The organism is Bacillus sp. LQ16 (assembly GCF_057784645.1).
In genome coordinates this window covers 4164976-4221687 of sequence record NZ_CM173491.1, presented here as the reverse complement: position 1 = coordinate 4221687, position 56712 = coordinate 4164976, and the positions used below count along the sequence as shown (strand labels likewise).

63 protein-coding genes, 1 tRNA gene and 1 pseudogene (2 of these 65 cut by a window edge) are annotated in these 56712 nt (G+C 36.3%); 54 read left to right on the top strand and 11 right to left on the bottom strand.

Annotated features, from left to right (window positions below; all coding sequences use genetic code 11):
• Nucleotides 1–232, top strand: partial view of a phosphatidylserine decarboxylase gene (locus tag AC3EMB_RS21290; protein WP_095690199.1) — the end only. It extends 557 nt beyond the left edge of the window; 232 of the gene's 789 nt are visible here — the last part of the coding sequence; its start codon lies off the left edge, out of view; it ends in the stop codon at nt 230–232.
• Nucleotides 233–417: 185 nt separating this feature from the next.
• Here AC3EMB_RS21290 and sda read toward each other — a convergent pair whose 3' ends face one another.
• Entirely contained in the window at nt 418–573 is a 156-nt protein-coding gene (gene sda / locus AC3EMB_RS21285; RefSeq protein ID WP_000850094.1) for a sporulation histidine kinase inhibitor Sda, read from the bottom strand.
• 246 nt (nt 574–819) lie between these two features.
• Here sda and AC3EMB_RS21280 point away from each other — a divergent pair, with 246 nt between their 5' ends.
• The 8 genes from AC3EMB_RS21280 to AC3EMB_RS21245 all read left to right on the top strand — a co-directional run bounded on the left by AC3EMB_RS21280 (nt 820) and on the right by AC3EMB_RS21245 (nt 5956).
• Nucleotides 820–1332, top strand: a complete 513-nt coding sequence (locus tag AC3EMB_RS21280) for a YqeG family HAD IIIA-type phosphatase (RefSeq protein WP_000765307.1) — start codon at nt 820–822, stop codon at nt 1330–1332.
• Nucleotides 1333–1335: 3 nt separating this feature from the next.
• On the top strand, nt 1336–2442 hold the full coding sequence (yqeH, locus tag AC3EMB_RS21275) for a ribosome biogenesis GTPase YqeH (RefSeq protein WP_000140807.1): 1107 nt from the start codon (nt 1336–1338) through the stop codon (nt 2440–2442).
• 15 nt (nt 2443–2457) lie between these two features.
• Nucleotides 2458–3291: a shikimate dehydrogenase gene (aroE, locus tag AC3EMB_RS21270; RefSeq protein WP_000812072.1), complete on the top strand. Its 834-nt coding sequence runs from the start codon at nt 2458–2460 to the stop codon at nt 3289–3291.
• Between the two features lie 5 nt (nt 3292–3296).
• Nucleotides 3297–3590 (top strand): ribosome assembly RNA-binding protein YhbY, encoded by a 294-nt coding sequence (gene yhbY, locus AC3EMB_RS21265; RefSeq protein ID WP_000955227.1) that lies wholly within the window; start codon nt 3297–3299, stop codon nt 3588–3590.
• A gap of 138 nt (nt 3591–3728) precedes the next feature.
• On the top strand, nt 3729–4298 hold the full coding sequence (gene nadD / locus AC3EMB_RS21260; protein ID WP_001226037.1) for a nicotinate-nucleotide adenylyltransferase: 570 nt from the start codon (nt 3729–3731) through the stop codon (nt 4296–4298).
• Nucleotides 4288–4857: a bis(5'-nucleosyl)-tetraphosphatase (symmetrical) YqeK gene (yqeK, locus tag AC3EMB_RS21255; protein ID WP_001078478.1), complete on the top strand. Its 570-nt coding sequence runs from the start codon at nt 4288–4290 to the stop codon at nt 4855–4857. Before nadD ends, yqeK begins: the two co-directional genes overlap by 11 nt.
• A complete protein-coding gene (gene rsfS, locus AC3EMB_RS21250; protein WP_000998173.1) occupies nt 4854–5210 on the top strand; it encodes a ribosome silencing factor in 357 nt (118 codons plus the stop codon). Before yqeK ends, rsfS begins: the two co-directional genes overlap by 4 nt.
• On the top strand, nt 5207–5956 hold the full coding sequence (locus tag AC3EMB_RS21245; RefSeq protein ID WP_000873069.1) for a class I SAM-dependent methyltransferase: 750 nt from the start codon (nt 5207–5209) through the stop codon (nt 5954–5956). The genes rsfS and AC3EMB_RS21245 overlap by 4 nt, the downstream gene beginning before the upstream one ends.
• Nucleotides 5957–6145: 189 nt before the next feature.
• Here AC3EMB_RS21245 and comER read toward each other — a convergent pair whose 3' ends face one another.
• Nucleotides 6146–6973 carry a late competence protein ComER gene (gene comER / locus AC3EMB_RS21240; protein WP_053563635.1) on the bottom strand — a complete coding sequence of 276 codons (828 nt, stop codon included), beginning with the start codon at nt 6971–6973 and terminating at the stop codon, nt 6146–6148.
• 77 nt (nt 6974–7050) lie between these two features.
• On the opposite strand from comER, the gene AC3EMB_RS21235 reads away from it, so the two are divergent.
• The 3 genes from AC3EMB_RS21235 to AC3EMB_RS21225 all read left to right on the top strand — a co-directional run bounded on the left by AC3EMB_RS21235 (nt 7051) and on the right by AC3EMB_RS21225 (nt 10607).
• Entirely contained in the window at nt 7051–7650 is a 600-nt protein-coding gene (locus tag AC3EMB_RS21235) for a helix-hairpin-helix domain-containing protein (protein ID WP_053563636.1), read from the top strand.
• Nucleotides 7651–7713: 63 nt separating this feature from the next.
• Complete coding sequence (locus AC3EMB_RS21230; RefSeq protein ID WP_000439773.1) at nt 7714–8271, top strand: ComE operon protein 2; 558 nt, start codon at nt 7714–7716, stop codon at nt 8269–8271.
• 14 nt (nt 8272–8285) lie between these two features.
• Nucleotides 8286–10607: a DNA internalization-related competence protein ComEC/Rec2 gene (locus AC3EMB_RS21225; RefSeq protein WP_488517261.1), complete on the top strand. Its 2322-nt coding sequence runs from the start codon at nt 8286–8288 to the stop codon at nt 10605–10607.
• A 31-nt stretch (nt 10608–10638) separates the two neighbouring features.
• On the opposite strand, the gene AC3EMB_RS21220 is transcribed toward AC3EMB_RS21225, so the two are convergent.
• Nucleotides 10639–10773 (bottom strand): YqzM family protein, encoded by a 135-nt coding sequence (locus tag AC3EMB_RS21220; RefSeq protein WP_000997609.1) that lies wholly within the window; start codon nt 10771–10773, stop codon nt 10639–10641.
• 346 nt (nt 10774–11119) lie between these two features.
• Between AC3EMB_RS21220 and holA the strand changes: the two genes are divergently transcribed.
• A complete protein-coding gene (holA, locus tag AC3EMB_RS21215) occupies nt 11120–12130 on the top strand; it encodes a DNA polymerase III subunit delta (RefSeq protein ID WP_001279933.1) in 1011 nt (336 codons plus the stop codon).
• Nucleotides 12131–12214: 84 nt separating this feature from the next.
• Here holA and rpsT read toward each other — a convergent pair whose 3' ends face one another.
• Nucleotides 12215–12472, bottom strand: a complete 258-nt coding sequence (rpsT, locus tag AC3EMB_RS21210; RefSeq protein WP_001274012.1) for a 30S ribosomal protein S20 — start codon at nt 12470–12472, stop codon at nt 12215–12217.
• 180 nt (nt 12473–12652) lie between these two features.
• Here rpsT and gpr point away from each other — a divergent pair, with 180 nt between their 5' ends.
• The 14 genes from gpr to AC3EMB_RS21140 all read left to right on the top strand — a co-directional run bounded on the left by gpr (nt 12653) and on the right by AC3EMB_RS21140 (nt 27026).
• A complete protein-coding gene (gpr, locus tag AC3EMB_RS21205; RefSeq protein ID WP_488517260.1) occupies nt 12653–13756 on the top strand; it encodes a GPR endopeptidase in 1104 nt (367 codons plus the stop codon).
• Nucleotides 13753–14118: a YqxA family protein gene (locus tag AC3EMB_RS21200; protein ID WP_001207094.1), complete on the top strand. Its 366-nt coding sequence runs from the start codon at nt 13753–13755 to the stop codon at nt 14116–14118. The genes gpr and AC3EMB_RS21200 overlap by 4 nt, the downstream gene beginning before the upstream one ends.
• Before the next feature lie 210 nt (nt 14119–14328).
• Entirely contained in the window at nt 14329–16152 is a 1824-nt protein-coding gene (gene lepA, locus AC3EMB_RS21195; RefSeq protein WP_001030948.1) for an elongation factor 4, read from the top strand.
• Nucleotides 16153–16282: 130 nt separating this feature from the next.
• Complete coding sequence (locus AC3EMB_RS21190; protein WP_001293539.1) at nt 16283–16657, top strand: winged helix-turn-helix transcriptional regulator; 375 nt, start codon at nt 16283–16285, stop codon at nt 16655–16657.
• Nucleotides 16658–16708: 51 nt separating this feature from the next.
• Entirely contained in the window at nt 16709–17848 is a 1140-nt protein-coding gene (gene hemW / locus AC3EMB_RS21185; protein ID WP_095690201.1) for a radical SAM family heme chaperone HemW, read from the top strand.
• Between the two features lie 133 nt (nt 17849–17981).
• Nucleotides 17982–18998 carry a heat-inducible transcriptional repressor HrcA gene (hrcA, locus tag AC3EMB_RS21180; RefSeq protein ID WP_000954942.1) on the top strand — a complete coding sequence of 339 codons (1017 nt, stop codon included), beginning with the start codon at nt 17982–17984 and terminating at the stop codon, nt 18996–18998.
• Between the two features lie 114 nt (nt 18999–19112).
• On the top strand, nt 19113–19679 hold the full coding sequence (grpE, locus tag AC3EMB_RS21175; RefSeq protein WP_000392711.1) for a nucleotide exchange factor GrpE: 567 nt from the start codon (nt 19113–19115) through the stop codon (nt 19677–19679).
• A 26-nt stretch (nt 19680–19705) separates the two neighbouring features.
• The gene (gene dnaK / locus AC3EMB_RS21170) at nt 19706–21532 is read left to right on the top strand and encodes a chaperone protein DnaK (protein ID WP_069356209.1); all 1827 of its coding nucleotides are present in this window, start codon (nt 19706–19708) and stop codon (nt 21530–21532) included.
• A 204-nt stretch (nt 21533–21736) separates the two neighbouring features.
• Nucleotides 21737–22852, top strand: a complete 1116-nt coding sequence (dnaJ, locus tag AC3EMB_RS21165; protein ID WP_000043947.1) for a molecular chaperone DnaJ — start codon at nt 21737–21739, stop codon at nt 22850–22852.
• Between the two features lie 28 nt (nt 22853–22880).
• Nucleotides 22881–23819, top strand: a complete 939-nt coding sequence (gene prmA, locus AC3EMB_RS21160) for a 50S ribosomal protein L11 methyltransferase (RefSeq protein ID WP_000872098.1) — start codon at nt 22881–22883, stop codon at nt 23817–23819.
• A gap of 144 nt (nt 23820–23963) precedes the next feature.
• Complete coding sequence (locus tag AC3EMB_RS21155; protein ID WP_001190142.1) at nt 23964–24713, top strand: 16S rRNA (uracil(1498)-N(3))-methyltransferase; 750 nt, start codon at nt 23964–23966, stop codon at nt 24711–24713.
• Nucleotides 24714–24719: 6 nt separating this feature from the next.
• Nucleotides 24720–26072 (top strand): tRNA (N(6)-L-threonylcarbamoyladenosine(37)-C(2))-methylthiotransferase MtaB, encoded by a 1353-nt coding sequence (mtaB, locus tag AC3EMB_RS21150; protein WP_000108679.1) that lies wholly within the window; start codon nt 24720–24722, stop codon nt 26070–26072.
• A gap of 321 nt (nt 26073–26393) precedes the next feature.
• Complete coding sequence (gene rpsU, locus AC3EMB_RS21145) at nt 26394–26567, top strand: 30S ribosomal protein S21 (RefSeq protein ID WP_000048061.1); 174 nt, start codon at nt 26394–26396, stop codon at nt 26565–26567.
• A gap of 15 nt (nt 26568–26582) precedes the next feature.
• Nucleotides 26583–27026: a GatB/YqeY domain-containing protein gene (locus tag AC3EMB_RS21140; RefSeq protein ID WP_000054582.1), complete on the top strand. Its 444-nt coding sequence runs from the start codon at nt 26583–26585 to the stop codon at nt 27024–27026.
• A 135-nt stretch (nt 27027–27161) separates the two neighbouring features.
• Here AC3EMB_RS21140 and AC3EMB_RS21135 read toward each other — a convergent pair.
• A pseudogene (locus AC3EMB_RS21135) lies at nt 27162–27778 on the bottom strand (DUF4253 domain-containing protein).
• A gap of 426 nt (nt 27779–28204) precedes the next feature.
• Between AC3EMB_RS21135 and yqfC the strand changes: the two are divergent.
• From yqfC to AC3EMB_RS21045, 18 genes are all read left to right on the top strand, one after another.
• Entirely contained in the window at nt 28205–28498 is a 294-nt protein-coding gene (gene yqfC / locus AC3EMB_RS21130; protein ID WP_000732269.1) for a sporulation protein YqfC, read from the top strand.
• Nucleotides 28499–28659: 161 nt separating this feature from the next.
• On the top strand, nt 28660–29859 hold the full coding sequence (gene yqfD, locus AC3EMB_RS21125) for a sporulation protein YqfD (RefSeq protein WP_000792498.1): 1200 nt from the start codon (nt 28660–28662) through the stop codon (nt 29857–29859).
• A 3-nt stretch (nt 29860–29862) separates the two neighbouring features.
• The gene (locus tag AC3EMB_RS21120; RefSeq protein WP_000840520.1) at nt 29863–30822 is read left to right on the top strand and encodes a PhoH family protein; all 960 of its coding nucleotides are present in this window, start codon (nt 29863–29865) and stop codon (nt 30820–30822) included.
• 194 nt (nt 30823–31016) lie between these two features.
• Nucleotides 31017–33161 (top strand): HD family phosphohydrolase, encoded by a 2145-nt coding sequence (locus AC3EMB_RS21115; RefSeq protein ID WP_488517259.1) that lies wholly within the window; start codon nt 31017–31019, stop codon nt 33159–33161.
• Nucleotides 33158–33628 carry an rRNA maturation RNase YbeY gene (ybeY, locus tag AC3EMB_RS21110; RefSeq protein ID WP_488517258.1) on the top strand — a complete coding sequence of 157 codons (471 nt, stop codon included), beginning with the start codon at nt 33158–33160 and terminating at the stop codon, nt 33626–33628. The genes AC3EMB_RS21115 and ybeY overlap by 4 nt, the downstream gene beginning before the upstream one ends.
• Nucleotides 33625–33978 carry a diacylglycerol kinase family protein gene (locus AC3EMB_RS21105; RefSeq protein WP_000715464.1) on the top strand — a complete coding sequence of 118 codons (354 nt, stop codon included), beginning with the start codon at nt 33625–33627 and terminating at the stop codon, nt 33976–33978. The genes ybeY and AC3EMB_RS21105 overlap by 4 nt, the downstream gene beginning before the upstream one ends.
• Nucleotides 33979–34077: 99 nt before the next feature.
• Nucleotides 34078–34476 carry a cytidine deaminase gene (locus tag AC3EMB_RS21100; RefSeq protein ID WP_488517257.1) on the top strand — a complete coding sequence of 133 codons (399 nt, stop codon included), beginning with the start codon at nt 34078–34080 and terminating at the stop codon, nt 34474–34476.
• Nucleotides 34469–35374 (top strand): GTPase Era, encoded by a 906-nt coding sequence (era, locus tag AC3EMB_RS21095; RefSeq protein ID WP_001080230.1) that lies wholly within the window; start codon nt 34469–34471, stop codon nt 35372–35374. Before AC3EMB_RS21100 ends, era begins: the two co-directional genes overlap by 8 nt.
• A gap of 176 nt (nt 35375–35550) precedes the next feature.
• The gene (locus AC3EMB_RS21090) at nt 35551–35694 is read left to right on the top strand and encodes a YqzL family protein (RefSeq protein ID WP_000883924.1); all 144 of its coding nucleotides are present in this window, start codon (nt 35551–35553) and stop codon (nt 35692–35694) included.
• A 33-nt stretch (nt 35695–35727) separates the two neighbouring features.
• Nucleotides 35728–36474: a DNA repair protein RecO gene (gene recO / locus AC3EMB_RS21085; RefSeq protein WP_000487009.1), complete on the top strand. Its 747-nt coding sequence runs from the start codon at nt 35728–35730 to the stop codon at nt 36472–36474.
• Nucleotides 36475–36581: 107 nt separating this feature from the next.
• Nucleotides 36582–37214, top strand: a complete 633-nt coding sequence (gene ccpN / locus AC3EMB_RS21080) for a transcriptional regulator CcpN (RefSeq protein ID WP_000583756.1) — start codon at nt 36582–36584, stop codon at nt 37212–37214.
• Nucleotides 37215–37243: 29 nt separating this feature from the next.
• A complete protein-coding gene (locus tag AC3EMB_RS21075; RefSeq protein ID WP_000368944.1) occupies nt 37244–38056 on the top strand; it encodes a pyruvate, water dikinase regulatory protein in 813 nt (270 codons plus the stop codon).
• A 635-nt stretch (nt 38057–38691) separates the two neighbouring features.
• Nucleotides 38692–38835, top strand: a complete 144-nt coding sequence (locus tag AC3EMB_RS21070; protein ID WP_000479733.1) for a hypothetical protein — start codon at nt 38692–38694, stop codon at nt 38833–38835.
• Nucleotides 38836–38916: 81 nt separating this feature from the next.
• Nucleotides 38917–40713, top strand: coding sequence for a DNA primase (gene dnaG, locus AC3EMB_RS21065; RefSeq protein ID WP_000528221.1), 1797 nt, complete (start codon nt 38917–38919; stop codon nt 40711–40713).
• A gap of 59 nt (nt 40714–40772) precedes the next feature.
• Nucleotides 40773–41900, top strand: coding sequence for an RNA polymerase sigma factor RpoD (gene rpoD / locus AC3EMB_RS21060; RefSeq protein ID WP_000764066.1), 1128 nt, complete (start codon nt 40773–40775; stop codon nt 41898–41900).
• Between the two features lie 386 nt (nt 41901–42286).
• Entirely contained in the window at nt 42287–42643 is a 357-nt protein-coding gene (gene cccA / locus AC3EMB_RS21055) for a cytochrome c550 (protein WP_000828142.1), read from the top strand.
• Between the two features lie 165 nt (nt 42644–42808).
• Nucleotides 42809–43516, top strand: coding sequence for a tRNA (adenine(22)-N(1))-methyltransferase (locus AC3EMB_RS21050; protein ID WP_001006547.1), 708 nt, complete (start codon nt 42809–42811; stop codon nt 43514–43516).
• Complete coding sequence (locus tag AC3EMB_RS21045; protein ID WP_000036248.1) at nt 43513–44634, top strand: Nif3-like dinuclear metal center hexameric protein; 1122 nt, start codon at nt 43513–43515, stop codon at nt 44632–44634. Before AC3EMB_RS21050 ends, AC3EMB_RS21045 begins: the two co-directional genes overlap by 4 nt.
• A 40-nt stretch (nt 44635–44674) precedes the next feature.
• Here the strand turns inward: AC3EMB_RS21045 and AC3EMB_RS21040 are convergent, their stop codons facing one another.
• On the bottom strand, nt 44675–45625 hold the full coding sequence (locus AC3EMB_RS21040; RefSeq protein ID WP_000706657.1) for a 4-hydroxy-3-methylbut-2-enyl diphosphate reductase: 951 nt from the start codon (nt 45623–45625) through the stop codon (nt 44675–44677).
• 89 nt (nt 45626–45714) lie between these two features.
• On the bottom strand, nt 45715–46455 hold the full coding sequence (gene vrrA / locus AC3EMB_RS21035) for a VrrA/YqfQ family protein (protein ID WP_000484180.1): 741 nt from the start codon (nt 46453–46455) through the stop codon (nt 45715–45717).
• A 180-nt stretch (nt 46456–46635) separates the two neighbouring features.
• Here vrrA and AC3EMB_RS21030 point away from each other — a divergent pair, with 180 nt between their 5' ends.
• Together AC3EMB_RS21030 and AC3EMB_RS21025 are read left to right on the top strand one after the other, a co-directional pair.
• A complete protein-coding gene (locus tag AC3EMB_RS21030) occupies nt 46636–47946 on the top strand; it encodes a DEAD/DEAH box helicase (RefSeq protein ID WP_000194023.1) in 1311 nt (436 codons plus the stop codon).
• A 168-nt stretch (nt 47947–48114) separates the two neighbouring features.
• A complete protein-coding gene (locus tag AC3EMB_RS21025; protein ID WP_488517256.1) occupies nt 48115–49011 on the top strand; it encodes a deoxyribonuclease IV in 897 nt (298 codons plus the stop codon).
• A gap of 18 nt (nt 49012–49029) precedes the next feature.
• Here the strand turns inward: AC3EMB_RS21025 and AC3EMB_RS21020 are convergent, their stop codons facing one another.
• A complete protein-coding gene (locus tag AC3EMB_RS21020; RefSeq protein ID WP_001048958.1) occupies nt 49030–49284 on the bottom strand; it encodes a DUF2624 domain-containing protein in 255 nt (84 codons plus the stop codon).
• A gap of 149 nt (nt 49285–49433) precedes the next feature.
• Here AC3EMB_RS21020 and AC3EMB_RS21015 point away from each other — a divergent pair, with 149 nt between their 5' ends.
• From AC3EMB_RS21015 to AC3EMB_RS21000, 4 genes are all read left to right on the top strand, one after another.
• Entirely contained in the window at nt 49434–50312 is an 879-nt protein-coding gene (locus AC3EMB_RS21015; protein ID WP_000435960.1) for a YitT family protein, read from the top strand.
• Between the two features lie 178 nt (nt 50313–50490).
• The gene (locus AC3EMB_RS21010) at nt 50491–51261 is read left to right on the top strand and encodes a metal ABC transporter ATP-binding protein (protein ID WP_001059662.1); all 771 of its coding nucleotides are present in this window, start codon (nt 50491–50493) and stop codon (nt 51259–51261) included.
• Nucleotides 51261–52094, top strand: a complete 834-nt coding sequence (locus tag AC3EMB_RS21005; RefSeq protein ID WP_023523063.1) for a metal ABC transporter permease — start codon at nt 51261–51263, stop codon at nt 52092–52094. Before AC3EMB_RS21010 ends, AC3EMB_RS21005 begins: the two co-directional genes overlap by 1 nt.
• Nucleotides 52095–52107: 13 nt before the next feature.
• A complete protein-coding gene (locus tag AC3EMB_RS21000) occupies nt 52108–52521 on the top strand; it encodes a Fur family transcriptional regulator (protein WP_001054516.1) in 414 nt (137 codons plus the stop codon).
• A gap of 79 nt (nt 52522–52600) precedes the next feature.
• On the opposite strand, the gene ispG is transcribed toward AC3EMB_RS21000, so the two are convergent.
• The 3 genes from ispG to yqgB all read right to left on the bottom strand — a co-directional run bounded on the left by ispG (nt 52601) and on the right by yqgB (nt 55058).
• Entirely contained in the window at nt 52601–53704 is a 1104-nt protein-coding gene (ispG, locus tag AC3EMB_RS20995; protein WP_161114734.1) for a flavodoxin-dependent (E)-4-hydroxy-3-methylbut-2-enyl-diphosphate synthase, read from the bottom strand.
• A gap of 164 nt (nt 53705–53868) precedes the next feature.
• On the bottom strand, nt 53869–54234 hold the full coding sequence (yqfZ, locus tag AC3EMB_RS20990) for a protein YqfZ (protein ID WP_000825415.1): 366 nt from the start codon (nt 54232–54234) through the stop codon (nt 53869–53871).
• Between the two features lie 65 nt (nt 54235–54299).
• Complete coding sequence (yqgB, locus tag AC3EMB_RS20985) at nt 54300–55058, bottom strand: protein YqgB (RefSeq protein ID WP_000021895.1); 759 nt, start codon at nt 55056–55058, stop codon at nt 54300–54302.
• A gap of 242 nt (nt 55059–55300) precedes the next feature.
• Here yqgB and AC3EMB_RS20980 point away from each other — a divergent pair.
• The 3 genes from AC3EMB_RS20980 to AC3EMB_RS20970 form a co-directional block, all read left to right on the top strand.
• A tRNA-Ile gene (locus AC3EMB_RS20980) sits at nt 55301–55374 on the top strand.
• Between the two features lie 221 nt (nt 55375–55595).
• On the top strand, nt 55596–56207 hold the full coding sequence (gene sodA / locus AC3EMB_RS20975) for a superoxide dismutase [Mn] (protein WP_001052031.1): 612 nt from the start codon (nt 55596–55598) through the stop codon (nt 56205–56207).
• A gap of 118 nt (nt 56208–56325) precedes the next feature.
• Nucleotides 56326–56712, top strand: partial view of an MFS transporter gene (locus AC3EMB_RS20970; RefSeq protein WP_023523062.1) — the beginning only. Its footprint extends 891 nt past the window's final position; the window shows 387 of its 1278 coding nt (coding positions 1–387); the start codon lies at nt 56326–56328; its stop codon lies beyond the right edge, outside the window.

The window sequence follows — 56712 nt, the reverse complement described above, 5'->3', positions numbered from 1 at the left end:
TGATGGCGAACATATGGCTCTTGTAAAAGTAGGGGCCATGTTTGTTAATAGTATTGAGCTTTTGCATGAGAGAGACACTGTTCAAAAAGGTGAAGAAATGGCATACTTTACATTTGGTTCAACAGTTGTGTTATTGTTTGAAAAAGATATGATAGAAGTATTGCAGGAATTAAAGAGTGGACAAGAGCTGCGTCTTGGTGAAAAAATAGCTACTCGATTAGCTCATAAATAAAGAAAAGCTTTTATAACCGTAAGTAAGAGTTATGGGCAAAGATACTTAATGATGAAATCCCCTAGATGGGAGTACTTGTTTATTCGAGAGCCATCGTAGGATGGCTCTTTTTACAGGGCATTCAATAATGTATCCTGTAACTGTTTGATTGGTACGGGCTGATTAAACTTTCACTTTATATGTAATCAAGAAGATTTGACAAGCTTGTCCTCTAATGAGCGTCTAATGATTTCTTGTTTTATAAGTAAAATGAAGTCGGGATTTAATTTTAGTTCTTTTGCTTTATAATAAGACTCAGTGAGTAACTCAGTGGATAACTGTTCCATATGTTTTGTTTTCAAGGTGAGTCACCTCCTAATAATATAAGGATTGATTCGTTGATGCATTTAATGTACCAAAAAAGTATGACAGTCACAAACGAGTGGTTATCCACATACCTAGGTGGATAAAGTGTGTATAGTTTGTTAGTAAATTCCAAATTAACTGAAAGATTAATGTGGAAAATGTGTACAATTTTATCCACAGGTTATATATCGAAAAATGTTGTCGAAAAATTTTATGAAAAATCCTCAAAGAGGTGAAAGAAATTGAAGCTATTTTTACCAAATGAATACGTGAAAAATGTATATCATGTTCAACCAGAAGATTTAAAAAAACGTGGGATTAAAGGTGTTATTACTGATTTAGATAACACTTTAATTGAATGGGATCGTCCAAATGCAACCCCGCAACTTGAAGAATGGTTCTTAAAAATGAAAGAGCAAGGCATCCAAGTAACAGTTGTTTCAAATAATAATGAGCAACGTGTAAAAGATTTTGCTGACCCATTAGGTATTCCATTTATTCATAGTGCACGTAAACCATTTGTTCGAGCGTTTAAGCGTGCGATACAAGAGATGCATCTGCAGGCAGAGGAAGTTGTAGTAATTGGAGATCAGTTACTGACTGATGTGCTTGGTGGAAACCGAGTAGGGCTTCATACAATTTTAGTTGTACCGGTAGCACAAACGGACGGATTAGTGACGCGCTTTAATCGGAAAATTGAACGAAGAATCATGAAAAATATGAAGAAAAAAGGTTTAATTAACTGGGAGGAATAAAGTTTGACTGAAACAATTAAATGTATTGGTTGCGGTGTAGAAATTCAAACAGAAAATAAAAACGAAGTGGGGTATGCTCCTACCTCATCTTTAGAGAAAGAACAAGTCATTTGTCAACGTTGTTTTCGCTTGAAGCATTACAATGAAATTCAAGATGTATCGTTAACAGATGATGACTTCCTACGCATTTTAAATGGAATTGGAAAATCAGATGCATTAGTAGTCAAAATTGTAGATATTTTTGATTTTAATGGTAGCTGGTTACCTGGCTTACATCGTTTCGTAGGAAATAATAAAGTATTACTTGTTGGAAATAAAGCTGATTTAATTCCAAAGTCAGTAAAACATGATAAAGTAAAGCATTGGATGCGCTATAGTGCAAAGCAGCTAGGATTAAAACCAGAAGATGTCTTTTTAATTAGTGCAGCGAAGGGACAAGGAATTGCTGAACTAGCAGATGCTATTGAGTATTATCGCGGCGGCAAAGATGTTTATGTTGTTGGATGTACGAATGTAGGGAAATCGACATTTATTAATCGTATGATTAAAGAATTTAGTGATGAGACTGAAAATGTAATTACAACATCTCATTTCCCAGGAACAACACTGGATTTAATTGATATTCCATTAGACGAAGAATCTTCTTTATATGATACGCCAGGTATTATTAACCACCACCAAATGGCTCATTATGTTGGGAAGCAAAGCTTAAAGCTTATTACACCAACAAAAGAAATTAAGCCGATGGTATTCCAATTAAATGAAGAACAAACGTTATTCTTTAGTGGATTGGCACGTTTTGATTATGTAAGTGGTGGTCGTCGTGCGTTTACTTGTCACTTCTCGAATCGTTTAACAATCCATCGTACAAAGCTTGAGAAAGCAGATGAATTATATAAAAATCATGCTGGAGATTTACTAAGCCCGCCAACACCAGAAGAATTAGCAAATATGCCTGAGTTAGTGAAATACGAATTTAATATTCGTGAACCAAAGACGGATGTTGTATTCTCTGGATTAGGATGGGTTACTGTGAACGAACCAGGCGCGAAAATTGTTGCACACGTACCAAAAGGAGTAAGTGTTTCACTACGTAAATCTTTAATTTAATATGGAGAGGGATTTATGAAACAATTATATGGTGTAATCGGAAATCCAATTGGACATTCATTATCACCCGTTATGCATAACGATGCATTTGAACACTTGAATATGGATGCCCATTATCATGCATTCCTTGTTGAAGAGGAAGCGCTAGGGGAAGCAGTAAGAGGTTTAAAAGCATTAGGTATTTCAGGATTTAATGTAACAACTCCGCACAAGGTTGCTATCATGGAGTATTTGGATGAGATTGATCCATTGGCAAGGAAAATCGGTGCAGTAAATACAGTGGTTCATAAGAATGGAAGGTTAATTGGCTACAACACAGATGGAATTGGTTTTGTTCGAGCGCTGCAGTCAATTAGTAATGAACCACTTCAAGGGAAACGTATTTTGTTACTTGGTGCAGGTGGTGCTAGCCGAGCTATTTATTTTTCTCTTGCTGATGTAGGTGTAAAAGAGATTGATGTAGCCAATCGTACAGTAGATAAGGCGAAAGAACTTATTGCTGCACGTACGGCCGATGTTAATTCTGTTGCTTTGTCGTTAGAAAAAGCGACAGAAGAACAAGGAAATTATGATATTATCATTCAGACGACAACGATAGGTATGCATCCACACGTCGAACATACGCCATTACAAATGTGTTCGTTAAAAAAAGGAACGATTGTATCAGATATAATTTATAATCCATTTGAAACGAAAATTTTATGTGAGGCAAAAGAGCAGGGTGCAATCATTCAAAATGGTATTGATATGTTTGTTTATCAAGGAGCACTTGCATTTGAAATGTGGACAGGACGTGTACCAAATATTGATCGAATGAAACAATTAGTTATAGAAAAGCTTGGAGGCTAACATATATGTTAACAGGAAAACAAAAAAGATTTTTACGTGCACAAGCACATCATTTAACACCAATTTTTCAAGTAGGAAAAGGCGGAGTAAATGAAAATATGGTAAAACAAATTGGAGAAGCGTTAGAAGTTCGTGAGCTATTTAAAGTGAGTGTATTACAAAACTGTGAATTTGATCGCCGTGAGGTTGCGGAAGAACTTGCAAAAGGTGCACGTGCTGAAATCGTTCAAGTAATTGGAAGTACAATCGTTTTATACAAAGAATCAAGAGAAAATAAACAAATTAAGCTTCCTCGATAAAAAGATTAGCATGCGCTATTTTTTATCGCTGATGCGTAATGATGTAGAGAGCGAAACCAATTGAACTTTTATTAATAGCAACTCTCTTCGTTCCTAACCAAGGAGAGTTGCTGTATGTAAAAGGAAGGGGCGTTTCTTTTGAGGAAAATTGGCATCATTGGCGGTACATTTGATCCGCCTCACTATGGACATTTGCTAATTGCAAATGAAGTATATCACGCTTTGGAATTGGAAGAAGTATGGTTCTTGCCAAACCAGATTCCGCCACATAAACAAGGACGTAATATTACAAGTATAGAAAGTCGTTTACATATGTTAGAGCTTGCGACTGAGGCAGAAGAACACTTTTCTATTTGTTTAGAAGAGCTAAGCAGGAAGGGCCCATCTTATACGTATGACACTATGTTACAATTGACGAAGAAGTATCCGGATGTGCAGTTTCACTTTATTATCGGTGGGGATATGGTTGAGTATTTACCGAAGTGGTATAACATTGAAGCTTTACTTAATCTTGTAACATTTGTTGGAGTTGCAAGACCTGGGTATACATTGCATACACCATATAAGATTACTACAGTGGAAATTCCGGAATTTGCAGTTTCTTCATCCTTATTACGTGAGAGATATAAGGAGAAGAAAACGTGTAAATATTTACTTCCTGAAAAAGTACAGGTATATATCGAGAGGAATGGGTTGTATGAATCGTGAGAATGCACTTCATATTGTCAAACAACAAATGCATGAAAAACGTTATATACACACAATTGGTGTAATGGAGACAGCGATTGAGCTTGCTAAGTTATACGGTGTGGACGAGAAAAAAGCAGAGATGGCAGCTATATTCCATGATTATGCGAAATGTAGAGCAATTTCAGAGATGGAAGAGATTATTAAACGTGAAGATTTGCCGAAAGATTTACTTTGCTATAATAAAGAGTTGTGGCATGCGCCTGTTGGGGCATACTTAGTAGAAAAAGAGGTAGGCATTACGGATTCTGAAATATTGCAAGCTATTACATATCATACAAGTGGTCATGAGAACATGACGATGTTAGATAAAGTGATTTATGTAGCTGATTACATTGAGCCAGGGCGAAAGTTTCCAGGTGTGGAAGAGGCTCGTAAACTCGCATATACGGATATAAATCAAGCTTTATTATTTGCCTTAAAGAGAACAATTCAATTTTTAATGGAAAAAAATCAGACGATTTATCCATTAACATTCCAAACATACAATGCAGTTATCAAGGAGGAAATGAGTAAATGAACGATAAAGATTTATTAGTGTTAGCGGCAAAAGCAGCTGATGATAAAAGAGCAGAAGATATGGTTGTCCTAAATATGCAAGGTATTTCACCAATTGCAGATTATTTCATTATTTGTCACGGTAATTCAGATAAACAAGTGCAAGCAATTGCACGTGAAATTAAATCAAAAGCACATGAGTTCCAAATCGACGTACAACGTATGGAAGGTTTTGACGAAGCACGTTGGGTATTAGTTGATCTTGGAGATGTAGTTGCCCATGTATTCCATAAAGATGAGCGTAATCACTATAATTTAGAGCGTCTATGGGGCGATGTGCCACGTGAAGATATAACAGAAGAGCTAGGCCAATGAAATACGAACAATTTGCATTGTTGTACGACGAACTGATGAATGATGTCCCTTATGATAAATGGGTAGAATTCACAGAGGAAAGCCTGCAGCAGGCAGATATGAAAGAGGCAAAAATTCTTGATGTAGCATGCGGTACGGGTAATGTAACCCTTCCGCTTGTGCAAAAGGGTTACGATTTAATAGGTGTCGATCTTTCAGAAGAAATGTTAACAGTCGCTCAGCAAAAACTAGGAGGAGAGGGATACTTTATTCCTTTTTACCAACAAGACATGCGAGAGCTTGATGTTCCAGGTGAGTTTGACTGTGTCACTATCTTTTGTGATTCATTAAATTATGTATTGCAAGAAGATGGAGTACAAGAAACATTTAGAAGAGTGTTTCACCATTTGCGTCAAGATGGTTTGTTTTTATTTGATGTACATTCTTTATATAAAATACATCATGTATTTCAAAATGAAACGTATACAGTGAATGGAGAAGAAATATCTCTTATTTGGAATTGCTTCCCTGGTGAAGAATCAAATAGTGTAGAGCATGATTTGACATTCTTTGTTCAAGATCCGGAAGAAGATGTGTACCATCGGTTTGACGAATGTCACGTGCAACGTGCATATCAAGTGGAAGAGTTAACGAAATGGCTTGAAGAAGCAGGTTTTACAGTTCTTCGTGTAACAGGTGATTTTGAGCGACTTGAAGTTACAGAACAAACAGAGCGTATTTTCTTCATGGCGAAGAAAAACGGATAAAACAAATAAAACAAATAAAACAAAAGCAACCGAGAAGGTTGCTTTTGTTTTATAAAGAAGATGTATTTTTAGTTCTAGCATAATCTGAAGATCGTATGCGTAAAGTGTGGGAATAGTAGTTGAAGTGAAAATGTATTGTAAAAAAGTAAGTATTTATAAAAAGGATTTGGAATGAAAATGACGTATTTATTATGTGTGTTTATTGAATTGCTGATCAACGCATTCTAAATCTTCATCAAATTTTTCATGTGTTCGCTCGATTAACTTATGGAACATATCTCCAACGTGTTCTTCTAAAACCCGAATGCCTTCCCCGGTAACGCCGCCTTTCACGCAAACCTTTTCTTGTAAGGTAGGTAATGTGAAGATTTCTTTTTCAAGTAATTTCCCCATCCCCACGACCATTTCACTTACTAAAGTAGTAGCCTCTTCGTGTGTAATATTTGTTTTATCTACAGCAGCGTTAATGAAGCATTGTAGTAAATAACTAAAGAAAGCAGGACCGCAACTTGCTATATCAGATGAAACACGTGTTATATCTTCTTCTATTACAAGAGGTGTAGAAATATTTTTGAATAGACGAAGTAGTTTTTGTTGCCATTCTTCAGAGCAATTATTTCCAAATGTAAATAGTGAGGCGCCAGAGAGGGCGCGATTTGTGATACTTGGAATGATACGTGCGACGTGGCACGGTACGAGAGTCTCTAATTGTGATGGAGATATTGGACTTGTAATAGAAACTAAGCACGTTTCATCAGAAAAATGTTCAGCGTATTTTTTTAGGATAGGGTATATATCTATCGGCTTAACGCAAATAAAAATAAGTTGTGATTGTTCGATTACTTCCGGGATTGTTTTTGCTATATGAACAGAAGGGTATTTTTCTTTTATATGATATGCTTTGGCAGGCGTCCGATTAATGATTGTAAGGCACGAAGGTTTGACAGCACGGGTTTCTAAAAATGCATCGATTAGTATATTCCCCATGTTTCCTGTCCCTATAATTCCTATGTTCAAAGTTTCATCCCTCCTTCGTAACAGCTTTCTCCTAAACAATATGAATGATGTTATAAATTTATGATTAGAGGTGTAAAATGATGTGGGATTTTCCGAAAAAGTGGTTAGGTTTAGTAGCTATTATTGGAACTTTACTTTTTCTTGTTTTTTGGAAAACGAATCAGAGTGTAGAACGAACGCCTATTACAATGAATGTGCAAGAGAAGGAGATAGAAAAAAAGGGTAAACCGAAAATATCGGATACAAAGGAACAGAAAAGAACAATTATAATTGATGTGAAAGGAGCGGTTAATAAAGAAGGGGTATATGAAATGAAGGAAGGAGATCGCGTAAAGGATGCGGTTCAAAAGGCTGGTGGTTTTTTATCAGAAGTAGATATGAAAAAAGTGAATTTAGCACAAATTGTACAAGATCAAATGCTTCTTTATATACCGAGTAAAAATGAGCCAGAACAAGGGATGTTTACTTCTTCTAAGGAAGATGGCAAGATTCGAATAAATACAGCAGCGAAAGAGCAATTGGAAAAAATTACAGGGATTGGCTCTCGAAAGGCAGAAAGTATTTTGAAATATCGAGAAGAGCATGGTCCGTTTCAGAAAATAGAAGATTTATTAGAGATTGATGGGATTGGTGCGAAGTCTCTTGAAAAGATAAAAGATCAAATTATTATTCCGTAAAAGATTGACGAAGTTTTTCTTCTTTCGCTACACTACAAGTAGACAAAAAAGTAGGTGAAAAATATGGAACGAATTTCATGGGATCAATATTTTATGACGCAAAGCCATCTACTATCGTTACGTAGTACATGTACAAGGCTTGCGGTAGGAGCGACAATCGTTCGCGATAAACGAATTATTGCTGGTGGATATAATGGTTCGATTAAAGGTGGCGTACATTGTATAGATGATGGTTGTTACGTAATCGATAATCATTGTGTTCGGACAATTCATGCCGAAATGAATGCTTTATTACAATGTGCCAAGTTTGGTGCGAAAACAGAGGAAGCAGAAATTTACGTTACGCATTTCCCTTGTTTACAATGTTGTAAGGCAATTATTCAAAGTGGTATTACAGCGGTTTATTATGCGCAGGATTATAAAAATCATCCATACGCCATAGAGTTATTTGAACAAGCGAATGTAACAGTGAAGCACGTTCCGCTAGAATATGATATCGCTGCATTAGAGGAGCAAAAACGTTATACGGAGTTAAAAGAATTATTTGCGTCTTTAGAAAAAGATAATTTATCAATGGAAGAATTACAGCATGTATTCACGAAAGCAAAAATGATGCTATAAGGAGTGAGTATAAGTTGCAGGAACAATGGGGGTATGTTGCAATCTCGTTTATAATAGGGATTGCAATTGCCTTTTCCTCGTCACTTTTATTGATAGTTTTTTGCCTCTTTTTAAATGTTTTCTTCTGTTTATATCGCACTTCGCGTAAAACCTTCTTTTTTTGCATTGTAGCGTGCTTTAGTGGCGCTATATACACTTCCTATGTTCAAGGGTGGAATAAGTCTCTAGGAGAGTCCTATGGAGTTACAAGAGGGGTTATACAAAATACACCGCTTGTTAATGGAGATCGCCTATCTTTTCAGTTTGAAGATCACAATAAAAATATAGTGCAGTTAAGTTATAGAATAAAATCAGCCTTGGAAAAGGAAAAAATGCAACAATTATACGCAGGGATATCATGTGTATTCGAGGGTGAGAGGAAAGAACCGCAAACAGCTCGGAATTTTCATGGTTTTAATTACCGTGATTATTTATACAAGCAACATATTCATTTCACATTTGAGGCTACATATATTTCTGAATGCTATAAAACATCACTGTCGCTCATGCAACGGATTCTCCTTTTGAGGCAACAAGTAATCTCGAAAGTTACAGAGATGTTTCCAGAGCAATCAGGTGCTTTTATGAATGCGTTACTATTTGGTGATAGACAACAAATGACGTTTGAAGTGGAAGAGCAATATCAACAGTTTGGTCTTGTACATTTGTTAGCAATTTCAGGTTCGCACATTGTATTGTTAATGGTGATAGTATATTTTATTTTGCTAAGAAGTGGTGCGACGAGGGAGGTAGCAACAATTTGCCTTATCATTTGCATTCCTTTGTATATGGTTTTAGCAGGGGCGTCACCCTCTGTTGTAAGGGCTTCTATAGCAGGAGTTTTGACGTTGATTGCTTTTATGTGCTCGATTCGTTTATCTAGTTTAGATGCTTTAAGTGTAACAGCTATATGTATGCTTATATATGACCCTTATCTTGTTTTTAATATTGGATTTCAGTTTTCTTTTGTAGGTAGCTTCGCTTTACTTTTGTCTGCTCCGTTATTGTTAGTGAGTAGCAACGGAGTAATCCGAAATTCTATTTATATTTCTATCATTTCACAGCTCGTTAGTACTCCGATTTTGTTATATCACTTTGGTTATTTTTCTCCATATAGCATTTTCCTCAATCTTTTATACGTTCCGTTTTTATCTATCATTGTATTACCATGTAGCATTATTATTTTACTGTGTATGCCAATTGTCCCGTTTCTCGCAAAAGGATTTGCGGATGTGTTATCAATAGGCTTGAGTATGTCTAATGTTTTTCTAAGTTATTGTGAAAGTTTACCATTTAACCAGCTTATTTTCGGGAAAACGTCCTTCAATCTTGTAGCTGTATATTGCGCGAGTATTGTCAGTATATTGATGGTTTGGGAAAGGAGAGCGCCGAAAAAAATGGTTTGTATAGTTGTGAGTATATTTCTTTTTATTAGCACGTGTCATTATGTATATCCATATTTTAGAGGAAGTGGAAGTGTAACATTTATTGATGTTGGACAAGGTGATGCAATATTAATTCGCCTTCCGTATGATAAAGGGGTTTATCTTATTGATACAGGTGGAACGCTTCGTGTCAATAAGGAAGAGTGGCAACAAAAAAAGCATGAATTTTCTGTTGGAAATGATGTTTTAATACCCTATTTACAAAAAGAAGGTATTAAAACAATTGATAAATTAATCGTAACGCATGGAGATGCAGATCATATAGGTGCTGCGCAAGAATTATTATCATATATACCTGTAAAAGAAGTTGTGTTTGGCCGGAAGGGAAAAGATGCAGTATTAGAAAAAGTAGTAAAGAAACAGGCATTAGAAAAGGAAATAAAAATAACTGAAGTGGGGGAAGGGGAAAGTTGGAGTGTAAATGAAGCTGAATTTTTCGTTTTAGCTCCAAAAGGAAAGGAAAAAAGTGAAAATAATGCTTCAATTGTAATATGGGCAAAATTTGGAGGATTGACGTGGCTATTTACAGGCGATTTAGAAGAAGAAGGAGAGCAGTTTTTAGTATCTGCGTATCCAGATTTGCGAGTAGATGTTTTAAAAGTTGCTCATCATGGAAGTAACACGTCATCTATAGAGTCTTTTTTGAACGTTATACAGCCCCGTGTAGCGATTATATCTGTTGGTAAGCAGAATAGATATGGACACCCGCATAAAGAAGTGATAGAGCGTTTGGAGAAGATGGGGAGTGCGATATGGCGCACGGACAAGCAAGGTGCTATTTCCTATGTTTTTAAAGGGGAAAATGGAACCTTTCAAAGTAAAATCACATACGATAAGACATATGATAGGTGAAAAAGAGAAGACTGCCATGAAGTGGCAGCCTTTAAGAACCGATAAATTTAATAACAGTTGCAATGATGAAAAGTGTTGCGAAAAAACCAAATGAGACGATAAATCCTACCCCTGAATCAATAGCGTCATTGCGTTTACTTTGAACGTTTTGTTCAAAATCATTCATTTAGAATCCCTCCCCAACATTCCACTTTAGTATAAAATATTGTCAGAAAAAAATCTACAATTTCCATATGAAGAGAAAATGAGCTTTTTTGCTACTTTTAGATCATGAAGTAACGTGGGTTTTTTGTTTCCAAGCATGTTAACAGTTGGCACTTATACTCGAATTTTTATTGTGAATAATAAAGGGAAGGTGATTACCGCACACCAATAAGAAACCCGGGGCTTATTGCGTGGCGTTTAATATAAATAAAGGGACGGGTTATAAAGCCTGTTCCTTTGTACTTGTAAAACAAAAGCTAGGGCATTAGTATAAATATATATTGCCAAGTTAGGGAGTAGGAAAAAGTATGAGTGATATACATAAAAAAATTAAAAAGAAACAGTTTGCTTCGTTATATTTACTATATGGAACGGAAGCTTTTTTTATAAATGAAACGATAAAGCTTATTACGACAGAAGCACTTGAAGAAGAAGATCGAGAGTTTAATGTTGTGACATACGATTTGGAAGAAGCATATTTAGAAGATGTGGTTGAGGATGCGCGTACGCTTCCTTTCTTTGGAGAACGGAAAGTACTGTTAATAAAATCACCGCTATTTCTGACTTCGCAAAAAGAAAAGTTAGAGCAAAATATAAAAATTTTAGAAGAATACATTGGTGAACCTTCTCCATTTTCTATTCTTGTTTTTGTTGCGCCTTACGAAAAACTTGATGAGCGAAAAAAAATTACAAAACTATTAAAGAAAACAGCAGATGTAGTAGAAGCGAATGCGATGCAAGTGCAGGATGTTCAGAAGTGGATTATTGCTCGTGCAGATGAAGTGCATGTGCACATTGATAACGCGGCTGTTAGTTTGTTGCTAGAGCTTGTGGGAAGTAATGTAACGATGTTGGCGAAGGAAATGGACAAGTTAACGTTATACGTTGGTATGGGCGGAGAGATTACGACGAAACTTGTTGCAGAGCTTGTGCCAAAATCAGTTGAGCAAAATGTATTTGCTTTGACAGAAAAAGTGGTGAAAAAAGATATTGCAGGTGCAATGCAAATTTTGGATGGATTATTTACGCAGCAGGAAGAACCGATTAAATTGCTTGCGTTATTAGTGAGTCAATTCCGTTTGTTGTATCAAGTGAAAGAGTTACAGCAACGTGGTTATGGGCAAAATCAAATTGCATCTCATATTGGTGTACATCCGTATCGTGTAAAATTGGCGATGAATCAAACGAAATTTTTCTCTTTTGAAGAATTAAAAAAAGTGATTATAGAATTAGCGGAAGCTGATTATAGTATGAAGACGGGAAAGATGGATAAGAAACTTGTGCTCGAGTTTTTCTTAATGCGATTAAATCATATGTGATGACACAAAAAAGTTCATGTACCTAGTGCATGAACTTTTTTTGTATATAAAAAAACGATCCAAATGGATCGTTTTTTAAACGCCTTACGCGTTTACTTGTTTCGCTAAGCGAGATTTTTGACGAGATGCAGCGTTTTGGTGGATAAGACCTTTACGTGCTGCTTTGTCAAGTTTTTTAGAAGCAGTTTTGAAAGCTTCTTTAGCATTTTCAAGATCGTTATTAGTAACTAAAGCTTCTACAGTTTTAACAGCAGAACGCATGTCAGACTTGATAGAAGCGTTATGTGCACGACGCTCTTCGCTAAGTTTAGCGCGTTTGATAGCAGATTTGATGTTTGCCATACTTTTCACCTCCCTGGTGCAATCGAATGACTCGATTCTTACATAGAACAAGTGATATTCTATCAAACGGTGAAGAGAATTGCAATAGTATATCCATGAAATTTCACGTAAAGGAAAGAATGACCTTATATAACTTTGGGAAATCTAACGATATTTACTATGAATTACGGAGGAGATACGATGAAAGAACCATTGGATTTAAGTAAATATAGCGTTAGAACTGACCTTGCTGTAGAAGCTCATCAAATGTTGCAAGAAAGCCAAGAAGAACAAAAAGGGGTACAGGGGGTAATTGTAAAAGAGAGGGAAGAAGAAGGTACTATAATTACAAAAGTAACAATTGATGAAGCTGCCTCTGAAGCGATGGGTAAAAAACCTGGAAATTATTTAACGCTTGAAGTACAAGGTATACGTCAGCAAGATACAGAACTTCAACAAAAAGTGGAGCGTATTTTTGCAAAAGAATTTTCTTATTTCTTAGAAGAGGTTGGTGTTACAAAAGAAGCGAGCTGTTTAATTGTAGGCCTTGGGAATTGGAATGTAACACCGGATGCTCTTGGGCCAATAGTTGTAGAAAATGTATTAGTAACGAGACATTTGTTTCAATTGCAGCCTGAAAGTGTAGAAGAAGGATTCAGGCCTGTTAGTGCAATTCGGCCGGGGGTAATGGGGATTACAGGCATCGAAACGAGCGATGTTATTTATGGGATTATTGAGAAGACAAATCCAGACTTTGTAATTGCGGTTGACGCATTAGCTGCCCGTTCTATTGAACGAGTAAATAGCACGATACAAATTTCTGATACTGGAATCCATCCTGGATCAGGGGTTGGGAATAAACGTAAGGAACTAAGTAAAGAGACATTAGGTATCCCTGTTATCGCAATTGGTGTTCCGACTGTGGTCGATGCCGTTTCGATTACAAGTGATACAATTGATTTTATTTTGAAACATTTTGGTCGAGAGATGAAAGAAGGAAACAAACCTTCAAGATCTTTGTTACCAGCGGGATTTTCATTTGGAGAAAAGAAAAAATTAACAGAAGAAGATATGCCAGATGAAAAGAGCCGAAATATGTTTTTAGGTGCTGTTGGTACGTTAGAAGAAGAAGAAAAAAGAAGGTTGATTTATGAAGTGCTATCGCCTCTTGGTCATAACTTAATGGTGACCCCAAAAGAAGTAGATACTTTTATTGAGGATATGGCGAATGTAATAGCGAGTGGTTTAAATGCAGCGCTGCATCATCAAATTGATCAAGATAATACGGGAGCGTATACACATTGAGGGAGAAAGATGATAATAGTTTGAGTCGTTTTGCGCTTTTGTGTATATGTAGTGTAGCTTTATGTTTACTTATGATGATAGCAGGAGTGTCACTTGCTAATCATGGTTTGAAAAGTATGAAAGGTTATCGGCAATTGTCGTATGAACAAATAGCTCATATGACAGGGACAGAGAGTACAGGTGCTGAATCAGAAATTTTGGGTAGTTCGTTTTCAGCTTCAGAAAAACAACAACAATTAGAACGTTTAAGAAGTTTTAATGTTGTAGAAGGAATTGGGATGGCGGTAGCAAGTGTAGCTTATGAAATGACGAAGTTCGGAACGGATATAGTTGTTGGGAAAATAAAGGGGATTTTTAGCTAAGAGTAGCATGGGAGATGGTTGTTTTACTGATTTGTAAGACAACCGTTTTAAAATTTGAAAAGGGTTTGTCTCTTATGGTTTATTCGCATAAGATATAGATAGAATGATTTGTATCGTAAGCAGCACGAGTTTTCATTGAATCTTTGTTGCTCTATTGATATAATCAGTGCTAGTGTATATTGGCGAGACTATTAGGAGTTGAGAACATAGATGAACAAAGAAGAAAGAGCAAAAAGACAGTCCAAAATTCGTAATTTCTCTATTATTGCTCATATTGACCACGGAAAATCAACGTTAGCAGACCGTATTTTAGAGAAAACAAATGCGTTAACACAACGCGAAATGAAAGCTCAGTTGCTTGACTCTATGGATTTAGAGCGTGAGCGTGGTATTACAATCAAATTAAACGCAGTTCAATTAAACTATAAAGCAAAAGATGGTGAAGAGTATATTCTTCATTTAATTGATACACCAGGACACGTCGACTTTACGTACGAAGTATCTCGTAGTTTAGCGGCTTGTGAAGGCGCGATTCTTGTAGTAGATGCAGCGCAAGGTATTGAAGCTCAAACGTTAGCGAACGTATACTTAGCGCTCGATAACAACTTAGAAATTTTACCAGTTATCAATAAAATCGACTTACCAAGTGCGGATCCAGAACGTGTACGTCAAGAGGTAGAAGATGTAATTGGTTTAGATGCATCAGAAGCGGTACTTGCTTCTGCGAAAGCTGGAATTGGTATTGAAGAAATTTTAGAACAAATTGTTGAAAAAGTACCAGCTCCGGCAGGTGATTCAGAAGAGCCGTTACAATGTATGATTTTCGACTCTTTATATGATCCGTACCGTGGTGTAATTGCTTATATCCGTGTTGTAAATGGAACGGTAAAAGTTGGCGATAAAGTACGTATGATGGCAACGGGTAAAGAATTTGAAGTAACAGAAGTAGGTGTATTTACACCGAAAACTACGCAACGTGACGAGTTAACAGTAGGTGATGTAGGTTTCTTAGCAGCATCTATTAAAAACGTAGGTGATACACGTGTTGGTGATACGATTACACATGCGAAACGTCCAGCTGCAGAGGCGTTACCAGGTTACCGTAAATTAAACCCGATGGTATTCTGTGGGCTGTATCCAATTGATTCTGCTCGTTATAACGATTTACGTGATGCGTTGGAAAAATTAGAGTTAAACGATTCTGCTCTTGAGTTTGAACCAGAAACATCTCAAGCGTTAGGATTTGGTTTCCGTTGTGGATTCTTAGGACTTCTTCACATGGAAATCATTCAAGAACGTATTGAACGTGAATTTAAGATTGACTTAATTACAACAGCGCCAAGCGTTATTTATAAAGTTTATTTAACAAACGGTGAAGATGTTATTGTTGATAATCCATCTAATATGCCAGATCCACAGTCTATCGATCGTGTAGAAGAGCCGTTTGTGAAGGCTTCAATTATGGTTCCGAATGACTATGTTGGAGCTGTAATGGAAATTTGCCAAGGTAAACGTGGAACGTTTATTGATATGCAATATTTAGATGAAACGCGTGTTACATTAACATATGAAATCCCGTTATCAGAAATCGTATATGACTTCTTCGATCAATTGAAATCAAATACGAAAGGGTATGCATCATTTGACTACGAGTTAATTGGTTATAAACCATCTAAACTTGTGAAAATGGATATTCTTTTAAATAATGAACAAGTGGATGCTTTATCATTTATCGTACACCGTGATTCAGCGTATGACCGTGGTAAAGTAATTGTAGAGAAATTAAAAGAATTAATTCCGAGACAACAGTTCGAAGTACCAATTCAGGCGACTATCGGAAATAAAGTTGTAGCACGTTCTACAATTAAGGCGATGCGTAAAAACGTACTTGCAAAATGTTACGGCGGTGACATTTCTCGTAAGCGTAAACTTCTTGATAAGCAAAAAGAAGGTAAAAAACGTATGAAGTCTGTTGGTTCTGTAGAAGTGCCACAAGAGGCATTCATGGCTGTACTGAAAATGGATGACAACTAATATTTGAAATAAAAAAGAAGTCGTTTGTGCGGCTTCTTTTTTCTGTATAATTACTTTTTAGACATCTGAGCAGCTCTCATTTACAATAATGAGAGAGCTTTTTAGTTCATATAGAGTTAGGAGATTGTTAATGTCCGAAAATATTCGAAAAGATATTCAAGATAAAATACAAAATGGCAATTTTAATTGTGAAAAGGAATTGACGCTTTCTATTATTAGTGGAAAGTGGAAAGTTGTGATACTGTGGCATCTTGGTGTGGAAGGGCCTCATCGTTTTAGTGAATTACAACGGTTATTCCCAAGCATTTCTCATAAAGTTTTGTCGAACCAATTAAAAGAGTTAATGGAAGATGGGATTGTTGATCGAACAGTATATCCCGAAATTCCTCCTCGTGTTGAGTATTATATGACGGAACTAGGCATGTCACTTTTACCGATCGTTGAAATGATGTATGATTGGGGAAAAATGCGAATGGAACAAATTCGTAATACGTTAGAGAAGTAGAGAATCCTCCGGAGTGCGGAGGTTTTCTTTTTAGAAAGGTAGGAGTTATATTTGGTACAAGCTGCATATATTCATATTCCGTTTTGTCAGCACATTTGTCACTATTGTGATTTTAATAAAGTGTTTATTGAACGCCAACCGGTTGATCAATATTTAGATTATTTAGAGAAGGAAATAATAAATACGGTTCAAAAAGTTCCGTTTAATAGTATGAAAACGATTTTTGTGGGCGGTGGAACTCCGACAGCGTTAAATATGGAACAGACAAAAAAATTACTCGAGATTATTAATCGTCATTTGCGTCCGTTTGCTCCGAATTGTGAATTGACATTTGAAGCGAATCCAGGAGATCTACCGAAAGAGAAGTTGAATGTACTACTAGAAGGTGGAGTGAATCGAATTAGTTTTGGTGTGCAAACGTTCCGTGATGAACTGCTTGAGAAAATCGGGCGCAAGCATACGAGGGAAGATGCATTCCTAGCAATTCGAGAAGCTCAGGAAGTAGGCTTTAAAAATATTAATGTAGATATTATTTATGCTTTGCCAGGACAAACGATAGAAGATGTGAAGGAAACATTAGACATTGCTTTTACGCTTGGTGTACAACATTTCTCGGCATATTCATTAATTGTGGAACCTAAAACAGTGTTTTATAACTTAATGAATAAAGGGAAATTGCGTCTTCCGGGTGAAGACCATGAAGCTAAAATGTATGAAATGGTAATGGATGAAATGGAGAAACACGGTTATAACCAGTATGAAATTAGTAATTTCTCAAAAGGTGACAATAAAAGTAGACATAATCTCACATACTGGAATAATGAAGAGTATTATGGCTTTGGAGCTGGAGCTCATAGTTATGTGAATGGGGAACGTATTCAAAATGTAGGTCCGCTGAAGCAATATTTTAATAAAATTGATGAAACAGGATTTCCGTATTTAGATGTTCATAAGGTGACGGAGAAAGAAAGAATGGAAGAAGAACTGTTCTTAGGACTTCGAAAAACAAAAGGTGTTTCTAAAACGGCATTCCGCAATAAATTTAATGTGGAGATGGATCAAGTTTTCGAAAAGCAGTTACAAAGCAATCAAGAACAAGGATTACTTGAAGAGGAAAATGGACATGTGCGTTTAACGCGAAAAGGAAAATTATTAGGGAATGAAGTATTCCAATCATTTTTGATTGACTAATTAAATGTTCCATAGGCGTGAAAAAGTTTCATTATTTCGTGACGTTTCCGTTGACAATTGAATGTCAATTTTGGTAAGTTATTAATAGATTTAGCACTCAAAGACAAAGAGTGCTAACAGAGGTGATGATGAGATGCTTACGGAACGTCAGCTCTTAATTTTACAAACAATTATTGATGACTTTATTGGATCAGCGCAGCCTGTTGGGTCTAGAACGTTGGCTAAAAAAGATGAAATTACATTTAGTTCAGCTACTATTCGAAATGAAATGGCGGACTTAGAAGAATTAGGTTTTATTGAAAAAACGCACAGTTCTTCTGGACGTGTTCCTTCTGAGAAAGGTTACCGATTTTATGTAGACCATCTTTTAGCGCCGCAAAACTTACCGAACGCTGAAATTGTACAAATTAAAGATTTATTTGCTGAAAGAATTTTTGAAGCGGAAAAAATTGCACAGCAATCTGCTCAAATTTTATCAGAACTTACGAATTATACGGCCATTGTTCTTGGACCGAAGTTAAGTACAAATAAACTTAAAAATGTACAAATTGTGCCGCTTGATCGTCAAACTGCAGTCGCTATTATTGTAACTGATACAGGGCATGTACAAAGTAAAACGATTACCGTTCCGGAATCTGTTGATTTATCAGATTTAGAAAAAATGGTTAATGTTTTAAATGAAAAGCTATCTGGCGTACCGATGGAAGAACTTCATAATAAAATCTTTAAGGAGATTGTTACAGTTTTACGTGGGTATGTTCATAATTACGATAGTGCAATAAAAATGTTAGATGGTACATTTCAAGTTCCGTTATCGGAAAAGATATACTTTGGAGGAAAAGCAAATATGCTTTCGCAGCCAGAGTTCCATGACATTCAAAAGGTTAGATCTTTGCTTACCATGATTGATAATGAAGCCGAATTTTATGACATTTTGCGTCATAAACAAGTCGGGATTCAAGTGAAAATTGGTAGGGAAAACACTTCGACGGCTATGGAGGATTGCAGTTTAATTTCTGCAACATATTCGATCGGCGAAGAGCAACTTGGAACAATTGCTATTTTAGGTCCTACGAGAATGCAATATTCTCGTGTAATTAGTTTGTTACAGTTATTTACGAGACAATTTACTGATGGACTTAAAAAGTAAATGAGAGTAATACATTCGCTCAAGTGATGAAATTTTCATTGCTGTGTGTAATATATAATGCTTAGGTAATCATGCTATGCATGATACCTAATACCTTTTAAGGAGGTGAATATTGTGGAAGAGCGTAACGAACAAGTGGTAGAAGAAGTAAAAGAAGCGCAAGTTGAAGAAGCTGTCACGCCAGAAAACAGTGAAGAAACTGTAGAAGAAAAAAGTGAGGCTGCTCTTTTACAAGAAAAAGTAGATGAGTTACAAGCGAAACTAACGGAAACGGAAGGTCGCACATTACGTCTACAAGCTGATTTTGAAAATTATAAGCGCCGTGTCCAAATGGATAAACAGGCTGCTGAAAAATATAGAGCACAAAGTCTAGTTTCAGACATCTTGCCAGCTCTTGATAATTTTGAAAGAGCAATGCAAGTGGAAGCGACTGATGAGCAAACGAAATCCTTGTTACAAGGCATGGAAATGGTGCATCGTCAATTGTTAGAAGCGCTGACTAAAGAAGGTGTGGAAGTGATTGAAGCTGTTGGTAAACAGTTTGATCCTAATGAACACCAAGCTATTATGCAAGTGGAAGATAGTGAATTTGAATCAAACGCGGTTGTGGAAGAATTCCAAAAAGGTTATAAATTAAAAGACCGTGTGATTCGCCCATCAATGGTAAAAGTAAATCAATAATTTACATAAAACTAGGAGGATTCGCCATGAGTAAAATTATCGGTATTGACTTAGGTACAACAAACTCTTGTGTAGCTGTTATGGAAGGTGGAGAACCAAAGGTTATCCCAAATCCAGAAGGAAACCGTACAACACCTTCTGTTGTAGCTTTCAAAAATGAAGAACGTCAAGTTGGGGAAGTTGCAAAGCGCCAAGCAATTACAAACCCAAATACAATCATGTCTGTTAAACGTCATATGGGTACAGACTACAAAGTAGAAGTTGAAGGTAAAGATTATACACCTCAAGAAATTTCTGCAATCATTTTACAAAACTTAAAAGCTTCTGCTGAAGCATACTTAGGTGAAACAGTAACGAAAGCTGTTATTACAGTACCTGCATACTTCAACGATGCAGAGCGTCAAGCAACGAAAGATGCTGGTCGTATCGCTGGTTTAGAAGTTGAGCGTATCATTAACGAGCCAACAGCAGCAGCACTTGCTTACGGTTTAGAAAAACAAGACGAAGAACAAAAAATCTTAGTATATGACTTAGGTGGCGGTACATTTGACGTATCTATCCTTGAGTTAGCAGACGGCACATTCGAAGTTATTTCAACTGCTGGTGACAACCGTCTTGGTGGCGATGACTTTGACCAAGTTATCATCGATCACTTAGTAGCTGAGTTCAAAAAAGAAAATAACATTGATTTAAGCCAAGATAAAATGGCGCTTCAACGCTTGAAAGATGCAGCTGAAAAAGCGAAAAAAGATCTTTCTGGTGTAACACAAACTCAAATTTCATTACCATTCATTAGTGCTGGAGCTGCTGGTCCATTACACTTAGAATTAACGTTAACAAGAGCGAAATTCGAAGAGCTTTCAGCAGGTCTTGTTGAAAGAACATTAGAGCCAACTCGTCGTGCATTAAAAGACGCTGGTTTTGCTCCAAGCGAATTAGATAAAGTTATTCTTGTTGGTGGATCTACTCGTATCCCAGCTGTACAAGAAGCTATTAAACGTGAAACTGGTAAAGAGCCATATAAAGGTGTAAACCCTGATGAAGTTGTAGCATTAGGTGCTGCAGTTCAAGGTGGCGTACTTACTGGTGATGTAGAAGGCGTTCTATTATTAGACGTAACTCCACTTTCTTTAGGTATTGAAACTATGGGTGGCGTGTTCACGAAATTAATCGAGCGTAACACTACAATTCCAACAAGTAAGTCACAAGTATTCTCGACAGCTGCTGATAATCAACCAGCAGTAGACATTCACGTATTACAAGGTGAGCGTCCAATGTCAGCTGACAACAAAACGTTAGGTCGTTTCCAATTAACTGACCTTCCACCAGCACCACGTGGTATTCCACAAATCGAAGTAACATTCGATATTGATGCGAACGGTATCGTTAACGTACGTGCGAAAGACTTAGGAACAAGCAAAGAGCAAGCTATTACAATCCAATCTTCTTCAGGTCTTTCTGATGAAGAAGTAGAACGTATGGTACAAGAAGCGGAAGCAAATGCTGACGCTGACCAAAAACGTAAGGAAGAAGTTGAACTTCGTAACGAAGCTGACCAACTTGTATTCCAAACAGACAAAGTTGTAAAAGATTTAGAAGGTAAAGTAGATGCAGCTGAAGTTGCAAAAGCAACAGAAGCGAAAGAAGCATTACAAGCTGCAATTGAGAAAAACGAGCTTGAAGAAATTCGTGCGAAAAAAGATGCTTTACAAGAAATCGTACAACAATTAACTGTTAAATTATACGAGCAAGCTCAAGCAGCTGCTGGTCAAGCAGAAGGTGCGCAAGACGCTGGCACGAAGAAAGACAATGTAGTTGACGCTGAGTTTGAAGAAGTAAAAGAAGACAAGTAATTCAACTGTAAACATAATAAGTAAGATGACAAAAAGTCAAAGTCAAGCGTGCCTTGACTTTGGCTTTTTTCACGAATGAGAAGCGATGTGTGAGGATCTTAAGTTTTTCGCTTTGCATACTGTAAGTGAGGAAACTTTGTTGCAAAGCACTTTCTTTCGGTGTTAAAATTACGTTTATGTGAAAGATTCGGGGGTTGTAAATTTATGAGTAAACGAGACTATTATGAGGTCCTTGGACTTAGCAAGGGCGCTTCAACAGATGAAATAAAAAAAGCGTATCGTCGTTTGGCTAAAAAATACCATCCAGACGTAAGCAAAGAAGAAAATGCAATTGAAAAGTTTAAAGAAGTACAAGAAGCATACGAAGTGTTAAGTGATGATCAAAAGCGTGCGCAGTACGATCAATTTGGTCATGCTGGTGCAAATCAAGGATTCGGTGGATTTGGCGGCGGAGGAGACTTCGGCGGTGGCTTCGGTTTTGAAGATATATTTAGTTCTTTCTTTGGCGGTGGCGGCGGCAGACGTCGTGATCCAAATGCTCCGCGCCAAGGTGCTGACTTACAATATCAAGTCACTTTAGATTTTGAAGAAGCTATTTTTGGTAAGGAATTAAATGTGGAAATTCCAGTAGAAGATCCATGTGATACTTGTAAAGGTAGTGGAGCAAAACCAGGAACTTCAAAAGAAACATGTAAACATTGTTCAGGCTCTGGTCAAGTGAGTGTAGAACAAAACACACCGTTTGGTCGTATCGTAAACCGTCAAGCTTGTGGTCATTGTTCAGGAACTGGACAAATTATTAAAGAAAAATGTACGACATGTCACGGTTCAGGTAAAGTTCGTAAGCGTAAAAAAATCAATGTTAAAATTCCAGCAGGTATCGATAATGGTCAACAAATTCGTGTGTCTGGAAAAGGTGAAGCCGGCGTAAATGGCGGACCAGCAGGAGACTTATATGTTGTCGTTCATGTAAGAAATCATGAATTCTTCGAGCGTGAAGGAGATCACATTATTTGCGAAATGCCATTAACATTTGCGCAAATGGCGCTTGGTGATGAAGTGGAAGTTCCTACTGTTCATGGTAAAGTGAAGCTGAAAATTCCAGCAGGAACACAAACTGGAACAGAATTCCGCTTAAAAGGAAAAGGTGCTCCGAACGTACGTGGATACGGCCAAGGAGATCAATATGTAGTCGTTCGTGTTGTTGTACCGACGAAATTGACTTCACAGCAAAAAGATTTATTACGTGAATTTGCAGGACAAGAAGAGCAGGATGATAGTTTATTCGGAAAGCTTAAACGTGCTTTCAAAGGGGAATAATGGAAATAAAAAATGGAGTTGGTAAATTGTGAAATGGTCAGAAATTAGTATTCATACAACAGAAGAAGCAGTAGAAGCTGTCTCTCATATTTTACATGAAGCTGGTGCTAGCGGAGTTGCGATTGAGGATCCAGCGGAGTTAACGAAAGAGCGCGAGCAACAATATGGTGAAATTTATGCATTGAATCCAGATGAATATCCGGCGGAAGGTGTATTAATAAAAGCATATTTCCCGCAAACGGATTCTTTACATGAAACGATTGCAGGTGTAAAATCATCTATTGATGTGCTTCCATCTTACGACATTGAAATTGGTACTGGAAATATTACCGTTAACGAAGTCAATGAAGAAGATTGGGCTACTGCTTGGAAAAAATATTACCATCCAGTACAAATTTCTGATACATTCACAATCGTACCGACGTGGGAAGAATATACACCATCTTCTCCTGATGAAAAAATCATTGAATTAGACCCAGGTATGGCGTTTGGTACAGGAACTCATCCAACAACAACGATGTGTATTCGTGCTTTAGAAAAAACAGTACAGCCAGGTGATGCTATCATTGATGTAGGAACAGGTTCTGGTGTGCTTAGTATTGCAGCGGCAAAATTAGGTGCGTCTTCTGTTCAAGCATATGATTTAGATCCGGTTGCAGTTGAAAGTGCAGAAATGAATGTGCGTTTAAATAAAACAGATGATATCGTGTCTGTTGGGCAAAATAGTCTTTTAGAAGGTATTGAAGGTCCTGTTGATTTAATCGTAGCTAACTTATTAGCAGAAATTATTCTTTTATTCCCTGAAGATGCAGCGAGAGTTGTGAAGTCAGGTGGATTATTTATTACATCGGGCATTATTGCTGCGAAGGAAAAAGTAATTTCTGAGGCGTTAGAACAAGCTGGATTTACAATTGAAGAAGTGTTACGAATGGAAGATTGGGTAGCAATTATTGCACGAAATGCGTAATATAGATTTTAGTCTATAATGAAAAGGGGAGTCTCTCACTATAAGGTGAGGGACTTGCCGTTTGTTATATGAAAAATGATAATGTTTCGTTCTTTTCGTAAGTGTTGACTTACGAAAGGAACGAAACTCTACTAAGGTGATTATATGCAACGTTATTTTGTAGAAGAAAAACATGTAAGTGAAGCAAAAATTCGCATTGTAGGTGATGATGTACATCACATTGCGAGAGTAATGCGTATGACAGCTGGCGATCAAATTTATTGCTGTGTAAACGGAAAAACAGCAGTATGTTCAATTGATGAAATTACCAGTGAATTTATTAATACGGCTATTGTAGAATGGGTAGAGGCGTCAAGTGAACTTCCTGTTTTCGTGACGATTGCAAGTGGACTGCCAAAAGGAGACAAGCTAGAGTTGATTTTTCAAAAAGGAACTGAGCTTGGGGCAGCTGCATTCTTACCATTTCAAGCATCTCGCTCTATCGTAAAATGGGATGCGAAAAAAGCTGATAAAAAAGTTGAGCGTTTAAGAAAAATTGTGAAAGAAGCTGCGGAACAATCACATAGAAGTGAAATTCCGGAAGTACATGCTCCGGCATCATTTAAGCAACTGCTTACGATGAGTGGTGAGTATGATGTTTGTCTTGTTGCTTACGAAGAGGAAGCGAAACAAGGCGAGAAATCTAATTTTGCGAAAGCTTTAACGACAATGAAACCAGGTCAAAAGCTATTGATTGTATTTGGCCCAGAAGGCGGTTTAGCTGAGGAAGAGATTACAGCGCTTCGTGAACATAAATTTGTACCATGTAGTTTAGGACCAAGAATTTTAAGAACAGAAACGGCGCCGTTATACGCGTTAAGTGCTGCTTCGTATCATTTTGAATTGATGGGGTGATGATCAATGTCAACTGTTGCGTTCCATACGTTAGGTTGTAAAGTAAACCACTATGAAACAGAAGCCATTTGGCAATTGTTTAAACAAGGTGGTTATGAAAGAACAGAATATGAAAAGAAAGCTGATGTATATGTTATTAACACATGTACAGTAACGAATACTGGGGACAAAAAAAGCCGTCAAGTAATCAGACGTGCTGTGCGTCAAAATCCAGATGCAGTTATTTGCGTAACGGGATGTTATGCACAAACATCTCCAGCTGAAATTATGGCGATTCCAGGTGTAGATATTGTAGTTGGTACACAGGATCGTGAAAAGATGTTAGGTTACATCGAAGAATTCCGTAAAGAGCGTCAACCGATTAATGCTGTCCGCAATATTATGAAAACACGTGTGTACGAAGAACTTGATGTACCTTATTTCACGGATCGTACACGTGCGTCTTTAAAAATACAAGAGGGTTGTAATAACTTCTGTACATTCTGTATCATTCCTTGGGCGCGTGGTTTAATGCGTTCTCGTGATGGAAAAGAGGTTATTAAACAAGCACAACAATTAGTGGATGCAGGCTATAAAGAAATCGTATTAACGGGTATTCATACAGGTGGATACGGCGAAGATATAAAAGATTATAACTTAGCTGGATTACTTCGTGATATGGAAGCGGAAGTAGGCGGATTAAAACGTCTTCGTATTTCTTCTATTGAAGCGAGTCAAATTTCAGATGAAGTAATTGAAGTGTTAGATAAATCTGAAGTAGTTGTACGTCACTTGCATATTCCGTTGCAATCTGGTTCTAATACTGTATTAAAACGTATGCGTCGTAAATATACGATGGAATTCTTCCAAGAGCGTTTAGATCGTTTGAAAGAAGCGTTACCAGGCCTTGCGATTACATCTGACGTAATCGTTGGTTTCCCAGGTGAAACAGAAGAAGAATTCATGGAAACATACAATTTCATTAAAGAGAACCGCTTCTCTGAGTTACACGTGTTCCCTTATTCAAAACGTACAGGAACACCTGCAGCACGCATGGAAGATCAAGTTCCTGAAGATGTGAAGAACGATCGTGTTCATCGTTTAATTGAGCTATCTAATCAATTAGCGAAAGAATATGCATCAGCGTTTGAAGGTGAAGTGCTTGAAATCATTCCAGAAGAGCAATTTAAAGACGGCGACCGTGAAGGGTTATATGTAGGGTATACAGATAACTACTTGAAAATTGTATTTGAAGGATCAGAAGAATTAATTGGTAAGCTAGTGAAAGTGAAAATTACGAAAGCTGGCTATCCATATAACGAAGCGCAATTTGTTCGTGTTCTTGAAGATGATGTGAAAAAAGAATCAGCAAGCGCATAAAAAAGAGCGTGCAACCGGAAACGGTTTGCATGCTTTCTTTATTTGAAGCGGTTAAGTACTAGAAGGTGGAGAGGCGTTTCGTGCATCCCTGTATGAAAAAAGTTGAAATGATAAAAATATAGTTGTCTTCATGAAAGAAGGATACTAGCTATTTGTATAACTTTTGAAAAGGAAATGCTTCTATTCTTCTTTTATTCTGCCAAATAGTTGACCTGAAGTGATAAAATGTATTATAATCGTAAAAGACATGCTGAAGAAGTGTTTCTTTTTGCATGCTGAAGTTAGTATGTAAGTGTGATGTTTCGGAGGGAGGGAAAGAGAATGTCAAAAACAGTCGTTCGTAAAAACGAGTCTTTGGAGGATGCACTTCGCCGTTTTAAAAGATCGGTTTCTAAAACTGGTACACTTGCTGAAGCAAGAAAGCGCGAGTTTTATGAAAAACCAAGTGTAAAACGTAAGAAGAAATCTGAAGCGGCAAGAAAGCGTAAATTCTAAGAGAGGGTGTAAGTTATGAGTCTTCTCGGTCGTTTAAACGATGATATGAAACAAGCGATGAAGAATAAACAAAAAGAAAAATTAACCGTTATTCGTATGGTTAAGGCTGCTTTACAAAATGAAGGTATTAAACTGCAACATACTCTTACTGAAGAAGAGGAAGTAACAGTTTTAGCTCGTGAAGTAAAACAGTATAAGGACTCCCTCCTTGAATTTAAAAAAGCTGGTCGTGAAGACCTTGTTAATAAACTGCAAAGTGAAATTCAGATTTTAAGCGCATATTTGCCAGAGCAATTAACTGAAGAAGAACTAGTTGATGTAATCAAGCAAGTTATTTCTGAAGTTGGTGCGACTTCTAAAGCAGATATGGGTAAGGTGATGACTGCTGTTATGCCGAAAGTAAAAGGTAAAACAGACGGATCACTTGTGAATAAGTTGGTTATCCAGCTATTAGCATAAAAAAACGTCTCATTTCGTATGAGACGTTTTTTTATTGTTCTTATTAAGGAAAAACGCTATATTGCTTAAAAAGCGTTTCTGTAAGTGATAGAAACGCCTCTGGTATGTAAAAAAAGGTAACGGCCTTAGTTATGATTAATCCCACCATAAAAAAAGCTTTTTCGTTTTCTTAATTTCTTCGACTAACTCCTCAATGCTTTCTGTTCCTTGTTCCACTATATCTGGACAAAATTCATACATTTCTTGCGCGAAAGATTGCATGTAGGAAACGCGCTAAAAATGGCATCAACCCAGTCATGATCTGCACCGATTATGATAAAAGGATAGCGATCATTCCATTTTCTTAGTTTAAAAATAACATCTATATTGCTAACTTCGTAATTAACGCCATTTGTTTGTTGGATTGTAAGGATATCAAATTGGTCATTTCCTTGTGTAATTGCAATTCTACACTCACTCTTACTTCCTTGACTAAAACTTCTTTCGCAAATAAAAGCTAAGTATCCAAGTTTCTGAACCTCAGATTGAAGTTTTATAACTTGCTGTTCAGCATAATCCTCAAAGGTAACGAAAGAGACTCCGGCTATTTTAGATTTTGAATCAGTTGCATAAAAGGGGTGGATGCTGCTGTTAGTAGCTTGTTTTATAACATTCAAAATTTCTTGACTAAATCCAATTTCCTTTCGTATTTCTTCGCTTATTAATTCATTTTTTTGTTTTTTAATGAATCCTAATATTTTTTTGAAATTCATATAACAACCACCTATAAAATATTCTTACTTACACCGCAAAATTCAGAGTGGAGAAATTTCCTTTTTCGGATTTTATCTCATTTGTCTAATGAATGACAACTACTTATTCTATGGTCAGTATGTCACGTCCAGAACGAATTGTAACAGGTTTTTTCAAGTTTCCAACTTCTTGCTAGGCTCAATTTCTTAATTTAACTTGTACTGATATCCCCTGAGGGCGCATATTCTTGTATTAATACTTCTATTATTATGGGTAACATTCTCTGATCCATCATTGTCCTGATAAATATGATTTCATATAGCGACTGTTTTAATTAACATGAGATGAACTCTTACAGAATATAGTTATGTTAGTGAAGTCGTTATAACACGATAGGCACTTGTGAAGAAATACATATATATGGGATGAGGAGGGGGTCTTTCGAGATGAAGAAATTAGAACAAATGAAAAATTGGTTAACAAAACAAGTAGACCTACCAGTGGATGTATTAATGGATCTGCCTCGGATTACTCTTGTTGGGCAAATACATATTTATATAGAAAATCATCGGGGGCTATTAGTGTTTTCAGATAAAGAAGTGCGATTGCTTTTAAAACATGGTCAATTACTAATTAAAGGACAATCCTTTGTTATTAAAACGATTCTTCCAGAAGAGCTTTTGCTCGAAGGGATAATTGAGCAAGTAACATTTTTAGAAAATGAAAAAAAAGGTGATTGAAGTGAAACTTCCATTTGTGAAGTTTTTCTTCTTTATCCTGTAAAAGTTTCGTTGATAGAGACTGATTACAGTTTTAATTTGTTTCATTTTAGTACGAGCTATTTTAATGCTTCAAATAAAAAGTAGTATATCTACTTTTAGAAAGGCAGTGAAGGTGGTAAATGAAAAATAAATGGTTTATAAAGTGGCTTGGATATGTAAAAGTGCGGATTGAAGGTAGAGGAGCGGAACGGTTTGTTAATGAATGTGTACGGAGGAATTTGTTAGTTTGGGATGTTAAGAAAATAGCTGATGAAACGTTAGTTTTTTGTATGTTGTTACGCGATGTGAAAAAAATAAAACCAATTTATAGAAAAAATGAATGTAAATTATATTTTATTGGACGTTATGGTTTTCCTTTTTGGAATAAGCGTTTAATTAAAAATAGTGGATTTTTAATTGGGTTTTTAATTTTCTTTTTTGGCGTGATTGCAATGTCAAATATGGTTTGGAAAATTGAAATTACAGGAGCAAAACCCGAAACAGAATATATATTGATGAAAGAATTGGATAAAATGGGTATTAAAAAAGGGAAACTACAATTTCAAATGCCGAATGTAGAAGATGTACAACGCCATTTGACAGATAATATTAATGCCATTACTTGGGCGGGACTAGAAGTAAGAGGAACGACGTATCATTTTAAAATTGTTGAAAAAAACGAACCGAAAAAAGAAAAGGAACAAAGGCCGCAAAATTTAGTAGCAAAAAAAGAAGCGATTATTACAAAAACGTTTGTAGAAGTTGGAAAGCCGGTTGTACTGAAGAATGATCATGTAGAAAAAGGGCAGATTCTCGTATCGGGAATATATGGTAATGAGGAAAGTCCGACGATTGTTTCAGCGAAAGGTATTGTGTATGGCGAAACGTGGTATACATCTAAGGTAGATGTTCCGCTAAAGACGCAATTCCAAGTGTATACTGGTAATGTATACAATGAACATTTTCTTAAATTCGGGGATACGAAAATAAAAATATGGGGATTTCAGCATGATAAGTATAAACGCTCTCGTACTGAAAGTGTAAAGCATGATGTGAAATTATTTGGTTTTACACTGCCGATTGCATATGAAAAAGATGTTGTGAGAGAAGAGGAAGAAGCGAATCGAGAATATACAGAAAAGCAAGCGCTGAAAGTAGCGAAGGAGATGGCCGAAAAAGAACTAAAGAAAAAATTGGATGAACATGCTATGATTGTAAGTGATAAGATTTTGAGTAAAGAGGTTGAGGCGGATCAACTAAAAGTCACATTGCATTATACTGTGGTTGAAAATATTGCAGAGCCACAACCAATATCCGAATCCGATATTCAAGGAGACTGAGTAATGGCAGAACAATTAGTAGAAATGAACCAACAATTGGAAAATACTAACGAAGCAATCGCTCTTTTTGGAGTCAATGATGCACATTTAAAAGTAATTGAACGAGAACTGAATGTATCGATCGTAACTAGAGGAGAAACTGTTCATGTATCTGGAGCAGTTGAAACGGTGACACTCGTAGAAAAAATCTTACAGCAATTACTTGTTGTAATTCGTAAAAGTATATCAATTTCAGAGAGAGATGTTGCGTATGCAATTCAGCTCGCGCAACAAGGGAAAATTGCTCAATTTGAAGAGTTATATGAAGAAGAAATTTTCAAGACTGCAAAAGGTAAATCCATTCGTGTAAAAACAATGGGGCAAAGAAGATATATTCATGCGATGAAGAAGAATGATATTGTCTTTGGGATAGGGCCTGCAGGAACTGGAAAAACATATTTAGCTGTAGTAATGGCTGTGAGAGCTTTAAAACAAGGATATGTAAAGAAAATTATTTTAACAAGACCTGCTGTAGAAGCTGGAGAAAATTTAGGTTTTTTACCAGGGGATTTGAAAGAGAAGGTAGATCCATACTTACGTCCATTATATGATGCCTTACATGATATTCTTGGACAAGAATATACGCAGCGTATGATGGAGCGAGGAGTAATTGAAATCGCGCCGCTTGCTTATATGAGGGGGCGTACGCTTGATGATTCATTTGTTATTTTAGATGAGGCTCAAAATACAACGGGTGCTCAAATAAAAATGTTTTTAACAAGATTAGGTTTTAGTTCTAAAATGGTTATTACAGGGGACCCTTCACAAGTAGACTTGCCAAAAGGGGTAAAATCAGGGCTATCTATAGCTGCTAATATTTTATCTGGTGTATCAGGTCTGTCATTTATTACATTAGAACAAACGGACGTTGTGAGACATCCATTGGTGCAACGTATTATTGAGGCATATGATAAAATGGAATGATCCTATTTGTCAGGATCATTTCTTTTTGTATGATAAGGTTGGCGAATGTCATATTTTTTACTATCATGAAAGATAAGGAAAATAAACTATAGGTACTGGTGTGTAAAATGTTGCCTCAAAGTATCGTTGGGTAGAAGAAATGAAAGCTATAAATAGTTTCACTTTATTTCTGGAGAGGAGAAGGTATTGAAATCATGTCAAGATCTCAAGAAATTTCTAAGTGGTTTCGTAATTTACAACATTCGAAAAAACTAAGTTGGATTTCTTACGTTGTGTTAGGAGCAGTGCTGTTTTTTGCGCTTATGAATAATGTAAAACCAGAACAATTAGATGTTAATATGTATTCTATTGCGAAAAAGACAATCCATTCTCCTATAAAAATTGAAGATAAAGTTACAACGGATAAAAAGAAAAAAGAAGCCGCTACAAAAGTTGAAGATCAATATACATATAAAAGTGAGTATAAACAAAACAAAGTTGATATTGTGAATGACGTCTTTGCTAAAGTGGATGAAGTGGTGCAAGAGATTAAAGCTGTTGGACCGGATGATCAAAAAAAGATGACTGATGCTGAGAAAGTGGATAAGTTAAAAAAGAAACTACCCGCTGACTTAACGAAAGAATTATCTGATTCAAACTTACTAAATTTGATTAATGCAGATTTGAGCCAATTAGTATTAGCGAAAGATGCTGCGGTCACAGCGATTAATAGTATCATGACTGAGCATATTAAAATGGACGAATTGAAAGATGCGAAAGAACGATATGTAAGTGAGATGAATAGTGTTAATGTTGATAATGGTTTAAAAGAGTCAATTAAGGCGCTAGGAAGATATGCAATTTCAGCGAACTATTTTTATGACCCGATATTAACGAAAGAGAAGAGAAAAGCAGAGGAAGATTTAGTTCCACCTGTTTATATTCTTCAAGGACAAGTTCTTGTTAGAGAAGGTGAAACGATTTCAAGTGATGTGTATAATCAGTTGAAGTTAGTTGGTTTGTTAGAAAAAGGGAACGGCTTTCAACCTTATGTTGGATTAGCGGTACTCATTGGTGTATTACTATACTTTATGCATAAACAATTTGAATTATTTTTAAAGAGAAAAAGAGAAGATAGACCGTATGTTTTAGCGTATATTACAATTTTGTCTATCACAATCGTACTAATGAAAATCATTAGTTTGTTTCAAAAACTTGAATACGCAGGGATTGCATATGTTGTCCCAGTTGCGATGGGAACAATACTTGTAAAACTAATGATTGGTGATCGATTTGTCTTTTTAACGAGTATGATTTTTTCTGTATGCGGAAGTATTATGTTTAATGAAGGAGTAACGAGTACATTAAATTATAGTGTAGGGATTTACGTATTGTTAAGTTCATTATCGGTTAGTATTTTCTTGCGAGAAAAAAATCGTCGTACAATGATTTTGCAAGCTGGTATACTCGTTTCTGTATTAAATGTAGTCGTATTAGCGGCGCTCTTATTATTACGTAATGGGAATTTTTCGCCTCTTGAAATTGGTACGCAATTATTAATGGCTTCACTTTCAGGGATTATATCATCCGTTTTGGCTATGGGGATTTTACCATATTTAGAAAGTGGACTTGGAATCGTATCAAGTATGAAGCTTATGGAACTATCAAGTCCAAATCATCCGCTTTTACGCAGAATTTTGTTAGAAGCGCCAGGGACATATCATCATAGTGTAATGGTAGCGAATCTTTCTGAGGCTGCTTGTGAAGCAGTTGGGGCAAATGGTGTATTAGCGCGTGTAGGGGCATATTATCATGATGTAGGAAAAACAGTACAACCGCAATTCTTTATTGAAAACCAAATGGGAATTAAAAACCCGCATGATAAATTAGATCCTGTAACGAGTAAAGATATTATAATTGCTCACGTAACGGATGGAGTAAGAATGCTCGAAGAATATCATATTCCACAAGAAATTATTGATATCGCTGGGCAACATCACGGTACAACGTTACTGAAATATTTTTATTATAAAGCTATTAAAGAAGATAAAGATAAATATACAGAAGAGATGTTCCGTTATCCAGGTTCAAAAGCAACTTCGAAAGAATCGGCAATTGTTGGTATTGCTGATAGTGTAGAAGCTGCGGTACGTTCTATGAATCACCCAACGCCAGAACAAATTAATAATTTGGTGCAAAATATTATTAAAGATCGACTGCAAGACGGTCAATTTAGTGAATGTGATTTGACGTTTAAGGAACTACAAATCGTTGGAAAAACGTTGTGTGAAACGTTAAATGGTATTTTCCATTCGCGTATTACATATCCGGAACCTCCGGAAGAAAAGGAGAAAGAATGAGTTTGTTAATTGATTTTATTGATGAAACAGAAGAAGTAAAAGAAGAGTATATGAGTTTAATTCGTGAAGTGTTAGAAAAAGCAGCTCAAATGGAAAATATCGAGGATGGTGCGGAGGTATCGGTGACATTTGTAGATAATGAGCGCATTAGAGAAATTAATCGTGATTACCGAGATAAAGATCAACCTACAGATGTAATATCCTTTGCCATGGAAGAGATGGGAGAAGGAGAAATAGAGATTGTTGGTGTAGAGATGCCGCGCATGTTAGGGGATCTTATTATCTCTATTCCAAGGGCGAAAGAGCAAGCTGAAGAGTACGGACATTCTTTCGATCGTGAACTTGGATTTTTGGCGTTACATGGCTTTTTACATTTACTTGGTTATGATCACATGACAGAAGAAGATGAAAAAGAAATGTTCGGAAGACAAAAAGAAATTTTAGAAGCTTTTGGATTAGGACGATGAAAAAAGGAAAACTTATAGATAGTTTTGGATATGCTATAGCTGGTATATTCTTTTGTTTTCGTCATGAACGAAATATGAAAATCCATTATTTAGCCGCAGTCATTGTTATATGCTGCGGCTTTTATTTCCATATTACGAAAATAGAGTGGATGATATTACTTATTGTAATAGGGAGTGTAATGAGTTTAGAGATGGTAAATACGGCTGTGGAAAAAACGGTAGATTTAGCGACTGCCGATATTCATCCGTTTGCAAAAATTGCAAAGGATGTTGCGGCAGGAGCGGTTTTATTGTTTGCAATTATAGCTGTTATAATTGGTGCTATTATCTTTTTACCGTATATGGTATAGTTGCATTCCGAAGCTTTTATTAAGCTTTGGAAGTGCTGTAAGGGCCTTTAATGAGAGAGTGTATCTCTTCATAGCTGTGAACAGGAAGGATGCGGGAATATGAATAGTAAACAATTAATTCTAGAAGCAATCGAAGCGCGTAAACAAGCGTACGTACCATATTCTAAATTTCAAGTAGGTGCAGCATTATTAACGCGCGGTGGAAAAGTATATCGTGGATGTAATGTTGAGAATGCATCATATGGCTTATGTAATTGTGCTGAAAGAACAGCTTTATTTAAGGCGATTTCTGAAGGAGATAAAGAATTTGTAGCCATTGCGGTTATAGCAGATACAAAGCGCCCAGTACCTCCTTGTGGAGCATGTCGACAAGTTATGGTAGAATTATGTAAACAGGATACGAAAGTATACTTATCAAACTTACATGGTGACGTTCAAGAGACGACAGTCGGAGAATTGTTACCAGGAGCATTTTTAGCGGAGGATTTACATGAATAGAAAAGGTTATAAATCAGGTTTTGTCTCTATTATTGGCAGACCGAATGTTGGAAAATCTACATTTTTAAACCGTATTATCGGCCAGAAAATTGCTATTATGAGTGATAAGCCACAAACGACTCGTAATAAAATTCAAGGTGTATATACAGAAAATGATGCACAAGTTATTTTCATTGATACACCAGGAATACATAAACCTAAACATAAATTAGGCGACTTTATGGTAAAGATGGCGCAAACGACATTAAAAGAAGTTGATATTGTTCTGTTTATGGTTAATGCAGTTGAAGGATTTGGTCGTGGTGAGGAATTCATCATTGAGAAATTAAAAGAAACGAAACAACCAGTATTTTTAGTCATTAATAAAATTGACCAACTTCATCCAGAGCAATTACTAGAGTTAATTGATCAATATCGTAAACTACATGAGTTTGCAGAGATTGTACCAATTTCTGCGTTAGACGGTAATAATGTGGACGCTTTAATTGGAACAATTAAAAAGTATTTACCAGAAGGACCACAATACTATCCAGAGAATCAAGTAACGGATCATCCGGAGAGATTTATTATTGCAGAGCTTATTCGTGAGAAAGTACTACATTTAACACGTGAAGAAGTGCCGCATTCTGTGGCTGTTGTTATCGATGCGATTCAAAAGCGTGAGGGCGGGGCAGTTTATATAAATGCAACGATTGTTGTTGAACGTGCATCACAAAAAGGAATCATCATCGGAAAACAAGGGAAAATGTTAAAAGAAGTTGGTAAGCGAGCTCGTTTTGATATTGAAGCGCTACTTGGTTCTAAAGTATTTTTAGAAGTATGGGTAAAAGTGCAAAAAGATTGGCGTAATAAAATGTCTCAGCTTCGTGACCTAGGTTTCCGCGAGGATGAGTACTAAAATAGAGTAAAGTTGTAATCAGTGGATGGTTGGTTCATCCACTGATTATTGGTTTTTATGAACTTTGATAAATTAGGAAAAATTTTTCTCACATGAAAATGGACAAAATGGGTCAATTTAATAACAACAAAGGAAATTGGTTTATAGGCTACGCTTATTGAGAAAGGTGGATTCTTATGCTAGATTTTACCTGGAAGTTTTTCTCCAAAACAGGAAGCATTGAAACGTACTTGCTTTTGAAAGAAATGGAAAAAGACGTAAACGATGAGATGGATCAACATGAAGAGGAGCTAGCGCATCTAGACTCTCCAATTTCTTGACCCGTTTTGTTCAAACCTTGGATGGTGACGAACATGTTTCAAAAAGTTGAGGGCATCGTTATCCGTACGACAGATTACGGAGAAACGAACAAGATTGTTACAATATTCTCAAGAGAACTTGGTAAGGTAAGTGCAATGGCAAGAGGGGCAAAAAAACCGAAAAGCCGATTAGCATCTGTGTCGCAATTAATGACACATGGCCATTTTCTTATTCAAATGGGATCTGGGCTTGGAACATTGCAACAAGGCGAGATTATTTCAACTATGAAAGAAATTCGCGAGGATATATTTTTAACTGCTTATGCATCATTTATTGTTGAGTTAACTGATAAAGCAACAGAAGATAAAAAACATAATCCGTATTTATTTGAAATGTTATATCAAACGTTGCATTATATGTGTGAGGGTGTTGATCCAGAAGTGTTATCATTAATTTATCAAACGAAAATGCTTCCGGTATTAGGGATGCGCCCGTACTTTGATACATGTGCGATTTGTCATCAAGAAACAGACTTTGTCGCCTTCTCCGTAAGGGAAGGCGGTTTTCTGTGCTCACGCCATGCAGAGCAAGACCCATATCGTATACCGGTAGGAGAAGCTGTTCATAAATTATTACGTCTTTTCTTCCATTTCGATTTACATAGGCTCGGAAATGTATCGGTAAAGGATAGCACAAAAAAACAAATGCGTTTAGTATTGAATACATATTATGATGAATATTGCGGAATTTATTTGAAATCAAGACGTTTTTTAGAACAACTTGATAAGTTTCAAATATAATTTTGGGCCGTATACGGTCCTTTTTACATACTTTCTTTTTCGAATAGCATATTTAGTATATAATATTTAAGAGATAGTATAACTTTTTTCGTTGTGCATTAAAGGTGGTGATTATCATAGAGCTGAATAAACGGCAAGAACATATCATTCAGATTGTAAAAGATCACGGTCCTATTACAGGGGAGTCAATTGCAGCGCAATTGGGTCTAACACGTGCGACGCTAAGACCAGACTTAGCAATTTTAACGATGGCTGGTTATTTAGAAGCACGTCCACGCGTAGGTTATTTTTATACGGGTAAAACTGGGGGGCAGCTATTATCTGAAGCTGTTAAGAAAATTAAAGTACAAGATTATCAATCTAGACCGGTTGTAATTGATAAAAATGTTTCCGTATACGATGCAATTTGTACGATGTTTTTAGAGGACGTTGGTACATTGTTCGTTGTAGATCAGATGACTCTATTAGTTGGTGTTGTGTCTCGTAAAGATTTATTAAGAGCGAGCTTAGGAAAGCAGGATTTAACCTCTCTTCCGGTTAATATTATCATGACAAGGATGCCAAACATTGCGATGTGTCGTAGAGAGGATTCTTTATATGATATTGCGATGGAATTAATAGAAAGACAGATTGATGCAATGCCAGTTGTAAAAGATACGAAACAAGGTTTAGAAGTGATTGGGCGAATTACAAAGACAAATATTACACGTGCGTTTGTAAATTTAGTAAATAACGAATAAGTGTAATTTGTTTAAAGTGAGGTAATGTAATGGATAATAAAATCGTATATGTCGTATCTGACTCTGTAGGGGAAACGGCTGATTTGGTTGTTCGAGCAGCAATGGGGCAATTCCCGTTTGCTCCTGATATTAGACGTGTACCGTATGTAGAAGATACAGGGACATTAAAAGAAGTGATTTCGATTGCTAAGAGTAATCAAGCACTTATATGTTTTACGTTAGTTAAGCCTGATATGCGCCAGTATTTAGTAACAGAGGCTGCAAAAGAAGGGGTAGAGGCATACGATATTATCGGCCCTCTTATTGATCAAATTGAAGAAATTACGGGGCAAGTGCCGAGATATGAGCCAGGTGTTGTCCGTAGGTTAGATGAAGAATACTTTAAAAAGATTGAAGCGATTGAGTTTGCTGTGAAGTATGATGACGGCAGAGATGCACGAGGTATTTTAAAAGCAGATATCGTGTTGATTGGTGTTTCGCGTACATCAAAAACACCACTTTCCCAATATTTAGCTCATAACAAACGCTTGAAAGTTGCGAATGTACCACTCGTGCCAGAAGTTGACCCACCTGAAGAACTATATCAAGTGGCAAAAGAAAAATGTTTCGGTTTGAAAATTACGCCAGATAAGTTAAATCATATTCGAAAAGAACGATTAAAATCACTTGGATTAAGTGATGGAGCAACATATGCAAATATTAATCGTATTCAAGAAGAAATTGATCACTTTGAGGAAGTAATTAGTAAAATAAATTGCCAAGTAATCGATGTATCGAATAAAGCGATTGAAGAAACAGCAAATATTATTGTGAATGCAGTGCAAAACCAAAAAATGTTTTAGCACATTTACCAAAGGTGAATGTGCTTTTTTCGCTCGTGTGAAATATGATACCTATGGATTTTGTAATAGATTGTAGTGTAATGGTTATACTTATACTCCTTTGTCTTTTAGTATATTCAAGGTGTGAGTTTGTCATCCTGAAATGTAAGCTGAAAAAATAAAGGGATATGTAGCGTAGTTGAAGAAAATATATTATAATAAAAAATTGTGATAAAAACCTATATTTTACGTTTAGACTTTAATTTTTCAGAATAAACTAGGGATAGGATTTACGAAAAAGACATGTAATTACGTTAAATCGACAAAATCTATACAAGAAAACGCACATTATGGAAGGATTCACAGAAGGGATGTAGAATACAGAAATATGCAAAACATCAACAACATATTAGTTGGTGTAGATGTATATCCCGTGAAGGCTGAAATTGTGCAAGTTGGAGCGGAATTTCATGTCGGAATTTTGTTTGTCGCATCATATGCTCATCCTTTAAGGAAATAGCAAGGCAATTGGATCATTGTAGATACTGAACAAAATGGAGTTGATTGTTATATGGATCAACATGAAAAAGTTACAGATCTCAAGATCAAACAGTATATGTGGCTTGCTACTCTTCTTGTAAAAAGGTGTATATGTATTGTTTCTAAGAGATACATTTGTAACAGATGAGCAAATGTATACAATTTTATATAGCAAGTATGTATATGCGATTTATGCAGATAAAGGACCTATAGGAAAGGTTCAAAATCGTTTATACAATGTAATCGGCAACACTTTCTAACAAGTTTAGAAAAATATTGTCGAATTATAAAGGAATTTTTTAATTTATATCGAATACAAAATACGACACGGAGATGGAGTTATGGGGAACAGAATTCCCGAAGAAGTTGTTGAACAAATTCGGACATCATCCGATATTGTAGAAGTGATTGGTGAATACGTTCAACTTAGAAAACAGGGGCGTAACTATTTCGGCCTTTGTCCATTTCATGGTGAGAATTCTCCTTCATTCTCTGTTTCATCTGATAAGCAAATTTTTCATTGCTTCGGATGTGGAGAAGGTGGAAATGTATTTTCCTTTCTAATGAAAATGGAAGGACTGGCTTTTACCGAGGCTGTTCAAAAGCTAGGCGAAAGAAATGGAATTGCGGTTGCAGAGTATACATCAGGGCAAGGACAACAAGAAGACATATCTGATGACACTGTCATCATGCAACAAGCTCATGAATTATTGAAAAAGTATTATCATCATTTATTAGTAAATACGGAAGAGGGAAATGAAGCACTTTCATATTTATTAAACCGTGGTATTACGAAAGAGATGATTGAGAAGTTTGAAATTGGTTATGCATCACCTGCTTGGGATGCAGCGACGAAAATTTTACAAAAAAGAGGTTTATCGCTGTCTAGTATGGAACAAGCTGGCCTTCTAATAAGAAGTGAGAAGGATGGTAGTCATTACGATCGCTTCCGTGGAAGAGTTATGTTCCCGATCTATACGTTACAAGGTAAGGTGATAGCGTTTAGTGGAAGGGCCTTAGGAGATGACACTCCGAAATATTTAAATAGCCCTGAAACGCCGATTTTTCACAAAAGTAAATTGTTGTATAACTTCCACCAAGCAAGACCGTTTATTAGAAAGCGTGGGCAAGTGGTTCTTTTTGAAGGATATGCCGATGTACTAGCTGCGGTAAAAAGTGGTGTGGAAGAAGCTGTTGCGACAATGGGAACAGCTTTAACTGAAGAACAAGCAAAACTTTTGCGACGTAACGTTGAAACTGTTGTTCTTTGCTATGATGGTGATAAAGCAGGGCGAGAAGCGACGATGAAAGCAGGGCAATTATTGTTAAAAGTTGGTTGCCAAGTGAAAGTCACATCCTTGCCAGATAAGCTTGATCCTGATGAATATGTGCAACAATATGGGACTACTGCTTTTGAAAATCTTGTGAAATCAAGTGTGAGTTTTGTTGGTTTTAAAATAAATTATTTGCGTTTAGGGAAAAATTTGCAAGATGAGTCTGGCAAAGAAGAATATGTGAAAAGTGTTTTAAAAGAGTTATCGTTGTTACAAGATGCGATGCAGGCAGAGTCATATTTGAAGTCATTATCGCAAGAATTTTCGTATTCAATGGAAACACTTTTGAATCAATTGCACCAATATCGCAAAGAACAAAAGGTACAGCAAAAACAAATAAAGCAGGTTGCTAAACCGTCTCAAGTCGTTCAAACAAAACCGAAGTTAACAGGTTTTGAAAGAGCGGAAAGAGAAATTATTTACCATATGTTGCAAAGTGCAGAAGTAGCTGTTCGTATGGAATCCCATATAGAAGATTTTCATACAGAAGAACATAAAGGGATTTTATATGAACTATACGCATATTATGAAAAGGGAAATGAACCTTCAGTCGGAACATTTTTAAGTTGGCTCTCTGATGAAAAGTTGAAAAATATTATCACTGATATTTCGACGGATGAATTTATTAATCCAGAATACACAGAAGAAGTGTTGCAAGGCCATTTGGAGACGCTTAGACGGCATCAGGAAAAACTTGAAAAGATGGAGATCATTTTTAAAGTGAAACAAATGGAAAAAACAGATCCTGTAGAGGCTGCTAAATATTATGTAGCATATTTACAAAATCAAAAAGCGAGAAAATAGCTTTTTTGATAAAGTTTTAGTATAATGAATGTTTGTATCTCGCGTAAGGAGGGGAACAGATGGCTGACAAACCAGCTCGTTCTAAACAAATTGAAACTGAAATGACCCTTGAGCAAGTGAAAGAACAACTCACTGAGCTCGGAAAAAAACGTGGCGTTCTTACATATGAAGAGATTGCAGAACGCATGAATGGATTTGAAATTGAATCCGATCAAATGGATGAATACTATGAATATTTAGGTGAACAAGGCATTGACTTAGTTGGTGATAATGACAACGAAGAAGGCCCTAATAATCGCCAAATTACAAAAACAGAAGAAGAGTTTGACCTCAATGATTTAAGTGTACCACCTGGGGTTAAAATCAACGATCCTGTTCGTATGTATTTAAAAGAAATTGGTCGTGTAGACTTACTATCTGCAGAAGAAGAAATTCGACTTGCAACGCGTATTGAAGAAGGCGATGAAGAAGCGAAACGTCGTCTTGCAGAAGCAAACTTACGTCTTGTAGTAAGTATTGCAAAGCGCTACGTAGGCCGTGGTATGCTTTTCTTAGACTTAATTCAAGAAGGTAATATGGGTCTAATTAAAGCTGTTGAAAAGTTCGATTATCGTAAAGGTTTCAAATTTAGTACGTATGCAACTTGGTGGATTCGCCAAGCTATTACACGTGCGATTGCGGACCAAGCGCGAACAATTCGTATTCCAGTTCATATGGTTGAAACGATTAATAAGTTAATTCGTGTACAACGTCAATTATTACAAGATTTAGGTCGCGAACCGTCTCCTGAAGAGATTGGTGAAGAAATGGATCTTGCTCCAGAAAAAGTACGTGAAATCTTAAAAATTGCACAGGAGCCAGTTTCTCTTGAAACACCAATTGGTGAAGAAGATGACTCCCATTTAGGTGACTTTATTGAAGACCAAGAAGCAACATCGCCTGCGGACCATGCAGCCTATGAATTGCTAAAAGAACAATTAGAAGATGTGTTAGATACACTAACAGATCGTGAAGAAAATGTTCTGCGTCTTCGTTTCGGTTTAGATGATGGACGAACTCGTACGCTTGAAGAAGTTGGGAAAGTATTCGGCGTAACGAGAGAGCGTATCCGTCAAATTGAAGCAAAAGCACTTCGCAAATTAAGACATCCAAGTCGTAGTAAGCGTCTTAAGGATTTCTTAGAATAGGTTATTTTTTAAGTTTACTTCACCTTTGTGAAGTAAACTTTTTTATTTTGTTAATTTTTGTTAAAATTTAGCTATCGGCAACGATTACAATTTCTTGTAATTTATTTTACAGAATTGTCTTTTGATTTGCAAATGCTCATTTTTCGATTTTTCGATTAATTTTGTTTATTCTATACAAAAATATATGTAGAAAAGCGAAAAATATGATGAGAAACGTTAATAATTATCGAAATAATAAGCTATATGACAATAAAAAACAATAAACTGAATTTATGGAATATTTTTAACAAGTAGTAGTTTTCTCTTTTCTGATAGAGCGTTTTCAAGTACAATGGAAATGACTGAATCATCTAACTATTTAGGGGTATAGAGGGGGGAGAAGAGATATGAAACGTAATCCGCTGATTCCGTTCGCTCTTATTGCAGCATTGGGTATTATCGTTATGTTTGTATTTTCATTTCAGGGGCTAAATAAATCTAAAGAGTTAGCTGATGCAAAAAATGGCGGGAAGCCAGCACAAACAGCATCAAAACCAGAGGATATTGTGAAGCAAAGCTGTACGAGCTGCCACGGTGATCAGTTACAAGGGGCAGTAGGACCTAACTTACAAAAAATTGGTGGGAAACTTTCAAAGGATGAAATTAAAGAAATTCTTTCGAAAGGAAAGGGCAATATGCCTGCTAATATAGTTCCAGCTGATCAAGCCACTAAAGTAGCTGATTGGTTATCGAAGAAAAAATAAAGTTCCGTATGACAAGTCTTTTGCTTATGCAAAGGGCTTGTTTTTCTATATTTTCTAAAATACGATGAATGATAGAGAAGTGAATTGTTGTTATAGGCTTGCAACAACTACTATAAATTCATTATCATGGAGACAGACTGACAAGAGAAGGAGTAATGGAAATACATGAATGAAGTAAAGCTTTCAAAACGATTAGAAGAAGTTGTGCGTGAAATACCGGTAGGATCTACAGTTGCTGATATTGGATCGGATCATGCGTATTTACCGTGTTATACAATTATAAATAATATTGCTACAAAAGCAGTTGCTGGAGAGGTTGTAGATGGACCGTTTCGCTCTGCACAAGCAACTGTAGCTGAAAGTGGCTTGCAAGATAAAGTAGATGTGCGTAAAGGGAATGGATTAGCTGTTATAGCGCCAGGAGAAGTAGATGTAATTACGGTTGCTGGAATGGGCGGAGCGTTAATTCGTGACATTTTAGAAAGTGGTAAAGAAAAATTAGAAGGTGTAACACGTTTAATTTTACAGCCGAATATTGCAGCACATCATATTCGTGAATGGTTTGTTGAAAATGGTTGGGAGCTTATTCATGAAAAAATCGTAAAAGAAGATGGGAAAATTTATGAGATTTTAGTAGGAGAGCGAGGAAATGTCGAAGCACCTTACTCGGAAAATAAACAAGCGGGATTGTTTATGGGGCCATTTTTAATAAAAGAAAAAAGTGAAGCTTTCGTTGAAAAATGGGAAGGGGAATTGAAAAACTTCCAAAATATTTTAAAACAGTTAGAACGTGCGGCTAATTCTGAAGAAACAAAAGCGAAACGTGCAGAAGTAGAAGCGAAAATGAAAATGATAGGGGAGATTTTATCATGAGTAAAATTCCAAACGGCCATGAAATTATTTCTTTATTTGAAAGTATGTATCCCAAGCATCTGGCGATGGAAGGAGATAAAATTGGTCTGCAGATTGGAGCGCTTAATAAATCTGTACAACACGTATTAATTGCATTAGATGTAACGGAGGAAGTTGTGGAGGAAGCGATTCAATTAGGGGCGAATGTCATTATCGCGCATCATCCTTTAATTTTTAATCCGTTAAAAGCGATTCATACAGATAAAGCGTACGGAAGAATTATTGAAACGTGTATTAAAAATGATATTGCCATTTATGCAGCGCATACAAATGTGGATGTTGCCAAGGGCGGGGTAAATGATTTACTTGCTGAGGCGTTAGGGTTGCAAAATACAGAAGTTTTGGCACCGACATATGCAGAAGAAATGAAAAAAGTTGTTGTGTTTGTGCCAGTAACTCATGCAGAGGAAGTACGAAAAGCATTAGGAGACGCAGGTGCTGGTCATATCGGCAATTATAGCCACTGTACGTTTAGTAGCGAGGGTACAGGTACATTTGTACCTCAAGAGGGGACAAATCCTTATGTAGGGGAAACTGGACAGTTAGAGCGCGTAGAAGAAGTGCGGATCGAAACGATTATTCCAGTTTCACTACAACGAAAAGTGATTAAAGCAATGGTAACGGCACATCCATATGAAGAAGTAGCGTATGATGTGTATCCACTTGATAACAAAGGCGAAACATTAGGGCTTGGGAAAATAGGATACTTAAAAGAAGAAATGACACTTGGACAGTTTGCAGAACATGTAAAGCAATCATTAGATGTAAAGGGTGCACGAGTTGTTGGGAAATTAGATGATAAAGTGCGCAAAGTAGCTGTACTTGGTGGTGATGGTAACAAATACATCAATCAAGCTAAATTTAAAGGAGCAGATGTATATGTAACAGGTGACATGTATTATCATGTTGCTCATGATGCGATGATGCTCGGTTTAAATATAGTTGACCCAGGACATAACGTTGAAAAAGTAATGAAGCAAGGTGTGCAAAAGCAATTACAAGAAAAAGTGGATGCAAAGAAACTCAATGTACACATTCATGCTTCGCAATTACATACAGATCCATTTACATTTGTATAAGAAAAATAAAAACCGTTGCTCATATAGGCAACGGTTTTTATTATTGTTCTTTTTTCACTTTTACACGAGGTAATATTTTTTGTAAAGGTACTTTTCGAACTCTCTCCCATGTAGCGGGATTCATTGGGTCATATTGATCTAAGAAAGCGATAACTTCTTTTGTAATTGGAGTTGGAGTAGAAGCACCTGCTGTAACAGCTACGTTTTCTACACCTTGTAGCCACTCTAATTTAATCTCACTTACGTCTGCAACGCGGTATGCTTTCGTACCAGCAATTTCTTGTGACACTTGTGCTAAACGGTTTGAGTTGTTACTTTTCGGATCACCGACAACAATTGTTAAGTCTGCAACATCAGCTTGTTTAGCGACAGCTTCTTGGCGAACTTGAGTTGCTAAACAAATTTCTTTATGGAATTCTGCTGTTGGGAATTTTTTTTGAATGTCCTCCATTAAATGTTGAACATCCCATTGACTCATCGTTGTTTGATTCGTTACTAAAATTTTATCTGTTGGGATTTCTAATGTTTTTAAATCATCGGCTTTTTCGATAAGGTGAACGATGTCAGGTGCAATACCAACTGCGCCTTCTGGCTCTGGATGATTTTTTTTACCGATATAAATGACATGATACCCTTCCGCTTTCTTAGCTTCGATAAGGTCATGTGTCTTGGTAACATCTGGACAAGTGGCATCGATTGTTGTTAAACCTTTTTCTTTTGCGCGTTGTTTAACTTCTGGAGAAACACCGTGTGCAGTGAAAATAACAGTACCAGAATCAATTTTATCTAAAATTTCTAAGCGACTTGGACCGTCTAATGTGATGATTCCATCTTCTTCAAAAGCGTCTGTAACATGTTTATTGTGAACAATCATACCTAAAATATAAATGGGTCTCGGCAATGATTTATCTAATGCGGCGTTACGTGCAATTACCATTGCATCGACAACACCGTAGCAATAACCACGAGGGGAAATTTTAACAATTTTCATATGAGTAATCCTCTCCTTCTAAACAAGGGATACTTTTGTGCATAGTCTTTTACATTATAAAGGAGGAGTGGATAGAAAACAAAGGATTGTTACACATATAGTTTTGGTTTTGTTGCTGTTTTTTGAACAGGCTCCTCTCGTAATTCTTTTTCTATGACTGGCTCAATCACTATTTTTTTTCTTTTTCTTTTTTTTTGTGGAGGAGGCGGAGTTGCTACCTCAACCTTTTCTGTTATGTCTTCAGCCTGATTTTTAGTTGAATCTTCTTCCGTACTTTTTCCAGAGGTGAGGATTTTAACAATGCTTGGTAGGTTACGCATAATAGGGCCGTACTGTTCGACGACAGGGCTTACAGATTGAACGACTTGGGATACTTTTTCTATATTGTTTATCATATTAGTTGGATTCGAAATTAAATTCGCAAAAAAACTGCCGATGCCGCTACTGGATGCTGCTGTAGTTGTTGCACCGCCGCGCGTTTCGTTTGATTCGTACATTTGAGGGGGAATCATTTGCTCTGGATGCTGCTGCATGTATGGTTGATATTGCTGTGAGTACTGCTGTGGGTATTGCTGTTGATATTGGGGTTGATATTGTTGCCGATATTGAGGTGGCGGTTGCTGGTGCATCATTGGTGGTGGTCCTTCCATTTGTCGATAAGGCGGAACCATTTGCATGTAAGGTTCGGTTGGATCGTGTTTTTTAAAGAGTTTAGCAAGGAACCCTTTCTTTTTTTGTGCCATTGGTGGTAGTTGTGGAATTGGATATGGTGTATAAGGTTGCTGCCCTTGATTTGGATACATTTGTCTTGTAGGGGATTTTGGAAACATGTGAGAAATCCTCCTTTCTTCAGTTAGGTATATACACATACAATATGCAATAAGGGGGAAGAAGGTTAGTTTTTGAAGGGAAAACCTAAACTAAAGATGGATTTTACTTGTAGATTTCGATATAATGTAGACTTGACTGATTTGTGCGCGCAGTAGAAATTTAGAAAGAAGGTGTAACTTATGACACAACAAACTTTTACACAGTATGATTTTAAACCATTTTTAATAGATGCAGTTCGTGAACTACGCTTTACAGAGCCAACAGGAATTCAGCAGAAAATTTTCCCGGTCGTGAAAAAAGGTGTAAGTGTAATTGGACAATCCCAAACAGGTTCTGGGAAAACACATGCATACTTACTTCCTACATTGAACAGAATTAATGCAAGCCGTGAAGAAGTACAACTTGTTATTACAGCACCTACTCGTGAGTTAGCACAACAAATTTACGAAGAGATTGTGAAATTAACAAAATTCTGTGCGGAAGATCAAATGATTACAGCGCGTTGTTTAATTGGTGGAACTGATAAACAACGTTCAATTGAAAAGTTGAAAAAACAACCTCATATCGTAGTCGGGACACCAGGACGTATTAAAGACTTAGTAGAAGAACAAGCATTATTTGTTCATAAAGCAAATACGATTATTGTCGATGAAGCTGACTTAATGCTTGATATGGGATTCATTCACGATGTAGATAAAATTGCAGCACGCATGCCTAAAAACTTGCAAATGCTAGTTTTCTCTGCAACAATTCCTCAAAAACTAAAACCGTTTCTGAAGAAATATATGGAGAATCCAGAGCATATTCATATCAATCCAAAACAAGTTGCAGCTGGAAACATTGAACACTATTTAGTGCCTTCTAAACATCGTAATAAAATTGATTTAGTGAATAAAATGCTACTTCAATTTAAACCGTATTTAGCAGTTGTTTTCACGAATACGAAAAAAATGGCAGATCAAGTTGCTGATGGATTAATGGAACGCGGCTTAAAAGTTGGACGAATTCACGGGGATTTATCACCACGTGATCGTAAAAAAATGATGAAACAAATTCGTGACCTTGAATTCCAATATATTGTTGCGACTGATTTAGCAGCACGTGGTATTGATATTGAAGGAATTAGCCATGTTATTAACTATGAGCTACCATCAGATTTAGATTTCTTCGTTCACCGCGTTGGAAGAACAGCACGTGCGGGGCATTCTGGTATTGCAGTGACGATTTATGATCCAGCAAACGAAGAAGCATTAGATAGCTTAGAAAAACAACGTCATATCGAGTTTAAACATGTAGATTTACGCGGAGATGAGTGGGCGGATTTAGGTGAGCGTCGTCGTCGTAAGAGCCGTAAAAAACCAAATGACGAACTTGATGTTATGGCAACGAAAGTTATTAAAAAACCGAAAAAAGTAAAACCAAACTATAAACGTAAACTTGCAACAGAACGTGACAAAGTGAAGAGAAAATATAGCAATAAAAAAAGATAAGGGGTTTCCCTTATCTTTTTTTAATCCCGCTAATTTAAATGAAGAGTATAGTCTGTTTAAATACTCATATAAATTTGTGTAGTGCGTCTTTTGTGAACAAACAATTCACTACATATTTCTACAAATTATGCTATCATTATATCTATTGTATATTGAAGAGGTGATTGTATGTTAAAGATTGGATCTCATGTTTCCATGAGTGGTAAGAACATGTTATTAGCAGCAAGTGAAGAGGCTGTTTCATACGGTGCAACAACGTTTATGATTTATACAGGTGCACCGCAAAATACACGAAGAAAACCAATTGAAGAATTGAACATAGAAGCAGGAAGAAAACATATGGAGCTGAATGGTATTGAGGAAATTATCGTCCATGCGCCGTATATTATTAATGTTGGGAATACGACGAAGCCAGAAACATTCCAATTAGGTGTAGAATTCCTTCGTATGGAAATTGAAAGAACATCGGCATTAGGTGTAGCGAAACAAATTGTTCTTCACCCAGGGGCGCACGTTGGGGCTGGAGCAGATGCTGGTATTCAACAAATTATTAAAGGGCTTAATGAAGTACTAACGCCAGAACAGACGGTTAACATTGCGTTAGAGACGATGGCAGGAAAAGGAACAGAATGCGGTCGTAGCTTTGAAGAAATTGCAAAAATTATTGATGGTGTAAAATATAATGAAAAGCTATCTGTATGCTTTGATACGTGTCATACGCACGATGCAGGATATGATATTGTAAATGACTTTGACGGTGTATTAAACGAATTTGATAAGATCGTTGGTATAGATCGTTTACAAGTACTTCATATTAATGATAGTAAAAATGTACGCGGAGCAGGAAAAGACCGTCATGAAAATATCGGATTTGGTCACATTGGGTATAAAGCGTTGCATCACATTGTACATCATCCACAGTTAATGCATGTACCAAAAATTCTTGAAACACCGTATGTAGGGGAAGATAAAAAAGATAAGAAGCCACCATACAAATTGGAAATCGAAATGCTGAAAAACGGTACTTTTGATGAAGGGCTTCTTGAAAAAATTAAAGCGCAATAAGGAGGGGATTTCCCCTCCTTATTTTAGTAATTGCTGAAATAATGTATTTACTTGTTGGGCAGTGGCAGGGGAAGTTACTTTTGCGATCTGTTTTAAGAGCTCTAGTCGCTCGTTGTTATCGTAAATATTAATATTTTTACCTTTCATAAGTAAAACGATTTGGTCAGCTTGTGCAGTCGTAATAGAAACTTCATATTCTTTGCTATATTTTAATAACTCTTTTGTAGAAATATGATTTAATTTTTTATTAACAATTTGTTTAATGAGGTTCATCTTGTTATCCTCCTTCACGCGTTCTTCTATCGAAATATATGAGCATATAGCTTGTACATATTCGTATAGAGTTTCTTTTTTCATGAGGAAAAGAAGCGTATGTTATAATATAAGGACAAAACTACAGAAAAAGAGTAAAGGGAGGACCTATGGAGCAAAAGCAACATCGAAAAGAAAGTGTTATTCATCTCATTTATCGTTTAGTTATGATTATTTTTGGGGCAGCATGCGCAGCGGTAGCGATTGAACTATTTTTAATGCCAAATAAAATTATTGATGGTGGAATTATTGGTATTTCTCTTATATTAGATTATCTTACTCCTAATATTTGGTGGTTAAGTTTTTCTACTTTAGTCGTTGTTCTCAATATCCCATTTATGTATTCGGGTTATAAGCAAATTGGAAAAACATTTATGTTATCTTCGGCATTTGGTATTGTAGCGTTAGCATTCATTGAGTCAACGTTACATGCGGTGCCACCGTTTACAACAGAGCCTATTTTAGCGACTGTGTTTGGTGGTCTTATTTTAGGTCTTGGTGTAGGACTTGTAATTCGTCATGGTGGATCGTTAGATGGAACTGAAATTATGGGGATTTTATTAACGAAAAAATTACCGTTCTCTGTTGGTGAATTCGTAATGTTTGTGAACTTATTTATTTTTGCATGGGCAGCATTTGTGTTTGGTGTGGAACAAGCGATGTATTCTGTTATGACGTACTATATTGCATTTAAAACGATCGATACAGTAATTCAAGGGCTAGATGAAACGAAAGCAGTTTTAATTGTATCTGATCAATATGAGGAAGTATCAAATGCGATTTTACATCGACTCGGCCGTGGAACTACAAAGCTTGTAGCAAAAGGTGGTTACACAGATAAAGAAAAAGAAGTTATTTATGCAGTTGTAACGCGTCTAGAAGTGACGAAGTTAAAGTCAATTGTGCATGAAATTGATGAAAATGCGTTTGTTACGATTATGAGCACGCAAGAGACAAATGGTGGTAAGTTTAAATCGGCTATTCACTAAACGTATATAGGAATATTTTTCGAAAGCAGAGAATTTTTCTCTGCTTTTTGTTATAATAGTAAGGTTTCTTGAAAAAATAGATATATTTTAGGCAGATTGGTTTACAACTATAATAAGCTGTACTATAATTCAAATAGATATAAATCGGAATCATTCTGAATTAAATAGGTGAGATGCTATGAATAATATATTAGAGATTGAAGGTTTAACATTCCGATACGAAGATCGGAATGTGTTAGAAAATATTAATTTGCAAGTTCCGAAGGGAGCTTTTTTAGGTTTAGTGGGACCGAATGGTTCAGGTAAATCAACTTTACTTAAGTGTTTATTAGGCGTTTTAAAGCCAAAAGAAGGAAGCATTCGTGTGTTTGGCGTTGATAGTAAGAAGTTTAAGGAATGGAATAAAGTTGGTTATGTATCCCAAAAAGCAAATAGTTTCAATTCTGGTTTTCCAGCAACTGTTTCTGAAGTTGTGTCAATGGGACTTGTTTCGAAAAAAGGGCTTTTTCGCTTTTTCACAAAAGAGGATAAGAAAAAGGTAGAAAAAGCAATTGCTGATGTAGGGATGAGTGAGTTTCAAGGTCGTAATATTGGAGAGCTTTCTGGTGGACAGCAACAGCGTGTATTTATTGCTCGTGCGCTCGTTAGTGATCCTGAATTGCTTATTTTAGACGAGCCTACTGTTGGAATCGATGTAAAAAATGTGGAAAGTTTTTACGAAATATTAGAGGATTTAAACAAAAGGCTCGGGATCACATTAATTCTTGTTACTCATGATATGGGAGCTGTTACCGAAAAAGTAACACATGTTGCATGCCTAAACCAACATCTACATTTCCATGGGAATGTAGAGAAGTTCCGAGAGTTAGAAGATGCAGAAATGTCCGTCTTATATGGACATCATGTTCATCGTTTAGAACACGAACATGAGCATCACGGGAGGATATAATGATACAAGATTTTTTACAATATGACTTTTTACGTAATTCTTTATACGCAGGTATTTTAATTGGACTTGTTGCACCGCTAATAGGTGTGTTTGTTGTTATTCGTCGTTTATCTCTTATTGCGGATGCATTAAGTCACGTGACGTTATCAGGTATTGCAGCAAGTTTATTACTTGAAAAAACCATTTTTACAGGTGGATTTTTAAACCCCTTATATATGGGGATGTTTTTTTCAATTGGTGGAGCGCTATTAATCGAAAAGTTAAGAACTGTATATAAGCACTATCAAGAATTAGCAATTCCGATTATCCTTTCGGCAGGGATGGGAGTTGGAGTTATTTTCATTTCACTTGCAAATGGATTTAACACAGACTTATTTAGTTATTTATTTGGTAGTGTCAGTGCTGTAACAAGTACGGATTTAATTATTATTGGGATTGTAGCAATTGTTGTTGTTGCGACAATTATTTTATTATATAAAGAGCTGTTTCTACTATCATTTGATGAGGAATACGCAGTATCAACTGGTTTAAGAGCGAAATGGATTCACTTTATTTTCATTATATTAGTTGCTCTTGTCATTGCAGTATCAATGCGTGTAGTAGGGGTTCTTCTCGTATCATCATTAATGACGTTACCAGTTGCAGCAAGTATTCGTATTGCTAAAGGATTTAAACAAACAATTTTCTTTTCCATTTTATTTGGTGAAATTGCAGTAATTGGTGGAATGTTTGCTTCGTATCAACTTGATCTAGCACCAGGTGGTACAATTGTTATGATAGCAGTTCTTATTTTAATCGGTGCGATTTTATGGAAGAAGAAAAAAACTGCATAAAGTAGGGATAGGTATGAATCTAACAGAAGCTTTACGCCTAATGAAGGAAAAAGGATACAAACATACTGGAAAAAGAGAAGAGATGCTCAGATTATTTGCAGCACATAATCGTTATTTAACTGCGAAAGACGTTTTAGAGCATATGAAAGACGATTATCCAGGGCTTAGTTTTGATACGATTTATCGTAACTTAACAGTTTTTGCTGAGATTGGTGTTTTAGAACAAACGGAATTAAATGGTGAAAAACATTTTCGTTTCACTTGTTCTATTATGGAACATCATCATCATTTTATTTGTTTGGATTGTGGGGGGACGAAAGAGATTACTTCCTGCCCAATGGATTTTATGAATAAAGATTTTACTGGTTATGAAGTAACGGGTCATAAGTTTGAAATATATGGTCGTTGTCCAAAATGTGCAAAGTAAAAGCTCGTCGGTTATATAACTGACGAGCTTTTTTACGTAGAAAAGAAGGTTGCTCACAAATATTGTGGCAACCTTCTTTTTATTGTTCTTGTGTCTCTTTTTCTTTTTCTCGTTCAGCAGCCATTTCAGCAGCAATTACGTCGATTTCTTTTTTCAGTTCTTCTACCATTGTTTCTTCTGGTACTTTACGAACGACTTGCCCTTTACGGAATAATAATCCCTCTCCACGTGCACCAGCAATACCGATATCAGCTTCACGAGCTTCACCAGGACCATTTACAGCGCAACCAAGTACTGCAACTTTAATTGGTACTTGAAGTGTAGAGATGTATTCTTCCACTTCGTTAGCGATGCTAATTAAATCGATTTCAATACGACCACAAGTTGGACAAGAGATAAGTGTCGCTGCGTTAGAAGCAAGACCGAATGATTTTAATAATTCACGAGCAACTTTTACTTCTTCAACTGGATCAGCACTTAATGAAATACGTAGTGTATTTCCGATGCCTTTACTTAAGATTGCTCCAAGACCAGCGGCACTTTTTACAGTTCCAGCAAACAATGTTCCAGATTCTGTAATACCTAAATGTAATGGGTAATCAAAAGCGCGAGCAGCTTTCTCGTATGCTTCGATTGCTAAGTTAACATCAGAGGCTTTCATAGATACGATAATATCGTGGAAATCTAAGTCCTCTAAAATTTTAATATGATGTAGCGCGCTCTCAACCATACCATCAGCAGTTGGGTATCCGTACTTTTCTAAAATGTGGCGCTCTAATGAACCAGCGTTTACACCAATACGGATTGGAATACCGCGCTCTTTTGCTGCATTTACAACAGCTTCTACTTTATGGCGACGACCAATATTACCTGGATTGATACGTACTTTATCAATGCCACCTTCAATTGCTTTTAAAGCAAGGCGATAATCAAAATGAATATCAGCAACAAGTGGAATGTTGATTTGTTTTTTTATATCAGCAATAGCATTAGCTGCGCGTTCATCTGGAACGGCAACGCGGACGACTTGACAGCCAGCTTCTTCTAAACGCTTGATTTCAGCAACTGTTGCTTCAACATCATGTGTTTTTGTTGTTGTCATACTTTGTATAATTAATTCATTATTACCGCCAATTGTTAAATTACCGACTTTAACTGGACGTGTTTTTGTACGATGAGTCATTTCATTCACGAATAGATCGCTCTCCTTATAAAAGAAGTTTCTTATTTAGTCCCTCATATCAATGATAGTATACGTGATATAGGGCTATAGAAACCGAAGTGCTCGGTTTCACTTTTACTATTGTATCAGCGCCTTTATGTAATTGACAAGGATTAAGTGATGGCTTATTGATATAACGGGAATTTATAAGACTTTCCAATTTGTATTTTTGTAGCAGATGTACTTTTGTTTAATTGTTTAAAGTCGTCAATGACTTTTTCTATGGAAGGAATTTTTTTCTTGTTAATTTGTTCTGTAATAGAAAGAACTGTCTCGCCAGTTTTTACTTCAATTGTTTTATAAGATGTATCCGTTTCTTTTTCTGTTTTATTCTCTTTATTTTGTTGGCTGTCTGTGTTTTCTTTTTTAATCGTTTGGGCAGCAGTTGTTTTTTTATATGAACTTAACATCGGTAAAGTACCGATTTTTATATCGTAATAAAATATATAACCGAGAACAAGCACGAATAGGAATATACCTAACCTCTTCATATTCTTCACTCCTTTGCTAGGAATATATGCTTGTCCAAAAAAAAAATGCCTATTTAGGCATTTTTTTATTTTTCTTTCGGTTGGGGTACCTCTTTAATCGTTAAGTATAGAACGATTAAAACAACAGCGATATAAATGAATGTTGCGCCAGGTACGACGATTTTGAATAAATCCATAATCATGAAGAAAATGGTTGGGATTGTGTAGCTGTATGCAGTTAGTGTCCAAACTTGTTTATAGGATAGTTTACGTTGACCGCTCATAGCAGAACCGATGAACGCAAGTAAAGTCACGCCTACAAAAGTGATGAATAATTGGAATAGGTACACTAAGAATCCAATAACAAATAATAAAATTGGATAAATATTATCGAATAAAGAAATAAATTCTTGTAGATCTTTTTTCTCAAGAGATGCACCTAACAAATCGTTATAAGAATACGTTTGTGTTTGACCATTTCCCATAGAGACTACTTTATCTTTTAAAACAAATAAACCTGTTTTATTTTGATATTTTTCTAGGTCTGTTGAATTTGGATCAAATACGAAAAGTGCATTTCCTTCTTCTTTTTCAATAGGCTGATCAATATCGGCTTTTAGTTCGCCATTTTCAATTTTAAAATCAGGTAAATCTTTATCGATGACTTGATTTACCATGCCTACACCATCTTGGATAAAACTACCGTACAAAAAAGTTCTTGGAATAGTAGTAATTAAGCAAAGTAGCATAATATACAAAATGGTTTTACCGATTTTTTGAAAACGGAATAGCGCCATATCTTTAGGCGAGTATATGCTTTTTACGAATTGGGTAAATATGGACATAGATTCACTTCCTTTATGTATGTATAAAATCATTGTAACGTAGGAATCTAGAGAATCTCAAGATATATTATATTTACATATAGTGGAGATAACTAAATTTCTTTTTATTAACTTTCTTCTTTTAAATAAGAAAAATACAATTGACACTTTTCTTTTCTATATGGTAAATTTATCTTACATTTCTTAAAGGGCATATCCGATAGGAATTCCTTTATTTGATATGTTGTTACATACATAATTGTGGACCCTTAGCTCAGCTGGTTAGAGCAGACGGCTCATAACCGTCCGGTCGTAGGTTCGAGTCCTACAGGGTCCATATCCATTTCGCATGTTTATTATGTTAGCAGGAAGCTTCCTTGTAGAAGGAAGCTTTTTTTACGGAATATATGAGCATTTTAATTGAAAAGAAGTGGGAATTTTGCTACTTTAATGATAGCAAGACAATGTGATTTATTTGTTTGCACCCTATGGCAATTAGGGTAGAATGAAGTTGTATGTCACTTAAGTGGCAATACATAAACTGGGAGGAATATAACAATGGCAAAACACGAATTACCAAATTTACCTTATGCGTATGATGCTTTAGAGCCTCACTTTGACAAAGAAACAATGAACATCCATCATACAAAACATCACAACACGTACATTACAAACTTAAACGCTGCTTTAGAAGGTCATGCAGAATTAGCTGACAAAAGCGTAGAAGAATTAGTTGCAAACTTAAACGAAGTACCAGAAGCAATCCGTACAGCAGTACGTAACAATGGTGGCGGACATGCTAACCATACATTCTTCTGGACAATCCTATCTCCAAACGGCGGAGGACAACCTGTAGGTGAACTTGCAACTGCAATTGAAGCAAAATTCGGTAGCTTTGATGCATTCAAAGAAGAATTCGCAAAAGCTGGCGCAACTCGCTTCGGTTCTGGTTGGGCTTGGTTAGTAGTAAACAATGGTGAGCTAGAAGTAACAAGCACTCCAAACCAAGATTCTCCTTTAACTGAAGGTAAAACGCCAGTTATCGGTTTAGATGTTTGGGAGCATGCTTACTACTTAAACTACCAAAACCGTCGTCCAGACTACATCGGTGCATTCTGGAACGTTGTAGATTGGAACGCTGCTGAAAAACGTTACCAAGAAGCAAAATAATTGTAATAAATATAGAAAAAAGCTAGGGGAGAACCCCTAGCTTTTTTTCTATGCTTTCCTTTTACATAATTGGGCTTGTCTTTGGAAGACTAGAACATGAAGTAAAGGAGAGTTGTGTATGAAGTGGAAACATATAATTGGTGACGTTGAAGTGAATCGGGATTTAGTGTTATTGCTCCTTATAGGAGGTTTATACACGCTCGCAATTTCTTTATCGAATACGTTTGTAAATATTTATTTATGGAAACAAACACAAAATTATGTGAATCTTGGCTTGTATAATTTGGCCAGCGTTATATTACAGCCTCTCACATTTCTTGTAGGGGGAAAATTAGCGAAACGTATCGATCGCTCGATTTTATTACGAATAGGAGTAGGAACGCTCGCAATTTTTTTTATTGTTGTCTTAGTAGCGGGGAAAAGTGCTTCTCAGTATATTTTATTAATGGGGGCTCTTTTAGGAGTAGGATACGGTTTTTACTGGTTGGCTTTTAACTTATTGACA

What these genes read in the sequence shown, in the direction of transcription:
- ybeY (WP_488517258.1), top strand. Translation starts at nt 33,158, where the DNA reads ATGAGTTTGTTAATTGATTTTATTGATGAAACAGAAGAAGTAAAAGAA.
- AC3EMB_RS21005 (WP_023523063.1), top strand. Translation starts at nt 51,261, where the DNA reads ATGATACAAGATTTTTTACAATATGACTTTTTACGTAATTCTTTATAC.
- AC3EMB_RS21000 (WP_001054516.1), top strand. Translation starts at nt 52,108, where the DNA reads ATGAATCTAACAGAAGCTTTACGCCTAATGAAGGAAAAAGGATACAAA.
- AC3EMB_RS21050 (WP_001006547.1), top strand. Translation starts at nt 42,809, where the DNA reads ATGAATGAAGTAAAGCTTTCAAAACGATTAGAAGAAGTTGTGCGTGAA.
- ispG (WP_161114734.1), bottom strand. Translation starts at nt 53,704, where the DNA reads ATGACTCATCGTACAAAAACACGTCCAGTTAAAGTCGGTAATTTAACA.
- AC3EMB_RS21120 (WP_000840520.1), top strand. Translation starts at nt 29,863, where the DNA reads ATGGCAGAACAATTAGTAGAAATGAACCAACAATTGGAAAATACTAAC.
- hrcA (WP_000954942.1), top strand. Translation starts at nt 17,982, where the DNA reads ATGCTTACGGAACGTCAGCTCTTAATTTTACAAACAATTATTGATGAC.
- AC3EMB_RS21015 (WP_000435960.1), top strand. Translation starts at nt 49,434, where the DNA reads ATGGAGCAAAAGCAACATCGAAAAGAAAGTGTTATTCATCTCATTTAT.
- AC3EMB_RS21090 (WP_000883924.1), top strand. Translation starts at nt 35,551, where the DNA reads ATGCTAGATTTTACCTGGAAGTTTTTCTCCAAAACAGGAAGCATTGAA.
- yqfC (WP_000732269.1), top strand. Translation starts at nt 28,205, where the DNA reads ATGAAGAAATTAGAACAAATGAAAAATTGGTTAACAAAACAAGTAGAC.
- cccA (WP_000828142.1), top strand. Translation starts at nt 42,287, where the DNA reads ATGAAACGTAATCCGCTGATTCCGTTCGCTCTTATTGCAGCATTGGGT.
- AC3EMB_RS21100 (WP_488517257.1), top strand. Translation starts at nt 34,078, where the DNA reads ATGAATAGTAAACAATTAATTCTAGAAGCAATCGAAGCGCGTAAACAA.
- holA (WP_001279933.1), top strand. Translation starts at nt 11,120, where the DNA reads ATGAGTGATATACATAAAAAAATTAAAAAGAAACAGTTTGCTTCGTTA.
- recO (WP_000487009.1), top strand. Translation starts at nt 35,728, where the DNA reads ATGTTTCAAAAAGTTGAGGGCATCGTTATCCGTACGACAGATTACGGA.
- aroE (WP_000812072.1), top strand. Translation starts at nt 2,458, where the DNA reads ATGAAACAATTATATGGTGTAATCGGAAATCCAATTGGACATTCATTA.
- AC3EMB_RS21075 (WP_000368944.1), top strand. Translation starts at nt 37,244, where the DNA reads ATGGATAATAAAATCGTATATGTCGTATCTGACTCTGTAGGGGAAACG.
- yqfZ (WP_000825415.1), bottom strand. Translation starts at nt 54,234, where the DNA reads ATGAAGAGGTTAGGTATATTCCTATTCGTGCTTGTTCTCGGTTATATA.
- AC3EMB_RS21115 (WP_488517259.1), top strand. Translation starts at nt 31,017, where the DNA reads ATGTCAAGATCTCAAGAAATTTCTAAGTGGTTTCGTAATTTACAACAT.
- rpsT (WP_001274012.1), bottom strand. Translation starts at nt 12,472, where the DNA reads ATGGCAAACATCAAATCTGCTATCAAACGCGCTAAACTTAGCGAAGAG.
- AC3EMB_RS21040 (WP_000706657.1), bottom strand. Translation starts at nt 45,625, where the DNA reads ATGAAAATTGTTAAAATTTCCCCTCGTGGTTATTGCTACGGTGTTGTC.
- AC3EMB_RS21105 (WP_000715464.1), top strand. Translation starts at nt 33,625, where the DNA reads ATGAAAAAAGGAAAACTTATAGATAGTTTTGGATATGCTATAGCTGGT.
- dnaG (WP_000528221.1), top strand. Translation starts at nt 38,917, where the DNA reads ATGGGGAACAGAATTCCCGAAGAAGTTGTTGAACAAATTCGGACATCA.
- AC3EMB_RS21220 (WP_000997609.1), bottom strand. Translation starts at nt 10,773, where the DNA reads ATGAATGATTTTGAACAAAACGTTCAAAGTAAACGCAATGACGCTATT.
- AC3EMB_RS21045 (WP_000036248.1), top strand. Translation starts at nt 43,513, where the DNA reads ATGAGTAAAATTCCAAACGGCCATGAAATTATTTCTTTATTTGAAAGT.
- rpoD (WP_000764066.1), top strand. Translation starts at nt 40,773, where the DNA reads ATGGCTGACAAACCAGCTCGTTCTAAACAAATTGAAACTGAAATGACC.
- AC3EMB_RS21030 (WP_000194023.1), top strand. Translation starts at nt 46,636, where the DNA reads ATGACACAACAAACTTTTACACAGTATGATTTTAAACCATTTTTAATA.
- yqeK (WP_001078478.1), top strand. Translation starts at nt 4,288, where the DNA reads ATGAATCGTGAGAATGCACTTCATATTGTCAAACAACAAATGCATGAA.
- gpr (WP_488517260.1), top strand. Translation starts at nt 12,653, where the DNA reads ATGAAAGAACCATTGGATTTAAGTAAATATAGCGTTAGAACTGACCTT.
- vrrA (WP_000484180.1), bottom strand. Translation starts at nt 46,455, where the DNA reads ATGTTTCCAAAATCCCCTACAAGACAAATGTATCCAAATCAAGGGCAG.
- AC3EMB_RS21010 (WP_001059662.1), top strand. Translation starts at nt 50,491, where the DNA reads ATGAATAATATATTAGAGATTGAAGGTTTAACATTCCGATACGAAGAT.
- yhbY (WP_000955227.1), top strand. Translation starts at nt 3,297, where the DNA reads ATGTTAACAGGAAAACAAAAAAGATTTTTACGTGCACAAGCACATCAT.
- yqgB (WP_000021895.1), bottom strand. Translation starts at nt 55,058, where the DNA reads ATGTCCATATTTACCCAATTCGTAAAAAGCATATACTCGCCTAAAGAT.
- AC3EMB_RS21190 (WP_001293539.1), top strand. Translation starts at nt 16,283, where the DNA reads ATGTCCGAAAATATTCGAAAAGATATTCAAGATAAAATACAAAATGGC.
- lepA (WP_001030948.1), top strand. Translation starts at nt 14,329, where the DNA reads ATGAACAAAGAAGAAAGAGCAAAAAGACAGTCCAAAATTCGTAATTTC.
- AC3EMB_RS21245 (WP_000873069.1), top strand. Translation starts at nt 5,207, where the DNA reads ATGAAATACGAACAATTTGCATTGTTGTACGACGAACTGATGAATGAT.
- rsfS (WP_000998173.1), top strand. Translation starts at nt 4,854, where the DNA reads ATGAACGATAAAGATTTATTAGTGTTAGCGGCAAAAGCAGCTGATGAT.
- AC3EMB_RS21230 (WP_000439773.1), top strand. Translation starts at nt 7,714, where the DNA reads ATGGAACGAATTTCATGGGATCAATATTTTATGACGCAAAGCCATCTA.
- AC3EMB_RS21155 (WP_001190142.1), top strand. Translation starts at nt 23,964, where the DNA reads ATGCAACGTTATTTTGTAGAAGAAAAACATGTAAGTGAAGCAAAAATT.
- AC3EMB_RS21140 (WP_000054582.1), top strand. Translation starts at nt 26,583, where the DNA reads ATGAGTCTTCTCGGTCGTTTAAACGATGATATGAAACAAGCGATGAAG.
- yqfD (WP_000792498.1), top strand. Translation starts at nt 28,660, where the DNA reads ATGAAAAATAAATGGTTTATAAAGTGGCTTGGATATGTAAAAGTGCGG.
- rpsU (WP_000048061.1), top strand. Translation starts at nt 26,394, where the DNA reads ATGTCAAAAACAGTCGTTCGTAAAAACGAGTCTTTGGAGGATGCACTT.
- AC3EMB_RS21025 (WP_488517256.1), top strand. Translation starts at nt 48,115, where the DNA reads ATGTTAAAGATTGGATCTCATGTTTCCATGAGTGGTAAGAACATGTTA.
- dnaK (WP_069356209.1), top strand. Translation starts at nt 19,706, where the DNA reads ATGAGTAAAATTATCGGTATTGACTTAGGTACAACAAACTCTTGTGTA.
- mtaB (WP_000108679.1), top strand. Translation starts at nt 24,720, where the DNA reads ATGTCAACTGTTGCGTTCCATACGTTAGGTTGTAAAGTAAACCACTAT.
- sodA (WP_001052031.1), top strand. Translation starts at nt 55,596, where the DNA reads ATGGCAAAACACGAATTACCAAATTTACCTTATGCGTATGATGCTTTA.
- AC3EMB_RS21020 (WP_001048958.1), bottom strand. Translation starts at nt 49,284, where the DNA reads ATGAACCTCATTAAACAAATTGTTAATAAAAAATTAAATCATATTTCT.
- AC3EMB_RS21235 (WP_053563636.1), top strand. Translation starts at nt 7,051, where the DNA reads ATGATGTGGGATTTTCCGAAAAAGTGGTTAGGTTTAGTAGCTATTATT.
- dnaJ (WP_000043947.1), top strand. Translation starts at nt 21,737, where the DNA reads ATGAGTAAACGAGACTATTATGAGGTCCTTGGACTTAGCAAGGGCGCT.
- era (WP_001080230.1), top strand. Translation starts at nt 34,469, where the DNA reads ATGAATAGAAAAGGTTATAAATCAGGTTTTGTCTCTATTATTGGCAGA.